Below are 56,137 nucleotides of genomic sequence, written 5' to 3'. Positions count from 1 at the left end.
TACGCACGGCGAATGCACCCACGCGCGCGCAACTCACGCACGCCTCGCGCACGGAACGTCACCCTCCTCCCCCTCTTTCCCCCGTTCGACACGTGATCTGCCTCACCCTGATCGCTTGCGCCCGCGCCCTTCTTCTAGGGTGTCCCGAAGTGACTTCTTTCGACGCCTCCCCCACTCCGACCGTGTGGCGCGCCCTGCTGGCCCTCGCGGTGGTGTTCGTCATGCTGGCGACCAGCGGCTGGACCGCCGTACGACACCAGAGCGGTCCCCGCGACGCCCTCGCGGCCGAAGTCAGTGAATGGGACAAAGCGCGGGTCGGAGCCCGGGAGCTGCCTGGCCTGAATACGCCGCCGCATCAGCTCGCCGCGTTCTTCGCCTGGCTCGGCAGCGCCCGCGGTGCCCGGCTCGCCGAGAAGTATCCGCACATCGTCGGCAACCTCAACGGCGCTCCCGTCACACTGCGCTACCGGGCGAACCGTGAGGCGCTGGCGGCCTCTCTGGAGCGCGAGCGCGAGCGGGTCGCCGGAACCGGTCTGACCGCCACGGGGCACCGGCAGGCGGTGCGCCGGATGCACCGGTTCCAGGCCCTGATGAGCCGCGACCGGCAGATCCTCGCCTTCGACCCGTCCGGCGCCGGACGGGTGGCCGAGGTCTTCGGCGACCTCGAGCGGGCCCAGCGCGTCTCGGTGATCGTGCCCGGCGTCGACACCAACCTGCTCACCTTCCAGCGCACCGCGCGCAAGTACTCGGCCCCGGTCGGGATGGCCCAGTCCCTGTACGCGGCGCAGCGGGCGGCCGCGCCCAGGCTCCGTACGGCGGTCATCGCCTGGGCGGACTACACCTCGCCCGCCGGCATCGGCATGGAGTCCGCGATCGGACGGCTCGCCGAGAACGGCGCCGTACGGCTGGTCGCGCTCACCCGGACGCTGCCCGGCCGCGCCCCCGTCTCCCTGTTCTGTCACAGCTACGGGTCCGTGGTGTGCGGGGTCGCCGCCGGCCGGCTTCCGCCGCGGGTCCGGGACGTGGCCGTCGCCGGCAGCCCCGGGATGCGCGCGGAGAACGTCGCCGGCCTGCGTACGACGGCGCGCGTCTGGGCCATGCGCGACGCCGACGACTGGATCGAGGACGTCCCGCACCTGGACGTCGGCGGACTCGGGCACGGCGAGGATCCGGTGCTGCCGGAGTTCGGCGCACGGCGGCTCTCCGCGGCGGGCGCCGTGGGGCATACCGGCTATTTCGAGCCGGGCACCGAAAGCGTCCACAACTTCGCCGACATAGGCGTCGGCGCGTACGCCGACGTGAGCTGCGTGGGCGGCACCGACGCCTGCCGCGGTGGTATTTCCGGTGCCTGAGCCCTCTGACGCGCGTAGAGCCCGGCCAAAAGGGGTGGCCGCCGAGGGGCGACGCGCAGGCGCGAGCCGCATACGATGAGGCACATGGGTGATGTGCTGGCCGGAATTCAAGCCACCTGGGAGTTCGACACCGACTCCGTGCTCATCCGCTTCGAACGGGGGATCCGCACGCCGAAGCTGCTTTCCTCGCTGCGTGAACGGCGTGTTCCGCACGAGGCGCTGGCATCGGTGACGCTCACCCCGGGCAAGCGCGGCACGGTGGTGCTGCACGCTGTTCCCAGACCCGGCGCGGACCCGCTGATGGAGGCGGCCGCCGGGCAGCTCAAGGAATTGTGCGATCCGTACCGGCTGGTGCTGCCGGCCGAGCGGGAGACGCTCGCCGAGTACTACGCCGACGAGCTGCGCACCGTGCTCGGCCCCGACGCCGACCGGCCCGCGGACCGCTATCTCGTCTCCGCGCCACAGGCGCCGCTCGGCTTCAAGGCGTACGACGGCAAGGCGTCCTTCGACGGCTCGACCGTGGCGTTCCGGTGGTTCTGGACGGGTGCGTCGTCCGCCAAGTGGAAGGCCGGCGACCAGACTTTCGCCGTGTCGGAGCTGAGCGGCGTCGAGTGGCGCTCGCCGGAGATATTCGACGGCTATCTGCGGCTGCTGCGGCGCGGCGACGCGGACCCCCTGGCGGGGGCGGGTGCCGCGGGAGCGGCCGGCGCGGCGCAGGCGGACCAGGATCCGGCGGCCGTCGTCTTCGGCCTCGGGTACGGACCGGTGCACGAATCCCTGCCCTTCGCGGCCTCGGTCCTCGAATCCATCCGCACCCAGACCCCGGCCCCGGCCCTGACGGCCCCCGCGACCCACCGCGACCCGGCGGCCATCGCGGACCGGATACGGCACTTGGGGGACCTGCATCTGGCGGGGCTGGTGACGGACGAGGAGTTCACGCGCAAGAAGGCGGAGCTGCTGGCGGAGCTGTGACGGCTCGCGGGGCGGGGCGGGTGCGTGTCCGCTGCGCGGGGCGTGTGCCGCTGCGCGGGGCCTGTTCCCCTGCCCGCCCCTTCCCGTAACCGGGCTCTGCCCGGACCCGCGCCTCAATCGCCGGCGAGGCTGGGTGGGCCGGTCACGTCGGGGCTCCGCCCCGAACCCCGCGCCTCAATCGCCGGCGAGGCTGATTTCGCGGAGCGAAACCAGCCCGCCCCGGGGGGACCTCCCACGGCCGCCAGGCCGTAGGGGGAGATCCAGGGCACGGCCGAAGGCCGTACGGGGTCCGGGGGCAGCGCCCCCGGTTCGGGAAGGGGCGGGCACGGGAACAGGCCCCGCCGCAGACGGGCGCGCAGCGCATACGCTGGCACCGTCATGCCTCACACCCCCCGCCCCCTCGCCACCGCCGCCACCGCGGCAAAGCGCGGTGCCCGGCTGATCGCCGCCGAGTTCGGTACGCCGTCGAAGTCCACCGAGCCCCTTCTCGGCAACGCCGGGAAGCGGTGGGTTCGCGTGCTGCCGTACGTGGTCGTGTTCGGGTTCGTCGCGACGCTGCTGCCGGTCACGGCCACCGTGCTGATCCAGGACTACCGGGCCGGCGGCGCGCTCGCCGGTGCGCTGGCGACCGCGCAGACCGCGCCGCTGCTGCTCGCCGTGACCCGTCCTCTCCAGGCGTGGTGGATCGTCCTCGCCGCCGACGTCGTGGGGGCTTTCGCCCTGATGGGCGCGGCGGGCACGCCCGGCCGGAGCTGGCCGTGGACTCCGATGATCGTCGTCGGCTATCTGATGCTGATGGTGTGCCTCGGCCTGCGCGAGCCGCGCCGCAGGCTCGTCGCCGTGTGGCTCGCGACCGGCGCGGCGGGAATGCTGTTCGAACTGGTCTCGCAGGCCCGCAGCGACGGCGTGCATCTGCTGCTCTTCGTGCTGAGCGGCGTCGTGCTCGTCGTCACCGGCGCGCTGCGCGAACGGGGCGACGCACAGCGCCGGCTGGTCGTACAGGAGACCATCAGCGAGGCGGAGCGCGCCCAGCGCACGCTGCTCGAGGAACGCGCCCGGATCGCCCGTGAGCTGCACGACGTCGTGGCGCACCACATGTCGGTGATCACCGTGCAGGCGGACTCGGCGCCGTACCGGATCGAGGATCTGCCGGACGCCGCCCGTGACGAGTTCGGCTCGATCGCGGCGAGCGCGCGCGAGTCGCTGACCGAGATGCGACGGCTGCTCGCGGTGCTGCGCAGCGAGGACGCGGAGGGCGAGCGGGCCCCGCAGCCGGGGCTGGACCGGGTGAAGCAGCTGGTGGAGGCGACGGTACGGGCGGGGGTGCCGGCCGAGTTGTCGCTCCCCGCCGGCCTGGGCGAAGTGCCGCAGGCCGTGGACCTGTCCGCGTACCGGATCGTGCAGGAGGCGCTGGCGAACGTCGTGCGGCACGCGCCCGGCGCGCCCACCCGGGTCTCCGTGACGTCCGGCGACGGGCATCTGACCGTGCTGGTCGTCAACGGCCCCGCGGGGGAACGCATATCGCCGCTGGAGACCACCGGTACGGGGCACGGCCTGGTCGGGATGCGGGAGCGCGTACGGTTGACCGGCGGCACGCTCGACACCGGGCCGCTGCCGGACGGCGGCTTCCGTGTCGCCGCGCGACTGCCGCTGACCGGCAGCACCGCCGAAGCCACCGCAGCCACCGAGACCGCCGGGGACCCGAGTTGACCATTCGTGTGATCATCGTCGACGACCAGGCCATGGTCCGCGCCGGGTTCGCCGCGCTGCTCGCGGCGCAGAGCGACATCGACGTGGTGGGCGAGGCGCCGGACGGCCGCAGGGGCGTCGAGGTCAGCCGCACTGCGCATCCCGACGTGGTGCTGATGGACGTACGGATGCCGGAGATGGACGGCCTCGCGGCGGCACGCGAGCTGCTGAACCCTCCGGTCGGCGTCGTGCACCGGCCCAAGGTGCTGATGCTGACCACGTTCGACGTGGACGACTACGTGTACGAGGCGCTGCGCGCCGGTGCGTCCGGGTTCCTGCTGAAGGACGCGCCGCCGGCGGACCTGATCGCCGCGGTACGGATCGTCGCCGCCGGGGAGGCGCTGCTCGCTCCCTCGGTGACCCGCCGGCTGATCGCGGACTTCGCGGCCCAGCGGCCCGCCCCGCGCAGGGACCCGTCGCTGCGCCTGAACGGGCTCACCCCGCGCGAGACCGAGGTCCTCCAGCTGATCGCCCGCGGCCTGTCCAACCAGGAGATCGCCGGCCATCTGGTGCTGGCGGAACAGACGGTCAAGACGCACATCGGCCGGGTGCTGGCCAAGCTCGACCTGCGCGACCGGGCGCAGGCGGTGATCTTCGCGTACGAGTCGGGCCTCGTGCGCCCCGGCGACAGCGCGAACTGACCCTCGGGGTCGTCCCCGTGATACTCCGGTACGACACGGCAGTTGGCTCCCCGGTGTGACGTGCCGTCACCCGTCCTCTTCCTACCTTCCTCTCCGCCACAACGGGCGAGAGAGAAGGAGGCGGGCGGATGCGCCGCTACAAGAGGACGCTGGTCGCCGTCGCGCTGGCGACGACGGTGGCCGCGGGGACGACCGGCTGGGCCTCTGGGAACGCCCAGCACCCGGTGACCGGTCCTCCGCCGGGCAGCGCCGCCTGGACGGCGGACACCTCGCTGGGACGGACGCTGCCCGACCCGGCCGCGGCGACGCCCGCCGAAGTCGCCGCGTTCTTCGGCTCGTTGACCGGCCGCGAGCAGCGGGACCTCGCCCGCCGCCACCCGCTCGTCGTGGGCAACCTCGACGGCGCGCCCGTGGCCCTGCGGTACCGGGCCAACGCCCTGGCCGTGCGGGGCACTCCGTACCGGCACCTCGCGGGCCGGCAGATCCTGGCCTTCGACCCGCGTGGCCGCGGGCAGGTCGCGGAGGTCCACGGGGACCTGGAGCGGGCCCGGGAGGTGTCCGTCGTCGTCCCCGGCTCCGACATCGACGCCACGACCTTCGACCGGGCGAACGACCCGTACGGCACCCCGGCCGGCATGGCGAAGTCCCTGCGGGCCGCGACCGGCGCCGGCACGGCCGTCGTCGCCTGGGCCGGCTACACCACCCCGGTCGGTGTCGGCCTCGACGCCGCGACCGGCCGCCTCGCCGAGGCGGGCGCGGCCCGGCTGACCCGCTTCACCGACGGACTCGCCGCCACCGGCGCGGCGAAGCCCGTGCTGTTCTGCCACAGCTACGGCTCCGTCGTGTGCGGCCTTGCCGCCGGTGACATGAACGCTCGCGACATCGTCGTCCTCGCCTCCCCCGGAATGCGCGCCGGAAGCGTGCGCGATCTGGGCACCGGGGCACGGGTGTGGGCCGCCAAGGACGCCTCCGACTGGATCTCCAAGGTCCCCCATGTGCGCTTCGCGGGACTCGGTCACGGCAACGACCCGGCCGACCCGTCCTTCGGCGCGCGCCGCGTCCCCGCCGAGCTGGCCGAGGGCCACACCGGCTATTTCGCTCCCGGCACGGACTCGCTGCGCGCTTTCGCCGCCATCGCGGAAGGACACGTCCGATGAGACTCGCGGAACGGATCGAGGCACGCACCCCGGCCCACCGCGACCGGGCGATCGACGGGCTGCGGGCGCTGGCGCTGCTCGCCGTGCCCACCGGGCACTGGCTGCTCGGCGGGTTCACCCTCGACGCGGACGGCGCGCTGCACAACGCCAGCCCGCTGTCGGCGTTCGGCTTCCTCGCGCCGGCCAGCTGGGTGCTCCAGATGCTGGGGATCTTCTTCCTGGTCGGCGGCTACGCCTCGGTGCTCTCGTACCACCGCCGTACGGGCACCACCGGCGCCTGGCTCCGCGGGCGCGTCGCCCGCCTCGGCCGGCCCGTCGTCGGCGTGACGGCCGTCTGGGCGGTGCTGATCCCGGTGCTGTGGTGGCTCGGCGTGCCCGGCGACACGCTGCGCACCGGCTCGACGCTCGTGGTGCAGCCGCTGTGGTTCGTCGGCGTCTACACGCTGGTCACCGCCCTGACCCCGTACTGCGTCCGGGCCGCGCGCCGCCTGGGCGCGTGGGCGGCCGCCCCGCTCCTGGCGTCGGTCGCGGTGATCGACCTGCTGCGGTACGGGCCGTACGCGGAGGCGATGCCGGCCTGGCTCGGCGTCGCCAACATCCTGCCGGGCTGGCTGTTCGCCTATCAGCTCGGCGTGAGCTGGGGCGAGGGCCGGGTGGGCCGCCGGTCGGCGTGGCTGCTGCTGGCGGGCGGGGGCGCGCTGTTCGCGGCGCTGCTGCTCTGCTTCGGCTATCCGGCGTCGATGGTCGGCGTCCCCGGCGAGGCCCGCACCAACTCCCACCCGCCGTCCCTGCTCGTCCTCGCCCTCGCGGCGGCGCAGAGCGGCGCGGCGATCCTGCTGCGGGACCGGCTCGGCCGGCTGCTGAAGCGGCGGCCCGCGGTGTGGGCGCCGGTGGTCGTCGTCAACCTCTCCGCGATGACGATCCTGTGCTGGCACCAGACGGCGATGCTGGCGGCGGCCGTCCCCACGGGCTTCCTGGGCGCCGTGCCCGGCCTGACGACGGCCCCGGACTCGTTGGCCTGGGTGGCGGGGAGGGTGATGTGGCTGCCGGTGTTCGCGGGCCTGCTGGTCCTGATCGCGCGGTACGCGAGGGTCTTCGAGGCGCCGTGGCCGCGGGGGCGGTGGGTGCGGGGGGTGGCGGCGGTGCTGGCGGTGGGGTTCGCGGCGTATGCGGTGGGGTGACGGGCGGTGGCCGCAGCGCGGAGCTGTTCCCCTACCCGCCCCTTCCCGCTGTACCGATGTGCGGCTCCGCCGCGTGGGGGGGCAGGCCCCGGACCCGTACGGCCTTCGGCCGTGCCTCAGTTCTCCTCCTACGGCCTGGCGGCCGTGGGAGGTACCCCAGGCGGGCTGGAATTCGGCCCGCGAAATCAGCCCCGCCGACGCTTGGGCGCGGGGGCGCGTGGCCGGGCAACTCCAGCCCCGTCCGCGTGCAACGAGCCGGACCCGGCACGGAACCGGGCACATCCAGCCCCGCCGGCGTTTGAGGCGCGCGGCTCGGGGCGGAGCCCCGACAAGACCGGCAAGTTCCAGTCTCCCCGGCGACTACGCCGCGAGGCTCGGGGCGGAGCCCCGACGGGACCGGTGAGCACCCGCCGGCGTCCAGCTACTCGCGGGCCGTCGACGTCGTCGACATGTCCGGGTAGCGGTCGCCCGCGACCCGGCCCGCGATCGGCTCCAGCGTCGCCAGTTCCGCGTCCGTCAGGACGATCCGCGTCGCCGCCAGATTCTCCCGCAGCCGCGCGGCCTTCCGCGTGCCCGGGATGGGGACGACCGCGAGGCCGTGGACGTCGGCCCGCTGCTGGACCCACGCCAGGGCGATCTGTGCCGCCGTCGCGCCGCGGGCTGCCGCGATCTTGTGGACGGGCTCCAGGAGAGCCGCGTTCGTCCGGGCGTTGTCGCCCGTGAAACGGGGCTGGCGCCGCCGGAAGTCGCCTTCGGACAGGTGCGCCGCGTCGGTGAACGCGCCGGTCAGGAAGCCCCGGCCGAGCGGCGAGTACGGCACGAACGCGACGCCGAGTTCCGCCGCCGCGCCGACCGCGCTGCGCTCCACGTCGCGGCTGAAGAGAGACCACTCCGACTGCAGGGCCGCGACGGGGTGCACGGTGTGCGCCTCGCGCAGCTCCGCGCCCGTGACCTCGCTGAGCCCGAGGTGCTTGACCAGGCCCCGCTGGACGAGTTCCGCCATCGCGCCGACGGACTCGGCGAGCGGCACGGCCGGGTCGCGGCGGTGCATGTAGTAGAGGTCGATGACGTCGACGCCGAGCCGGCGCAGGCTGTCCTCCACGGCCCGGCGGATGTACGCGGGGTCGTTGCGCACACCACGGTAGTGCGGGTCGTCGGTCCGTTCGATGGCGAACTTGGTGGCGAGGGTGATCTCGTCCCGGTGGGCCCGGACGAAGGGCGCGAGGAATTCCTCGTTGGCGCCCCGCCCGTACACGTCGGCCGTGTCGAAGAGGGTGACGCCCTCCGCGAGCGCCGCCTCCAGCGTCTCGCGGGCCGCGGCCTCGTCGGTGTCGCCGTAGAACTCGCTCATCCCCATGCAGCCGAGGCCCTGGACCCCGACGAGGGGTCCTTCGCGGCCGAGGCGTACCTGTGCGATCTTGGCGTTGCTCATCAGTTTCAGGACCTCTCCGGCGCCCGCTGGGCGTCCGCGTAGAACTCGATCTTGTGGTCCAGCACCGCGAGGGTGTCCCGCAGTTCGGCGATCCGGTCGAGCACGTCCCGCCGGGTGCGCTGCAGCAGTTCGGCGCGCGCCTCGAAGGTGTGCTCCCCCGCGCGGACCATCTCGGCGTACGTGACCATGTCGGCGACGGGCATCCCGGTCAGCCGCAGTTTCCCGACGAACGCGAGCCAGTCCAGGTCGCGGTTGCTGAACCGCCGCTGGCCCGTGTGCGAGCGGTCGACGTGCGGCATCAGCCCGATCCGCTCGTACCAGCGCAGGGTGTGCGCGCTGAGCCCGGTGAAGGCGACGACCTCGCTGATCGTGTAGCGGTCCTGTCCTTCGGGGCGCGGGTGGGCGCGGGGAGCGGCTTTGCAGAGATCGGTCCTGGCCGGGGTGCTCTCGATCACCGTCATGCGTTCCACGCTAAAACGTTGGAGTGCACTCCAAGCAAGCTCAATCCACTGGCATCTCTCACGAAGCCCGAATTAGCCTGCCGGATCATGAGTCTCTCCCGCCGCGCCACCCCCGCCGACGCCGAAGAACTGGTCCGCCTCCGCAAGGTCATGAGCGACTCCGTCCTCGGCCCGAACCCCGACGTCGGCTGGCAGCCCGCCGCCGTGGCGACCCTGCGGGACCGCCTCGCGGACCCGGACGGCACCATGGCGGCGTACGTGGCCGAACGGCCGGGCGGCGGCCTCGCCGCCTGCGCCGTCGGGACCATCGAGCACCGGCTCGGCAGCCCCGGCAATCCGGACGGCACCTGCGGCTATGTGTTCAGCGTCGCCACGGACGAGGACATGCGCCGCCGCGGCCTCTCGCGCTCCTGCGTGGAGGGCTTGCTCGGCTGGTTCCGTGAGCGCGGCATCCGCAGGATCGACCTGCGGACCTCCCCGGAGGCCGAGCCGCTCTACGCCTCCCTGGGCTTCGTCCGCACCCCCGACCCGGCGATGCGGCTGAGCCTGCGGGACCGTCTAGGCTCGTAGCCATGCAGAGCGTGGCGATGATCGAGAACTGGCCGGTACCGACCGCGGCGGCCGCCGTCGTACGAGCGGACGGCACGGTCGCCGGTTCGCACGGTCCGGTGGACCACCGCTTCCCCCTCGCCTCCGTCACCAAGCCGCTGGCGGCCTACGCCGCGCTGGTCGCGTACGAGGAGGGGGCGATCGAGCTGGACGAACCGGCCGGCCCCGAGGGCTCCACGGTGCGGCACCTGCTCGCCCACACCTCCGGTCTGGCCTTCGACGAGCACCGCGCCACGGCGGCGCCCGGCACCCGCCGGCTGTACTCGAACGCGGGCTTCGAGGTGCTCGGCGACCACATCGCCAAGGCGACCGACATCCCGTTCGCCGAGTATCTCCACCAGGCCGTGCTGGAGCCGCTCGGCATGACGTCGACCGCGCTCGACGGCTCCCCCGCCAAGGACGGCGTCTCGACCGTCGCCGACCTGGTGCGCTTCGCGGCCGAGGTGCAGGCGCCGCGGCTGCTGGACGCGCGTACGGTCCTCGAGGCGATGTCGGTCGTGCATCCGGGCCTGTCCGGGATACTGCCGGGCTACGGCAACCAGAAGCCGAACGACTGGGGTCTCGGTTTCGAGATCCGCGACGCCAAGTCCCCGCACTGGACGGGTGCTTCGTCCTCGCCGCGCACCTTCGGCCACTTCGGCCAGGCCGGCACCTTCCTGTGGATCGACCCGGACGCGGGCGCGGCGTGCGTGGCGCTCGCCGACCGTGACTTCGGCCCCTGGGCGATCGAGGCGTGGCCGCGGTTCACGGACGCGGTGCTGGCGGAACTGCGCGGCTGACCGTGCCGTCCGGTCGGCGGGTAAGCAGGGATCAGCCCGCCTCCGAAGGTATCGCGGTCGGGGCCGGGCGGTGGGCCCCGTTGTCGCACGTCTCGGCGGGCAGTGCGCCGTCCGTGCCCTCCAGGACCACCGGCGCACCGCCGTTGGCGCTCTCCGCGTAGGCCATGGTGCACACGAGCTGCTGCCGGGCGGTCCGGGTCAGCGGGGCCAGCGGGGTGTCCAGCGTGAGCCTCGCCGTGCCCCCGGACATCTCGGTCCCCACCACCGTGGACGGACCGGGCAGCGACGGCGCGTTGCTCAGCCCGGCCCGTGTCTCGGCCGCGTTCGGGCCGGCCAGCAGGGCCGCGACCGTCTTGACGGTCGACGGCGGCTCGGGGGCGGTGCCCGACTCCGGGCCGACGGCTCCGTTCCAGGCCCCCGTGTCGACGGCTCTCGGCGACGGCACCAGCAGGCCGTCCGGGGCGAGGAGGAACGCCATCATGCGGTGCTCGCGGGCCGGCAGGACGTCGAGCGTCGCCGGGCCGCCCGCCTCGATGACGTCCGTCTCCTGGATGCCGCAGCCGGTGAGCGCGAGCAGCGCCGCCAGGGCCGTCGCCGCGCGGATCCCTCGTCTCATGCCGTCGCCTCCTTGCTGCCGCGCGGTCCGTGCAGCGGGACCTCGACGGTGAGGACGGCACCGCCGTCCGGTCCGTTCGCTGCCCGGATCGTCCCGCCGTGCAGGCGGACGTTCTCCTGGGTGATGGCCAGTCCGAGTCCGCTGCCGGCCGAGCGGGTGCGCGCCGCGTCGGCCTTGTAGAACCGTTCGAAGATGTGCGGCAGCACCTCGGGCCGGATACCGGGTCCGCTGTCGGCCACGTCGATGACCAGCACTTCGCCCTCGACCGACAGTCGTACGGTGACGGGTTCCGAGCCGTGCCGCAGCGCGTTGCCGACCAGGTTGGCCACGACGACGTCGAAGCGCCGCGGATCGAGGCGGGCCCGGATGCCGTCGGGGAGCTCGGTGCGGACCCGTTCGCCCCAGCGGCGGTGGTCCAGGGTCTTGCGGACGGTCTCGGCGACGTCGACCTCGTCGGTGTTCAGTTCCGCGGCGCGGGCGTCGAACCGGGAGATCTCCATCAGGTCCTCGACCAGCACGGCAAGTTTGCCGGTCTCGGCGCTGATCAGCCGCACGGCACGCGCGGTGTCCGGGTCCAGGCCGTCGGCGTCCTCGTCGAGCACCTCGGTGACGGCGAGCATCCCGGCCAGCGGGGTGCGCAGCTCGTGCGACACGTCGGAGGCGAACCGCCGGGCCCTCGCCTCCGCCTGCTGCAGTTCGTCCACGGACCGTTCGAGCTGGCCGGCGGACTCGTTGAACGTGCGGGCCAGGTCGGAGAGTTCGTCACTGCCCCGGACCGGGATACGGGTGTCCAGCCGGCCGCTGCCCATCGAGCGGGCGGCGCGCCGCAGTTGGCGGACCGGGCGCAGCACACCGCGCGCGGCGATCAGCGCCGGTATCAGGGCGACGGCGAGTCCGGGCAGTGCCCCGTCTCGGGCGGCGGTGACGAGGGCGTCGACGTTGGCCTCCTCGTCGGTCATCCGCATCACGGCGAACAGCACGAGTCCGCTGGGCATGCTGCTGCCGGGGCCGGTGCGCGCCAGGACGGGCACCCCGACGGTCAGGTACGGAACGCCGTCGCTGACGACCCGTTGGAAGCTGCCCCGGGAGCGGGCGAGGGTCATCCGCCGCAGATCCGGCGTGATGACGGTCGAAGTGGGGTTGGTGCCGGAGGAGACGCGCAGCGAACCGTACTCGGCGAAGACGACCCAGGGGTGCGGCTTGGACTTGCTCGCGATGACGAAGAGGTACTCCCGGAGCAGCGCCGGGTCGATCGGCAGCTCCGAGGCCAGGGTTTCGACCTGCTCGCGGAACGAGGCGACCGCGGTGTCCTGGGCGCTGGCCAGCACGGCGTTGCGCGCCTCGCGGTAGGTGAGGGTGGCGGTGGTCCCCGCGCTGACCGCGGCGACCAGCAGGAACGCGAGGACGAGGCGGGTGCGCAGCCCGAAGGGGGAGGTCCGGCGGTCACCGGCCGCGGCATCCGTGCGGCGGCGGAGCCTCACAGCGGTCCGAAGCGGTAGCCGAAGCCCCGCAGGGTCTGTATGTAGCGCGGGCTGCCCGGAGTGTCCTCGATCTTGTTGCGCAGGCGGCGTACGCACGCGTCGACGAGGCGTGCGTCGCCGTGGTAGCTGTGCTCCCACACGTGCTCCAGCAGTTGCTGCCGGCTGAAGACCTGCTCCGGCGCGGCGGTCAGGTGCAGAAGCAGTTTCATCTCGGAGGGCGCGAGGGCGAGGCGTTCGCCGTTCTTGGCGACGGTCAGCCCGGCGCGGTCGACGGCGAGTCCGCCGTGGAACTCGACGGCGGGCCGGCTGCCGCCGGGGTCCTCGATCCTGCGCAGTACGGCGCGGATGCGGGCCTCGATGACCTCGGTGCGGGCGGGTTTGACGATGTAGTCGTCGGCGCCCGCCTCGAGGCCGATGACGACGTCGAAGTCGTCGCCGCGGGCGGTGAGCATGATGATCGGCAGCTGGCTGTCCTCCCGTACCCGGTGGCACACCTGCACGCCGTTCATGCCGGGCAGCATCAGGTCGAGCAGCAGCAGATCGGGCCGGAACTCGCTCAGCGCGGCGAGCCCGGCCTCACCGGTGGCGGCGGTCCGCACCTCGTGGCCGCGGCGGCGCAGTCCGAGCTCGACGCCCTCACGCACGGAGGGGTCGTCTTCGATGAGGAGCACGCGAGGCATGTGCGCAGTATCCCTGGGGGTCGGAGGCGGGTTGTCGGTCGGGTCCCGATCAACGTCAGGGCCGGCGGCGCAGTCGCGCGGCCACGCCCGCGACGAGGCCCTGCACCTCGGCGAGCCGCAGCGGACGGGCGAGCAGCACGAAGACGGCGGCGATCGCCGGCACCCCGGCCGCGGCCGCCGCGGCCGCCCCGGCGGGGGCCGCCCAGCGGGCCGCGCCGTACCCGAGGAGCGTCGCCGGGACGGCGGCGAGCAGCAGCCGGGCCTGCGCGGCGACGGCGGCGGAACGCCATGCTCGGGGCGTTCGCGCGTCCCGCGCCGCCAGGCGGCGGTGGAGGACCAGCGCGGTGACCGCCCAGCCGGTCCACAGCGCCAGGGAGTACGCGCCGGCGATGCCGGTCACCGCCCAGCGCGCGGGCAGCAGCAGGTACGCCGTCACGGACAGGCCCGCGTTGAGGCCCGCGATCACCAGGTTGAGAAGAAACGGGGTGCGGGTGTCGGACAGTGCGTAGAACGTGCGGGACAGGACGTACTGCCCCGAGAAGGCGACGAGCCCCGGCGCGAACGCCATCAGCGTGCCCGCCATGACGGCGACGTCGTCCGCGTCCGTGGCGCCGTACTGGAAGACGAGCGCCATCACCGGCTGCGCGAGGGCCAGCAGCACGCACGCCGCGGGGACGACGGCCGCCGCGCTGTTGCGCAGCGCGTACGACACGTCGCGCCGTATCCCGGCCGTGTCGGCGTCGGCGGCGGCCGCGCTCATCCGGGGCATCAGGGCGGTCATCAGCGACACGGTGATGATGCCGTGGGGGACGGCCCACAGAAGGTAGGCGTTGTTGTACGCGCTGAAGCCGGCGCCGCCGTCGACGCCGTCCGCGTGCGCGTGCAGGCCGGCCGACGTGGCCAGCCGGGTCGTCACCCAGTACGCCGCCTGGTTCGTGAGCACCAGCAGCACCAGCCAACCGGCGTTGCGCAGCGGCCGGGTGAGCCCGCTGCCGCGCCAGTCGAAGCGGGGCCGGTAGCGGAAGCGGGCGGCGCGCAGCGCGGGCGCCAGGGCGAGGGCCTGGACGGCGATGCCCGCGGTGGTGCCCCAGCCGAGCAGCGCGGTCTCCGCGGCGGTGAGCGAACCGCCGTCGCCGGTGGCGAGGTAGAGGCCGAAGACGGCGATGACGACGACGTTGTTGAGGACGGGCGTCCACATCATCGCGCCGAACCGGCCGCGGGCATTGAGAACCTGGCCGAGGAGGGTGAACAGCCCGAGGAAGAAGATCTGCGGCAGGCAGTAGCGGGCGAAGGCGACCGTCATGGCGGTCTGGCCGGGCGGATAGTCGGTGTACGCGTCGATGATCACGGGCGCGGCCCAGACGGCGCCTGCGGTGAGCACCAGCAGGGCGAGGACGCAGACGGTGAGCAGCCGGTCGGTGTACGCGGCGCCGCCGTCCCCGTGCCCCTTGGCGGCCTTGACCAGCTCGGGCACGAAGACGGCGTTGAGCGCGCCGCCGAGCAGCAGCATGTAGACGATGGTGGGTAGGGAGTTGCCGACGGCGTACCCGTCGGCGACCGCCCCGACCCCGATCGCGGCGGCGACGACGGCTGACCGCACGAACCCGGTGGCCCGCGACACGACGGACCCGGCCGCCATGACGACCCCGCTGCGCAGCACGGACGGGCCACGCGCGCCGGACGGCGCGGGGGCGGCTTGTGCGGGTGCCTGCGGCGGGACGGCCCCTCCGGGCGCCTTCGCAGGGGCGGCGGCCTCTGCGGTCGTCTGCCCGGCGGGAGCCTCCGCCGGCGCGCCGGCGTACGGCGGCACGCCCCCCGGCACGGCCGCCGGGCGGCTCCGGCTGCCCGGTGTCACCGGCGCGCCAGGTACGTCTGGAACGCGCGGTACAGCGCGTGGTTGGCCGTGCCGTCCAACGGTCTCTCCCATTCCCCCAGCGTCTCGACGACCTCCCCTCCCGTGCCGAGCTTCCAGCGCAGCAGCCCGTACGGGCGGTCGTCGGGGTCGAGGGTGGAGGGTACTCCCCGCATGTCGTAGACGTCGGCGCCGAGGGCCTGGGCGTCGAGCAGCATCCGCCACTGGAGCAGGTTCGAGGGGCGGACCTCGCGGCGGTGGTCGGCCGAGGCGCCCGTCTGGTACCAGACGCGGCGGCCCACGTGGATCATGGTGTGCGCGGCGAGGATCTCGCCGCCGTGGCGGGCGAGGTAGAGCTTCATCCGGCCCGGCTCCTCCGCGTTGAGCGCCGCGTACTGGCGCTCGTAGTACGCGAGCGACCGGCCGAGCCGGAAGCCGTCGCGCTCCTCCGTGATCCGCAGCAGCCGGTAGAACTCGGGCAGTTCGGCCGCGCTGCCGACCACCACCTCGACGCCGGACTTCTTCGCGCGCCGCACATTGCGCCGCCACTCCTGGTTGAGCCCGGACCACAGGTCGTCCGGGGTGCGGCCGGTGAGCGGGACCTGGAAGACGTGCCGGGGCTGCGCGTCCCCGTCCTCCTCGCCGCCGCACCGCCGCCAGCCGCGCGCCCGCAGCCGTTCGGCGACCGCTGTGCCCAGCGGGTCCACCTCGCTCGCGAGGACGTCCGCCAGCCGCCGCCCCGGCCCGGTCGCCGGCTTGAGCCGGGCGGCGCTCCAGCGGCGGTACGCGGGCGAGGGCCCCACCCGTACGGCGAACGCCCCCGCCGCCCGCAGATGCCGCAGCAGCGGACCGAGCCAGCCGTCGATGCCCGGGTCCGCCCAGTCGGCGACCGGCCCCTCCGGCAGATACGCGAAGTACTTGCGGGTTCCCGGCAGTTGCCGCAGCAGCACCAGCGCGACCCCCGCCAGCCTCCCGGCCTCCGGGTCCGGCCCCCAGCCGACGAGCTGGGCCCGCCAGCCCTCCTTGACCTGCGCCCACGACGGACACTGCAGGAACCCGGCGCCCAGCGCGACCCCCTCACCGGACGCCAGGAACTGGCGGTACGCGGCGGAGGTGATGGGCGCGAGCGGTGTTTCCTGGCCGCGGTCGGCAGTCACGAGCAGCGCAGACACGGTGTGAGCCTCTCTCTGGGGAACGCCCGGATCCCCTGCCGGACAGCCCGGATCTCCAGGGGACGCCGAGGATGCTCACAGCCGTCCATGACCGCTCCGCGCGGCGAATGTGACCGGACGACGACCGTTCCCCACCAGTCGCCGTCACATGGCCGCAGCGCCGCTCACCTGCGGTTTCAACGGTTCTACAGTCGTCGTCACATCCACTACTCGTGACGGGGGAATCCGTTGAGCCACATACGTGTGCGCATCGCGGCGGTCGCGGTGCTGCTGGCGCCGCTCGCCGCCTGTTCGTCCGGATCCGGCATGCCGGCCGCGGACGCCAAGGGCGATGGACCGGCGGCGGTCGAGGACCGCCCGGCGACCGTGACGGTGACGCCGAAGGGCAAGGGTGTGCGTGCCGGCGAGATCGTCAAGGTCCAGGCGGCGGGTGGCAGGCTCACCTCGGTCACCGTCACCGACGCCGACGGCCGCTCCCTCAGCGGCAGGCCGGCCGCGGACGGGACGAGTTGGGTCTCCGAGCGCAAGGCCGCACCCGGCGCCTCGTACACGGTCACGGCCGCGACGGTCACGAAGGGCGGCACGAAGGGCACAGTGACGTCCGTCTTCACCACCGCCGAGGCCGACAAGGTCAACAAGGTCGACTGGCGGCCCGGCGCGAACGCGACCGTCGGCATCGCCCAGCCGGTGTCCCTCGTCTTCGACCACCCGGTCACCGACAAGGCGGCGGTGGAGCGGCAGTTGAAGCTCACCACCTCGAACGGCACCGAGGGCGCCTGGGGCTGGCTGGAGGACTACTCGGGCCGCGACCGGATCGACTGGCGTCCCAAGGAGTACTGGAAGCCCGGCACGAAGGTCACCCTCCGGGCCGAGCTGAACGGCACCGACTCCGGCGACGGCGGCTGGTTCGTCCGCGACTACTCGACCGCGTTCACCGTCGGCGCGGGCCAGGTCGTCAAGGTCGACCTCGACCGCAAGCGGCTCACCCTGGAGCGGGACGGGCAGGCGGTCCGCAGCATCCCGGTCTCCGGCGGCACGCCCGGCGGCGACAAGCGCTCCTGGCGCGGCACGGCGGTGCTGATGGCCAAGGAGGGAACCATCAACATGAACTCCGAGACGGTCGGCCTCGGCGACGCCTACGACAAGATGGTCGACAAGTCGATGCGGCTGACCTGGTCCGGGATGTACGCGCACGCCGCGCCGTGGAACGACAAGTGGTTCGGCAGGGCCAACATGAGCTCCGGCTGCATCGGCATGAGCGACGCGAACGCCGCCTGGTTCTACGACCAGGTCCGCCCGGGCGACCCGTTCGAGATCAGCGGCAAGGACACCAAGGGCGTCGTCGCACCGGGCAACGGCTTCGGCGCGTGGAACGTCTCGTGGGCGGACTGGCAGGCGCGCGGCGCACTGCGCTGAGCCGATCACTGTCCCTCCGTGCCCGCGGGCTTGGCCGCACCCAAGTCGTCGTACAGCGGCCCGAGCGGCGGCGAGTGCGCCGAGGTCGCCGGCGGCTGCCCCGCCGCGCTCGCCCCCGTCCGGGACGGCAAGAACCCCGACGGCCCTGTCGTCACCTTCGCTGCCCGCGCCTGGCGGGCGTTCGTGGACGGCCTCCGGTGACTCCCCCGGCAGGCCGGCCTCGGCAAGCAGGAAGGCTCCGACGCAGATCGAGACGACGGCGCGGCCCTCGGCCGCGTGCGCGCGGACAGCGGCGACCGCGGGGGCGAGCGCGGCCAGTCTCGCGTCCAGGTCCGGGCGGCCCGGCACGAGCTCGAACGTCCCCGCGATGCGATACACACAAGCGCTGCTCCCGCCGGGAGGGCGCGTCGAGGCGCTGTGCACAGAGCCGCCCGCCCGTCCCGACATGGACGAGCAGCTCCGCCGGGCGACGGCCGCGCTGAGCGCGGCGGGGCTCGCTCCCAGGACACCGGTGTCCGCCGGCGACCACCACCGGCAGGGCGGCGGCACGTACTTCGAACGCCTGCGCGCGGCGGGGCACGAGGTCCAGGTGTCCGATCTCTACGCGATGAAGTGGAAGGCGACGGTGGACGCCGACGACTTCCCCGACCGTCCCGCCGACCGGCGGCTGGAGCTGCTGGCCGCCCATGAAGAGGCCACGCTGTCCGGCGGGTTGCACGCGGACATCGAGGCCGAGCAGCGGAAACTCCTCCAGGCGGACGCGGTGATCCTCCAGTTCCCGATGTGGTGGTTCTCGGTGCCCGCGATCCTGAAGGGCTGGTTCGACCGGGTGTTCACCTTCGGCTTCGCCCACGGCCCGGGCCTCCCGCCGCCGTACAGCGAGGGCGCTCTGGCCGGGCGGCGTGCGCTGCTGTCGGTGACGACCGGCGCGTCGGAGCCGTCCCTGTCCGAGCGCGGCATCCACGGCCGGCTGTCCGACCTGCTCCACCCGGTGCAGCACGGCGTGTTCTCGTTCACCGGCATCGCGCCGCTCGAACCGTTCGCGGTGTACGACGCGAACAGCCTGACGGCGGAGCGGTACGCCGAGGCGGAGCGGGCGTACGGGCAGCGCCTCGACGGGCTGTTCACCGACGAGCCCATCCCGTACCGGACTCTGACCGGCGGGGACTACGGCCACGACATGCGGCTGCTGCCCGAGGCGGCGGGGCCGGGCATCAGCGGGGCGGACCTCCACGTCCACCCGCGCACCTGAAAGACGGCCGGGGCCCCGGCCCTACCGCGCGGCCATCTCCCACATCAGCACCTCGGCCGCGTCCGGCGCCGCCAGCGCCAGCCCCTCCGCGTCCGTGATCCGCGCCGCGTCCCCCGGCCCCAACTCCGCGTGCCCGAGGCGCACCTGACCGCGCACCACGTGCACGTACACGAACGGCGCGTCCGGTACGGCGCTGCGCCCGCCCGCCGCGAGGCGCCGGGCGTGGAGCATGGCGCCCGCCTCGGGGAGCGCGTACGGCGTGGAGTCGGCGATGCCGCGCACGATCTCGTACGACGGCTCCCCGCCCGGCTCCAGCGGGGCGAGCCACATCTGGACGAAGACCAGCGGGACGCCGGCGTCGTTGCGCTCCACGTGCCGCACGCCGCCCGCCGAGCCGAGGCGCTGGACGTCGCCGGGGCGGACGACGGTCGCGTGGCCGGCCGAGTCGCGGTGGGTGAGTTCGCCCTCGACGACCCAGGTGACGATCTCGGTGTGGCTGTGCGGATGCTCGTCGAAACCGGCGCCGGGGGCGAGCCGCTCCTCGTTGCAGGCGAGGATCGCGCCGAAGCGCAGATTGTCCGGGTCGTAGTGCCGCCCGAAGGAGAACGCGTGCAGGGACTCGATGCCGGCCGCGAGATCGCCGCCGCTGTAGCGCTCACCGGTGCGCCGAACGGATATCACGCCACCACCGTAGCGGGGAGCGAGTATCTGTCGTCACGGTGAACAAGAACCCCGGCACGCGGGCCGCCCGTCCCGATAAGGCACTCTTGTCCCGTGCCCGAACCTGCAGCGAACTCCTCCCACCCGCACTCCGCGACCCTGCGCCGCCTCGAGCAGTCGTCCGGCCGGCTCGCGGCGAACGCGATCGCCCGCATGGACGAGTCACTGCCCTGGTACCGGGCGATGCCACCGGAGAACCGGTCGTGGATCGGGCTGGTCGCCCAGGCCGGCATCGCCGCGTTCACCGAGTGGTTCCGGCACCCGGAGACCCCGCAGGCCATCTCGACCGACGTCTTCGGCACCGCTCCGCGCGAGCTGACCCGGGCGATCACACTGCGCCAGACCGTGGAGATGGTGCGCACCACCATCGAGGTCATGGAGACGGCGATCGAGGAGGTCGCCGCCCCCGGCGACGAGTCCGTACTGCGTGAGGCGCTGCTCGTCTACGCGCGGGAGATCGCCTTCGCCACCGCCCAGGTGTACGCGCAGGCCGCGGAGGCCCGCGGCGCGTGGGACGCCCGCCTCGAATCGCTCGTCGTGAACGCGGTGCTGTCCGGCGAGGCCGACGAGGGCGCGGTGTCGCGCGCCGCGGCGCTCGGCTGGAACTCTCCGGAGCATGTGTGCGTGATCCTCGGCACAGCGCCGGACGGCGACAGCGAACTGACCGTCGAGGCGATCCGCCGCGCCGCCCGGCACGCCAAGCTCCAGGTGCTGACCGGGGTGCTCGGCAACCGGCTCGTCGTCATCGCCGGCGGCAGCGACAATCCGCTCCAGGTCGCCAAGGCCCTCATCGGCCCGTACGCGGCGGGGCCGGTCGTCGCCGGGCCGGTCGTGCCCGACCTGCTGGCCGCGACCCGGTCCGCGCAGGCCGCGGCGGCGGGGCTGAAGGCGTGTTCCGCCTGGCAGGACGCGCCGCGGCCGGTCCTCGCGGACGATCTGCTGCCGGAGCGCGCCATCGCCTCCGACCCTGCGGCGCGCGAGCAGTTGGTGGAGGAGATCTACAGACCACTGGAAGAGGCCGGCTCGGCTCTGCTGGAAACTCTGAGTGTCTATCTCGAACAGGCGAGCAGCCTGGAAGGCGCGGCGCGGATGCTCTTCGTTCACCCCAATACCGTGCGCTACCGGCTCCGACGTGTGACAGACGTCACCGGATGGTCGCCTTCGGATGTACGCTCCGCCTTCACCCTGCGAATCGCCCTCATCCTCGGGCGTCTGGCCGACGGAGATGCTCAGCCCTAGACTTTTGTGGGACACCAACAAATCCCCTGACGGTTCTTCGTCCCTGTCCTCACGGGCGTGCCGGACCGTCCACAAGAGAGAGTGTGAGGGTGCTCGTACTCGTCGCTCCCGGCCAAGGCGCTCAGACGCCCGGCTTCCTGACTCCCTGGCTCGACCTCCCCGGCGCCGCCGACCGCATCGCGGCCTGGTCCGACGCCATCGGGCTCGACCTTGCCCACTACGGCACCAAGGCCGACGCGGACGAGATCCGCGACACCGCCGTCGCCCAACCGCTGCTGGTCGCCGCCGGACTGCTGTCCGCGTCGGCGCTCGGTGAGACGGCGCCCGGCGCGGTCGCCGGTCACAGCGTCGGCGAGATCACCGCCGCCGCCTTCGCCGGTGTCCTCGACGACACCGCCGCGCTGAAGCTCGTACGGGCGCGGGGACTGGCGATGGCGGAGGCCGCCGCGGTCACCGAGACCGGTATGTCCGCCCTGCTCGGCGGTGAGGCGGACACGGTCGTCGCCCACCTCGAGAAGCTCGGTCTGACCCCGGCGAACGTGAACGGCGCCGGTCAGATCGTCGCCGCCGGCACCGCGGAGCAGCTCGCGGCGCTCGCCGAGGACAAGCCGGAGGGCGTCCGCCGGGTGCTGCCGCTGAAGGTGGCCGGCGCGTTCCACACGCACCACATGGCGCCCGCCGTCGCGAAGCTCGAAGAGGCCGTGAAGGCCCTCGAGGCCTCGGACCCGGCCGTCCCCTACGTTTCCAACAAGGACGGACGGATCGTCGCCGACGGCGCCGACGTCATCTCCCGTCTGGTCGGTCAGGTCGCCAATCCGGTCCGCTGGGACCTGTGCATGGAGACCTTCAAGGAGCAGGGCGTCACCGCCCTCATCGAGGTCTGCCCCGGTGGCACTCTCACCGGCCTGGCCAAGCGCGCGCTGCCGGGCGTCCGGACGCTGGCGCTGAAGACCCCCGACGACCTCGACGCGGCCCGCACGCTCGTCGCCACGCATACATCTGCCGCTGACGCGGCGGGTTCAGCAGCTGACTAGGAGCCGTAGAGCATGTCGAAGATCAAGCCCAGCAAGGGCGCCCCGTACGCGCGGATCCTGGGTGTCGGCGGTTACCGTCCCACCCGGGTCGTGCCCAACGAGGTGATCCTCGAGACGATCGACTCCTCCGACGAGTGGATCCGCTCCCGCTCCGGCATCTCGACCCGCCACTGGGCCTCCCCGGAGGAGACCGTGACCGCGATGTCGGTCGAGGCGTCCGGCAAGGCGATCGCAGAGGCCGGGATCACGGCGGACCGGATCGGCGCCGTCGTCGTCTCCACCGTCTCGCACTTCAAGCAGACCCCGGCGGTGGCCACCGAGATCGCCGACAAGATCGGCGCGGGCAAGCCGGCCGCGTTCGACATCTCCGCCGGCTGCGCGGGCTTCGGCTACGGGCTGACCCTCGCCAAGGGCATGATCGTCGAGGGTTCCGCGGAGTACGTCCTCGTCATCGGCGTGGAGCGGCTGAGCGACCTGACCGATCTGGAGGACCGCGCGACGGCCTTCCTGTTCGGCGACGGCGCCGGCGCGGTCGTCGTCGGCCCCTCCGACGAACCGCACATCGGTCCCACGGTCTGGGGCTCGGAGGGCGACAAGTCCGAGACCATCAAGCAGACCGTGCCGTGGAACGACTTCCACGGCGGCGACGTCACGAAGCTGCCGCTCAACCAGCGCGGCGAGATCAAGTTCCCCGCCATCACGCAGGAGGGCCAGGCGGTGTTCCGCTGGGCCGTCTTCGAGATGGCGAAGGTCGCCCAGCAGGCGCTCGACGCCGCCGGAATCACCGCGGCCGACCTGGACGTCTTCATCCCGCACCAGGCCAACCTGCGGATCATCGACTCGATGGTGAAGACGCTGAAACTGCCGGAGCACGTCACGGTCGCCCGCGACGTGGAAACCACCGGCAACACCTCGGCCGCCTCGATCCCGCTCGCGATGGAGCGGCTCCTGGCGACCGGACAGGCGAAGAGCGGCGACACCGCGCTCGTCATCGGCTTCGGGGCGGGTCTCGTCTACGCCGCGACGGTCGTTACCCTCCCCTAGGCACCGTACGGATCTTCCGGACGGCTACTGCCACACCCTCTGATAACCACCGAAGGAGCGCCATCATGGCCGCCACGCAGGAAGAGATCGTCGAAGGTCTCGCCGAGATCGTCAACGAGATCGCCGGTATCCCGACCGAGGACGTCCAGCTGGACAAGTCCTTCACGGACGACCTGGACGTCGACTCGCTGTCCATGGTCGAGGTCGTCGTCGCCGCCGAAGAGCGCTTCGACGTCAAGATCCCGGACGAGGACGTCAAGAACCTGAAGACCGTCGGCGACGCCGCGGAGTACATCCTCAAGCACCAGGCCTGAGTCTTCAGCGCGTCTGTCGCCACCCTCCGGTGGCGCCGTGAAAATTCAGCACCCTCTAATCGTGGAGAAAGAATTCCTGTGAACTCGACCAATCGCACCGTGGTCGTCACCGGTATCGGCGCAACCACACCGTTGGGTGGCGACAGCGCATCGACCTGGGAAGGTCTCATCGCCGGACGCTCCGGTGTGAAGCTGCTCGAGGGCGAGCGCTTCGCCGACCTGCCGGTGAAGATCGCGGCGCCCGCCGCGGTCGACCCGGGCGAGGTTCTGCCGCGCCCGCTCGCCCGGAAGCTCGACCGCTCCGCGCAGTTCGCCGTCATCGCGGCCCGTGAGGCGTGGGCCGACGCCGGCTACACCGCGCCCGCCGGGGAGGACGAGGCCGTCACCCCCGCCCGGCTCGGCACCGTCATCGCCTCCGGCATCGGCGGCGTGACGACTCTGCTCGACCAGTACGACGTGCTCAAGGAGAAGGGCGTACGCCGCGTCTCCCCGCACACCGTGCCCATGCTGATGCCGAACGGCCCGTCCGCCAACGTCGGCCTGGAGGTGAACGCCCAGGCGGGCGTGCACACTCCGGTCTCCGCGTGCGCGTCCGGCGCCGAAGCGATCGGCTACGCCGTCGAGATGATCCGCACCGGCCGCGCCGACGTCGTCGTCGCCGGCGGCACGGAGGCGGCGATCCACCCGCTGCCGATCGCGGCGTTCGCCAACATGATGGCGATGTCCAAGAACAACGACGAGCCCGAGAAGGCCTCGCGCCCCTACGACACCGCCCGCGACGGCTTCGTCCTCGGCGAGGGCGCGGGCGTCGTCATCCTCGAGTCGGCCGAACACGCGGCCGCGCGCGGCGCGAAGGTCTACTGCGAGGTGCTGGGCCAGGGCCTGTCCGCGGACAGCCACCACATCGCGCAGCCGGAGCCGACGGGCCGCGGTATCGCGGCGGCGCTGCGGAACCTGCTGGAGACCACGGACCTCAAGCCGTCCGAGGTCGTGCACCTCAACGCGCACGCGACGTCGACGCCGCAGGGTGACGTCGCCGAGATCAAGGCGCTGCGCGCCGTCCTCGGCGACGAACTGGACCATGTCGCGGTCTCCGCGACCAAGTCGATGACGGGTCACCTGCTGGGCGGCGCGGGCGGCATCGAGACCGTGGCGACGGTCCTGGCGCTGTACCACCGCACGGCCCCGCCGACGATCAACGTCGACGACCTGGACGAGACGGTCGACGCGGACATCGTCCGCGGCGAGCCGCGCGTGCTGCCGGAAGGCACGATCGCGGCGATCAACAACTCGTTCGGCTTCGGCGGCCACAACGTGGTGCTGGCGTTCCGCACGGTCTGATCCCACGTGCTCCGCGGCGAGGCCCGTGCCCCTTTCTGGGGGCGCGGGCCTCGTTCTTCTCCCCTACCCGCCCCTTCCCGAACCGGGCTCCGCCCGGACCCGTCCACCGCGCACCGCGCGGTGTGTTCCAGGCTCCGCCCCGGCCCCCGGACCGCCCTCCGGGCGGCGGGCCGAGCTTCGCCCGGGACCGATACCGTGCTCCGCGCGGTGGCCTCAGACTCCCCCTACGGCCCGACGGCCGTGGGCGGGGCCACCTCGGGCGGGGCCCCGACAAGACCGCCAAGCGCCCGGCCCCGCCGGACGGGGGGCACATCCAGCCCCGCCGGCGTTCGAGGCGCGGGGCTCGAGGCAGCGCCCCGACAAGACCGGCCGGCTCCCGGCACCGTGGGCGCTCAAGGCACGGGGGGCGTGCGGCCCGGCACATCCAGCCCCGCCGGCGCTTGAGGCGCGGCGGCTCGGGGCGGAGCCCCGACAAGACCGGCCGGCTTCCGGCCCGTCAGACGACCTGGTGGAGCCACCGCACCGGCGCTCCCTCACCCGCGTACCGGAACGGCTCCAGCTCGTCGTCCCACGGCTTGCCGAGCAGCTTCGCGACCTCCGCCTCGAGGTCCGTCTCGCCCTGCGCGGACCGCGCCAGCGCCGCCCGCAGCCGGTCCTCGGGGACGAGGATGTCGCCGTGGATGCCGGTCACGGCGTGGAAGATGCCGAGCTCCGGCGTGGCGCTGTAGCGCTCGCCCTCGGCCGCCGCGGACGGCTCCGCCGTCACCTCGAAGCGCAGGAGGTGCCAACCGCGCAGCGCGGACGCCAGCTTGGACGCCGTTCCTGACTCCCCCTGCCAGGAGAACTCGGCTCTCCACGTGCCGGGCGATGCGGGCTGTCGGATCCAGTCCAGCTGGACCCGGACGCCGAGCACACCCGCGACCGCCCATTCGACGTGCGGGCACAGCGCGCGCGGTGCGGAGTGAACGTACAGAACGCCACGTGTCGTCACCGGGACCTCCAGTGTGGGACGAGGTTCGCCTTCCCAGCGGCCTCAGTAAACAGCATCGGGAACAAGTCTCCACAAAAGGGACGGCATGTGACGTGATGTAATTTACCGGCGCCGATGGGCGAGGTCGGCCTCTGGGTCGACGTGGCAAAAGTTACCGTGCGGAACGCGCCGAGGGGTGACGTAATGTCGGTCCTGGGCCCGTACGCACCAAGCTTTCACTCGGCAGGAGGTCGGATGCCGGGTTTGTGGAGGGGAAAGTGACCTTGCGCCAGCGCAGCCGAACGCTCCGCGCACGCACTGGCGCCGGCCGGAAGGCCGCCGCCGCGCTCGCCGTCGCCGCGCTGGCGGCCGGCGGGACGGCGGCATGTGACGCGTCGTCAAAGCCCGGCCGGAGCCCTGCCGCCCGCCCCATTCCGAGCGCGAGCCCGAGCCCCAGCCCGACCCCCGACTGGGACCGCGCCCCGCGGTCCCTCGCCGCGGTCGGCGACTCCATCACCCGCGGGTTCGACGCGTGCATGGTGCTGTCGGACTGCCCGGAGGTGTCGTGGTCGACCGGCACGGACACCGCGGTGAACAGTCTCGCCCTGCGCCTGCTGGGGCCCTCGGGCGCGGCGCGGCGCAGCTGGAACCTGGCCCGTTCCGGCGCCGACGCCTCGGACCTGCCGGAGCAGATGGCCCGGGCGGCGGCCCATCGCCCGGAACTGGTCACGGTGATGATCGGCGCGAACGACGCCTGCGCGGACACCGTGGACCGGATGACCCCCGTCGAGGAGTTCCGCGCGTCGGTCGAGGCCGCCATGGCCAGGCTGCGGAAGGACGCCCCGAAGACGCAGGTCTACGTCGCCAGCGTGCCGGACCTGAAGCGGCTCTGGTCGGTGGGCCGGGGCGACGCGCTGGGCAGCCGGATATGGGAACTGGGCATCTGCGCGACGATGCTGGGCGAGGCGCAGGACGTCGGCGTCCGGGCCGAGCAGCGCCGGGACAGCGTCCAGCAGCGGGTCGTGGCGTACAACGGCGTGCTGGAGGACGTCTGCGCGCAGGACGACCGCTGCCGGTACGACGGCGGGGCCGTCTTCGACTACCGCTTCACCGGGGCCCAGTTGAGCCGCTGGGACTGGTTCCACCCCGGCAGGGACGGCCAGCGGCAGCTCGCGGAGATCGCGTACCGGAACGTCACCGCCGCACACGCCCCTTGATCCGGTCCTGAGCGCGACGCGGCCTTCCGTCCGCCGCCGCCGCGCCGCGATACTGCGGGCCGGCCGACGAAAGGAACCTCGTGCCCCGGATACGCGCCCGCCTGGACGTGCTCGCGCTCGCCCTGACCGCCTCCGCCGCCCTCACCGTCACCTCCTCCCCGCTCGCGTCGGCGGCGCCCGCCCTCGCCGCGCCGCCGCTCACCGTCGAGGAGCAGCGGCTCGAACGGGCCGTGCCCCAGGAGATCCTGCGCCGCAGCGGCTTCGACCCGATCGCCCCGGCCTTCGTACGGGCGCTGGAGCGCGCGACGACGTACGAGCAGGCCGAGCGCGCCGTGGCACGCCACGGGTCGTCGCTGTGGCAGCGGGCCGTGGACCGGGCGCAGGGCAGGGGCGCGGTACGGGGCGATCTGAGCCGGGACGACGACCGGCCGCTGTACTGGGCGCGTCTCGGCATGACGGCGGGGCTTCGGCAGTGGCAGCCCGCGTTCGGCGTCACGCAGGCGCAGCGGGCGCGGCTGATGGACCGTCTGGAGCGTTCCTCGCGCGGTCAGGACTCGATGGACCTGCCGTCCGGCAAGGGCGTCAAGCGGATCGTGATGACCGGTTTCGACCCGTTCACGCTGGACCGGGACATCCGGATCAGCAATCCGTCCGGCGCAGCCGCGCTCGCCCTCGACGGCACCTGGATCCGCACCGCGGACGGCCCGGCCCGGATCGAGACTGCGGTGTTCCCGGTGCGCTGGCAGGATTTCGCGGACGGCACGGTCGAGCGGACCCTCGAACGGCAGCTCCCGAAGGCGGACCTGTTCACCACGGTCAGCCAGGGCCGGGTGGGCCGGGTCGACATCGAGCGCTTCAACGGCGCCTGGCGGGGCGGCTTCCCCGACAACGACAACGTCTCCCGCACGGAGACCGTCCCGGTGGCCGACCCGGCCTCCCAGCCGCAGTGGACGCTGACCTCCCTGCCGTACGAGGCGATCACCGCAGCCGACACGGGCCGCTTCCCGGTGTACGACAACACGTCCGTGACCGAGATCCCGGCCGGCGAGAGCAGTCCCGTGGTCCGGCCCGACGGCCCGACGCCGGGTTCCACCGCACGCGCCGGGGGCGGCGGCGACTATCTGTCCAACGAGATCGCCTACCGCGCCACGCTGCTGCGCGACCGCCTCGGGCTGGACGTCCCCGGCGGCCATGTGCACACCCCGGTCCTGCAGTTCGCGGCGGGCAACACGACCGAGGTCACCGACCCCGAGTTCGTCCGCAACCGGCTGGACATCATCGGCCAGACAAGGGAGATCATCCGGGTGGCCGCGGGCAGCGGCGGGACGCGATGATGGCCGTATGAGGATCGCGGCAGGCCAGTTCACGTCCGCACCGGGCGACATCGGGGCGAACGTCCGCAGCATGGCGGCGCTCGTACGGGAGGCCGCCGGGCAGGGCGTGCGGCTGACGGCCTTCTGCGAACTGGCGGCCACCGGTTACGAGCTGGGTCCGATCGCCCGCGACCCGGGGCTGTGGCTGACCGAGGACGACCCGCGGCTGGAGCCGGTGCGGGAGGCGTGTCGTACGACGTCGACGGCGGCGCTGGTGGGCTGCGCCGCGCGGACGTCCGGCTCCCGCCCGGCGATCTCCGCGTTCGTGATCGGCCCGGACGGGGAGTTGCTCGCCCGCTACGACAAGAGGCATCTGTACGGAGAGGAGCAGGCCGTCTTCGCCGCGGGCGGCGAAGACGGCCGCTTCACCCTCGACGGCGTCAGGTTCGCGGTCGCGGTCTGCTACGACAACCGGTTTCCCGGGGTCGCGCGGCGGGCGGCGGCCGACGGCTGCGACGTGTACGTGGCGTCTTCGGTGCTCGACGAGGGCAACGACTCGTTCGAGACGGTCTGTCCGGTCCGGGCGCGGGACAACGGCCTGCCGGTGCTGCTCGCCAACGCGGTCGGCCCGTGCGACGTCGGCGAGTGCCGGGGCGGCAGCGCGGTCTGGGGCCCGGACGGCGCGCTGCTCGCGACCGCCGGCACGGCCGCGCCGGGTCTCGCGGTGGCGCGGGTCGCGACGGGCCGCGGGGCCGGCGTCGGGGCATGATCGGTGACGTCCCGGTGCCGACGTCCACGCGCCGGGACGGCCGTACCGCTTCGTCAGCTGACGCGCCGTGACAGGCGCTCCGGAGGTCTGGACCATGCCCGATTCCCGTTCCCGGCGCACCCTTCTCGGTGCGCTCGCCGCGCTCGTCCTCGTCCCGCTCGCGGCCTGCGGCCAGGGCGGCTCTCCCGGCGCGGCTTCACCTCCCGCCGCGTCGACGAGCCCGAGCGCGGACGCCGGCACGACGGCGGACGCCGCGGCGAAGCCGGTCACCCGGGACTTCAAGAAGCTGGAGCGGGAGTTCGACGCGCGGCTGGGCGTCTACGCGATCGACACCGGCACCGGGCGCGAGATCGCCTACCACGACGGCGAGCGGTTCCCCTTCGCCTCCACGTTCAAGGCGCTGGCCGCCGGTGCGGTGCTGCGCGATTATTCGCTGAGCGGGACGGACGAGGTGATCACGTACTCCCGTGACGATCTGGTCGCCCACTCGCCCGTGACCGAGAAGAACGTCGGGACGGGGATGACGCTGCGCGAGCTGTGCGACGCCGCCGTCCGCTACAGCGACAACACCGCGGCCAATCTGCTGTTCGACGCCCTCGGCGGCCCGAAGGGCCTGGACGCCGTGCTGGCGGAGCTGGGCGACGACGTCACGCGCGTGGAGCGTCGCGAGCCCGAACTGAGCCGGTGGGCGCCGGGCGAGACGCGGGACACGACCACGCCCCGGGCGCTGGCCACGGATCTGCGCGCGTTCGTCCTCGGCGACGCCCTCGGCAAGGACGAACGGGCTCAGCTCACCACCTGGCTGCGGACCAACACCACCGGCGACGCGCTCATCAGGGCCGGGGTGCCGAAGGGCTGGGTGGTCGGCGACAAGACGGGAACCGGCAGCGGCTACGGCGCCCGCAACGACATCGCCGTGGTGTGGCCGCCGGACGGGGCCCCCATCGTCATGGCGATCATGTCGAACCGCGCCGAGGAGGACGCGGCCCATGACGACAGGCTGATCGCCCGGGCCGCGTCCGTGGTCGCCGCATCGCTGTCGTAGCGGCCAGGGGGCGGCAGGTTACGGCTGGAAGTACTCCGACATCGTGCGGCTGACCCATTCCGGCTGCTTGATGTCCGCCGCGCGGAACTCCGCCATCGCCGGCTTCAGGTCGATGACCGGGGTGCCGGAGACCGCGTCGAGGCCCACCACCGTCAGTTCGCGGCCCCGGACGGATGCGACGGCGCAGCACGTCATCCCGATGCGGTTCGGTCTGCGGGGGCCGCGGCCGGCGAAGACTCCGACCGGCGGGAGGTCGGAGCGGCCGCGGTACGGGCGGGGTTCGCGGTAGTCGTCCTGTTCCGGGAACTGGTCGAACACGAAGAGGACCTCCACGTGGGAGAAGCCCTCCAGACCCTGGAGGCACGCGTCGCCGAAGCGTTCGTCGACGGTGATCGTGCTGCGGACGGCACCCCAGTTGTCCGTGTGCTGCACGTCCGTTCGGTTGTTCCTGACCGTACCTATCGGTGTGACCTCGAAGCTCGGCATGAACAAGGTTCTATCGCCTCGTCCGGCGCCGGAACATCACGCCCGGTCGCTCTTGCGGAAGCCGTACGGGGCCGGCTGCGCGTCGCTCTCCCCCTCCGGAGCCGCCGGAACCAGGTCGCGGGCCATCAGCGTCGCCCCGGCCACCGCGCCCGGCATCAGGAAGACCGCGAGGAACGGCACCAGGAACGCCAGCGTCAGCGGCACGCCGAACCCGAGCGTGCGCAGCCGGCGGCCCTTCAGCAGGGCGAGCCGTTCCTTGAGTTCGACGCCGCGCCGCTGGAGGGCCACGGCCGTCAGCTCCTCCGCGAGGAAGAAGCCGGAGACGCAGAAGGCGAGCACCGGGACCACGGTCTGGCCGAGGACGGGGATGAAGCCGCAGGCGAAGAGCAGGACGCCGTAGCAGACGACGCGCAGCACGACCCGCAGCGAGTCCCGTGCGGAGATCCACAGTTCACGCCAGAGCGGCAGTCCGGAGTGCGGCACCTCGCCGCCCTCCGAGCGGTCGACCTGCTCGGAGAGGTTCTCGTAGAAGGGCTGGCCGATCAGGAGTGTCACGGCGGTGAAGGTGATGACCGCGAGGAACAGTCCGAAGGCGAACAGCAGCGCCGTGAGCGTGCCGCGGAAGATGCCGAGCCACGGCGAGGACCAGTCGTCGGCGAACGGTGTCGCCCAGGCCGTCACGTCGTCGGCGCCGAACACCAGGCCGGTGATCGCCGCCGCGTAGAGCACCAGGGTCACCAGACCCGGCAGCAGACCGAAGCCGAACCACCGGCCGTGGCCGGCGACCCAGCGCTGGCCCTTCATCAAGTAGCCGAAGCCGACGCCGAGATCACGCATGACGCACACCCTATCGGGGTGCCTCTTGTCGTTCGGCGGCCGAACCGGTAGACCCGGCGTACTGATCGTCACGGCGGGCGTCCTCGGCGGCCGCCGTGCGATTTCTTCCGACAACGGAGGCTCGTAACCGCATGGGCTCATCCAGAACCGCACTGATCACCGCAACTCTTGCCGCCGCGCTCGCCGGCACGCTGCTCGCCCCGCTGCCCGGCGCCGCGGCGGCTCCGGCGGCGGACCGGCCGCACCCGGTCAGGGAGCGGGCCGCTCCCGGGGAGGCGTCCTCGGCGGCGGGAGCTCCGCTCTCCGCCGCCGCCGAGGCTCTCGGTTCCCGTACGCCGCGGCTCGACCGGCCGGGCGGCTATCCCCGCAGGACCGAACTCGAGCCACCACCGGTGAACCCGGCCGACAAGTCGACAAAGCTGGGTCTCGCCCCGTACCACTCGCTCGCTCCCCGCCTCAACGGCCTCCAGGAGCTGAGCGACCGGGTCAGCGTGGAGATCGCCGGGCACTCGGCGGGCGGGCGCGAGCTGTATCTCGTCACCGTCACCGCGCCCGAGAGCGCGGGCCAGGCGCGCGAGCAGGAGCGGATGCGCGAGCGGATCGAGAACGACCCGGCCGCGGCCGCCCGCGACCGGCGCATCAAGGCGGCGTACAAGACCCCCGTGTTCATCAACAACAACATCCACGGCAACGAGTGGGAGGGCACGGACGCCGCCCTCGAACTCATCGAGGAACTGGCGAAGGCCGACGACGCCGGGACGGCGGACCTGCTCGCGAAGACCCGCGTCCACCTCAATGTCACGGCCAACCCGGACGGCCGGGTCGCGGGCACCCGCGCCAACGCCGGCGGCTTCGACCTCAACCGCGACTTCATCACCGCAACCCAGCCGGAGACCCGCGCGATCCGGCAGATCGCCATCGACAAGCAGCCCGCCGTCATGCTCGACCTGCACGGCTACGTCAACGGCACGCTGATCGAGCCGACGACCCCGCCGCACGGCGAGAACTACGAGTACGACCTGTTCCTCAAGAACGCGTACGCGAACGCGCTCGGCATGGAGAAGGCCGTCAACGGCCTCGGCTACACGGCGGAGAAGGACGGGGTGCGGCCCGCCGTGATCCCGTTCCGGGACCAGCAGGAGGGCTGGGACGACTGGCCGCCCATCTTCACCCCGCAGTACCTGCCCTTCCAGGGCGCCGTCGCCGCCCACACCATCGAGTTCCCGCTGGCCGTCAACAACAACGCGTACAACACGCTGCCGGTCGAGGAGCTGCGCCGCCGGGCGGCGATCAACACCGACATCGCGGGCGCCGCGATGCGCGCGACGCTCGACCACACGCACAGGCACCGCGCGTCGCTGATCGCCGATCAGATCGAGGCGTTCCGGCGGGGCGCCGCCGGCGAGGCGCAGCGGCCGGTCTCCGAGGAGACCGTCCCGGGGGTGCCGGGCATCGGCCCCGAGGACGTCTACACCGCCGAGTTCCCCAGGGCGTATGTGATCCCCACCGGGCGGTCCCAGCGGTCGGCCCCCGCGGCGGCCCGGCTGGTCGACCACCTGGTCGCCAACGACGTCCGGGTGGAGCGGGCGGTGACCTCGTTCCGGCTCGCCGGCCGCTCGTACCGCGCCGGGTCGTACATCGTCGACATGCACCAGCCCAAGCGCGGTATGGCCAACGTGATCCTGGCGGACGGCCGCGACATCAGCGCCGACGTCGGAGCCATGTACGACATCTCGGGCTGGAGCCTCGGCCTGCTGTGGGGCGCGGACGTGGACGCCGTCACCGCCGGCGCCCCGCGGGTCCGCACCCGGCCCGTCCGGGCGGCCGCGCCCACCGGGTACGTCGCCCCGCACGGCGACCTGCGGCTGCGGCTGGACGACCCGAAGGAGATCGCCGCCCTCAACTCGCTGCTGGAGCAGGGGGTGCGGGTCAGGCGCGCGGACGACGGCTCGGCGATCGTCCCGGGCTCCGCGCGCGACCGTGCGGGCGTGCTCGCGGACCGGCTCGGCGTGGCCTTCCACGCCACCGGGGAGCAGGGCGGGGCGGCGCTGCGGCGCACCCGGGTGGCGGCGGCCGTCACCGCGGGCGAGCTGTTCGCGCTGCGCGAGATGGGCTTCGACGTGGTGCCGGTCTCGACGGCCGTGCTGAACGCCGGCTTCGACTGGACGCGGGCCGACGTGTTGTACGTGTCCTCCGGGCTGGACCACGCGAAGCTGACGCCCGCCGCCCGCGCGGCGTTCGAGAGCAGCGGCGCCGGGGTGGTCGGACTCGGCGAGCGGGGCGCCGCGTTCAACAGGGCGGCGGCACTGCTCGACGTCACGGCGGTGGCGGGCAACGAGGACGCCAACGGTGTCGTCCGGGTGACCAACGCGGGCGGCGCCATCACGGGCGGCGCCCCGGCGCACACCTTCGTCTACTCACCGCTGTGGTTCACGGCCCTCGGCGACGGGGTGCGGGTGGACCAGTCGTACAGCACGGGCGACCCGCTGGTGTCGGGCCACTGGCGGGCCGCGGCGGACGGCACCGGCGGTCCGGGCGACGCCGCGGGCCGCGCCTCGGTCGTCTCCGGCACGTCGGCGGCCGGCGCGCCGGTGGCGCTGTTCGGCACGGAGCCGCTTTTCCGTGCGCACCCGAAGGGCGTCTTCGCACAGATCGGCCGGGCGCTGCTGGCCGGTTGAGCCCCGCCGGGACACGCTGAGAGCCGCTGAGACACGCTGAGGGCCGCACCCCGGCCGGGGTGCGGCCCTCAGCCGCGGCGGATATCAGACCGCGAGGTCGACCGTGATGTTGCCGCGGGTCGCCTTGGAGTACGGGCAGACCTGGTGGGCCTTCTCGATCAGGTCCCTGGCGGTCGCGGCGTCCACGTTCGGGATGCTCGCGGAGATCTTGACGATGAGGCCGAAGCCGTCGTCGTTCTTCCCGAGACCGACCTCCGCGGTGACCACCGAGCCGGCGATGTCGGCCTTCTCCTGGCGGGAGACGACGACGAGGGCCTGCTGGAAGCAGGCGCTGTAACCGGCCGCGAACAGCTGCTCCGGGTTGGTTCCGGCGCCACTGCCGCCCAGGGACTTGGGCGGCGTCACCACGAAGTCGAGGGTGCCGTCGTCCGTGGCGACGCGGCCGTCACGGCCGTTCTCCGCGGTGGCGACAGCGGTGTAGAGCACCTCGGACTGCTGGATCGACATGAAGTCTTCCTCCTGCTGGTTCGCCGCGACTCGCGCCCACGATCGCGGCGGCTGGGCAAGAGCCTAACGGGTGAACCCTCAGCCGAGAGAAACGATCATCTTGCCGGTGTTCTCACCCCGGAGCAGTCCGGCGAACGCGTCGTACCCGCGCTCGATGCCCTCGACGACGGTCTCGTCGTACTCGAGCTCACCGGAGGCGATCCAGCCGGCGACGTCCTGGACGAACTGCGGCTGGAGCGCGGAGTGGTCGTTCACCAGCATGCCCTGCAGCCGCAGGCGCTTGCCGATGACGAGCGCCAGGTTGCGCGGCGCGGGGGTCGGCTCCGTGGTGTTGTACTGGGCGATCATCCCGCAGATGGTCGCGCGGCCGCCGACGTTGAACGAGGAGATCGCGGCCTCGAGGTGCTCGCCGCCGACGTTGTCGAAGTAGACGTCGATGCCGTCGGGCGCGGCCTCCTTGAGCTGTTCCGCGACCGGCCCGTTCTTGTAGTTGAACGCGGCGTCGAAGCCGTACTTCTCCACGAGGAGCTTGACCTTCTCGTCCGAGCCGGCCGAGCCGATCACCCGCGAGGCGCCCTTGATCCGCGCCATCTGGCCGACCTGGCTGCCGACGGCGCCCGCGGCGCCGGAGACGAACACGGCGTCGCCCTCCTTGAAGGAGGCGACCTCGAAGAGGCCCGCGTAGGCGGTGAGGCCGGTCATGCCGAGCACGCCGAGGTAGGCGGAGAGCGGGGCGAGCGAGGCGTCGACCTTGGTCGCGTGCTTCGCGGGCACGTCCGCGTACTCCCGCCAGCCGAGGCCGTGCAGCACGTGGTCACCGACGGCGAAGCCCTCCGCGTTCGACGCGATCACCTCGCCGACCGCACCGCCGTCCATGGGCCTGTCGAGCTGGAACGGCGGCACGTACGACTTCACGTCGTTCATCCGGCCCCTCATGTAGGGGTCCACGGAGAAGTGCAGGTTGCGCACGAGGACGCGGCCTTCCGCCGGTTCGGCGACGGGCGCCTCCCGCAGTGCGAAGTCCTCGGCCTTGGGCCAGCCGTGCGGACGGGCGACAAGGTGCCATTCACGGCCGGACGCGGGGAGTGCGGACATGCTGCGTGCCTCCTAGAAAAGCTTCATTACCTGAAACAACCATGCGCCTGAATATTTAAGGATGTCAAGTATCGGGGTACCCTGGTACGCATGGCCGCCCAGCGAACAGACCCCCTGACCCTCGAGGTCGTCGAGCTCATCGGCGCCGTCGTGGCCCGCTACCACTCCGAGTACGAGCAGGTGGCCGCCGACCACGCCCTCACCGGGGCCCAGGCGCGGGTGCTGGCACTGCTGTCCATGGAGCCCACCCCGATGCGGCGCATAGCCAAGAAGCTCAGATGCGAGCCGTCGAACATCACGGGGATAGTGGACCGTCTCGAAGCGCGCGGCCTCGTCGAGCGCCGCCCCGACCCGGGCGACCGCAGGGTGAAGCTGGCCGCGGCCACACCGGAGGGCCGCAGCACGGCTCGCCGGCTGCGCGAGTCGCTGGACTTCGCGCGCGAGCCGCTGGCGCAGCTGACGGAGGTCGAGCGCGGGCTGCTGCGGGACCTGCTCAGACGGATGCTCGGCGAGACGCCGGCCGGGCCGGCGCCCGACGCCTGACCGGGACGACCGCCCGACGTCCGGCCCGGACCGCTACGGCGCCCGGATGCACGAGCGCCGCGCTAAATGCACCAGAAGAGCCAGCGCTCACACGTTTCCGACGGTTCCGGCTCCGGTTCGGGCTTCGGAGGCGGTGGCGGGTCCTCGCCGCCCGGGTCCGCCGGGGCTTCCGAGTCCCCGGGCTCGGCGGGTGCGCCGGGGCCGCCCGAGGAGGACGGCGACGGGGACCTGTCACCGTCGGACGGGGAATCCGACGGCTCCGGGCCGTCGCCCTCACCCTCTCCGCCCTCGCCGCCCTCGCCGCCCGTACCCTTGCCGCCCTCGCCGTCCCCGGCCGCCGTGCGGGACTTGCCCGGTCGCGGCGAGCCGGACTTCGTGGTGGCCGATTCGCTCACCCGGTCGGGGCCCTCCGGCGACTCGTCGGAGGCGCTCGGCTCCGGCTCCGTCGTCTCCGCGACCGGGTCCTCCCGGACCGCCGTCGCCGCGCCGTCGTCACCGGACCCTTCGACGGCGAGCTCCGCCAGGCTCAGCGCACCCGCCGCCAGCACCAGGCCGACCGTCCCGAGCAGCACCTTGCGCCCGCGCCGCTTGCGGCCACGACGGCCCGCGGATCTGCGGCGCGGCGCGGTCTGCCGGCGCGAACGGCGCGGCCCGGGGCTGTTCGCCGGCTCGAGCGTCACGACCAGGTCCTGGACAGGGTCGGGCTCGGGGGCACTGGGGCTGAGGCGACGGAGCTCCTCGACGGGTGTGCCGCACCCGGCACAGGCCAGGGCGCCGTTGAGATGCCTTCCGCACGGGTGGCAGTAATCCATGGCGCCCGCAGGCTATTCGCAGCCCGGGGGCCTGAGGTGGGTCTCTCTGTGCAGATCCTGTGTGGAATGCTCTCCTCCACGGCGAGGCGACTCGCCGTCGTCCACGCCGCCGACCGGGCAGGATGTCGGCCATGACCGCTGACGCCCCGTTCGGACCGCTCGACTTCCAACTGGTGCTGCTGCGCCGTATGGCCGACTTCCAGCCCGGCCTCGTCGAGGACGCCCGGCAGCGGCTCGGCGTCTCGATCGCCCAGATGCGCGAGGCCAATCGGCGCTGGCAGGCGAAGGTCCGCGCGCCGCGGTCGCGCGGGGCGCTGGCGCGCTACCGCTCGGCACTCGGCACGCCCGCGTCCGTCCACCGGCGGCGCATCGGCGACCTGGAGTGCGACGCCCTGCTGTGGCCCGTACCGCTCTGGCCGGACCTGCGCTTCGAGGTGCTCACCACCGGCGGCGGGGCCGTGTGGAACGAGTGGCTGGTACGTGCCCCGGGTGCGGCCGGCCCCGAACTGCGCACGGCGGACGACCTGACGCCCTGGTCGTGCACCGTGGAGGAGGTCGCGAGGGCCTTCCCGCCGGCCCGCCCCATGGAGGGCTCGGCACCGACCAGATGGCGGCTCGCGTTCACCCTGCCCGGCGGTGAGGTGCGCGTCGCGGAGTTCACCTGGGGCCTGCTGCAACGGCTCACGGACTGATCTGTCGCCCCGTCAGCTCCGTACCCCCGACCAGCTCAGCCCAGCGCGCGTACCGCCCGCGGTGATCGCACGATGCGAACAAGTACCGCACTCGGGAGGATCTGCCGTGACCGTCAGCCTTGAACAGTTGCGACGTTGCCACCTGGCCGTCGATCTGGGCGCCGCCAGAACCCGCGTCTTCGTGAAGGGCGTCGGCCTCGTCGTCGACGAACCGAGCGTGGCCGCCGTCAACACCCGGACGGGAGCGCTGATCGCGGTCGGTACGCTCGCCGAGAAGATGACCGGCCGCACCCCCGGCTACATCCGCGTCGTCCGGCCCGTCTCCGGCGGCACCGTCGTCGACATCGAGATGGCCCAGCGGATGCTGCGTCATCTGCTGGGCGAGAAGCTCCGCCGCCAGCTGCGTCGCAAGCCCCGGCTCCGCGCGGCGGCGAGCACCCCGCACGACAGCGACCCGCTCGCGCAGCGCGCCACCGTGGAGACGCTGGTCGGGCTCGGCGCCCGCCGGGTCGAGCTGGTGGACACCCTCATCGCGGCGGCCGTCGGCTGCGGCCTGCCGGTGGAACAGCCCAGCGCGACCATGATCATGGTGTGCGGGGCCGCGACCACGCAGATCGCGGTGCTGTCCCTCGGCGCGATCGTCACCGCGACCCGTATCCCCATCGGCGGCAACGCCATCGACCACGCGGTGATCCAGCATCTGCGCCACCGTCACGAGCTGATGCTGCCCAGCCAGTCCGTACGCCCGCTCCAGCTGGCCCTGCACGGCAACGGCCTCACCCCCCAGGGACCGTCGTCGACCGAGATCCACGGCCGTGACGTCGCCACCGGCCTCGCCCGCTCCGTCCGCGTCGACACCGCGGCCGTACGGGAGGCGATCCACACCCCGCTCACCTCGGTGCTCGACGGGATCGGCAAGGTCCTCCGCGACTGCCCGCCGGACCTGGTCGCCGACCTCGTCGACCGCGGCATCATGATGGTCGGCGGCAGCGCGCTGCTGCCGGGCCTCGACCAGATGCTGCACAACGCGACCGGGATGACGGTCACCATCGCGGAACGGCCGGACACCTGCACGGTGCAGGGCCTCGGCGCGATGCTCGAGGGCCGGATCCAGCCCCTGGTCCTCGACCCGCTGGCAGAGGCCGACTGACCGTGGCGAACGGCGCCCCGCCCGGCCCACCCGATCCGCAGAGCCCGCCCGGTACGGACGCCTCGGACGACCCGGACGCCGTCGAGGTCTCGGGCGGCGCCGCCGGGCGGGCGACCGGTTCGCCCCGGCTCGCCGCGCTCCTCGAGGCCGTGCTCGACGTCGGCACCGACCTCGGTCTGCGGACCACCCTCCAGCGGCTCGTGGACACCGCCGCCGAACTGACCGGCGCCCGGTACGCCGCGCTCGGCGTCGTCGACCCCGAGCTCGGCCGCGTCACCGAAGAGTTCACGGCGGGGCGGCAACCGGCCGGCACCCTCCCCACCGGCAGCGAGACGCCGTCCGCAAGTCCCGCCGAGCCGCTGCGTCTCCCGGTCCGGGTGGACTCCGAGGTCTTCGGCGACCTGCGGCTGACCTCCGGGCCGGGCAGGCGCTTCACCGAGGAGGACCTGGCGCTGCTGCGGGTGCTCGCCGCGCAGGCCGGCATCGCGATCGGCAACGCCCGGCTGTACGAGACCGCCCGGCAGCGCGAACGCTGGATCGAGGGCGCCGCGGCGGTCACCACGGCGCTGCTCTCCGGCGGGAGCGCCGACGACGCGCTGATGACCGTGGCGGAGCAGGCTCGTGTCCTCGCCGACGCCTCGGCGGGTGTGGTGCTCCAGCCGACCCCCGAGGGGGGCATGGAGATCGTCGCGGCCTCCACGCCGGATGACCCCGGGGACATCGTCGGCACGACGATCCGGCCCGGCTCCCCGGTGCTCGTCCAGCTCCTCGGCGGCGAACCGGTGTTCATCGAGGACTCGGCGACCGATCCCCGGATGACCACGCATGTCCGCGGCCGCTTCGGGCCGAGCATGATGCTGCCGCTGCAGAGCGGCGGCCGGCTGATCGGTACCCTCGCTCTGCCGCGGCGGCGCGGCGGCCGCCCCTACACGGCGCTGGAACGGCTGCTGGCCACGCAGTTCGCCTCGCAGGCCGCCCCGGCGCTGGTCCTCGCGGATGCCCGGCACAACCGCGAGCGGCTCGCCGTCTACGAGGACCGCGACCGGATCGCCCGGGACCTGCACGACCTGGTCGTCCAGCGGCTGTTCGCCACCGAGATGATGCTGGAGTCGACCCGCAGGAAGGCGGGGGCCGGGGAGACGGACGAGCTGCTGGGCCGGGCCGTCGACGAGCTCGACTCGACCATCCAGGAGGTGCGGACGACGATCTTCGCCCTCCAGCAGCCGCCCGCCGACGCGCCGACCACCTTCCGGGGCCGGGTGCTGTACGAGACCCGGGGCGCCGCCGTGCCGCTCGGCTTCTCGCCGTCCGTGCACTTCAAGGGGGCCGTCGACACGCTGGTGCGCGAACCCGTGGACCGCGAACTGATCGCCGCCCTGCGCGGCGCCCTGGCCGCCGCCCACCGCCACAGCGGCGTCTCGTCGATCGACGTGGACGTCGACGCGACGGTGCGGCTGCCGGGCGGGCAGCAGGGCGTACGGCTCACGGTCACGGACGACGGCGTGGCCGACGACGGCGAGCAGGGCACCACGGTGACCTGGTACCACGCGCTGGACGGGTCCGGCGCGTAAGCCTCGCGCGGGTGTTCGCGCGGTTCGCCGCGCTCGCCCTCGTCGATCCGACGACGGCCCTGCACGTCGCCGCGCTCGCCACCGCCCAGCGGCCGCCCTCAGCGGCGGCGCGGCCGGGACGGTCTTCGTCGCCGGCGTGTTCGTCGCCTCGTTCGTGTGGCAGCACTCGCGGGTGGCGGCCGGCCCGCCGGGGCCCGCATCTCGGACGGGGCACGCGCGTGGACGTTCCGCGCGTGCTACCGACGGGTCGCCGTGTACGCGGTGAAGGCCGCGCTGCCGCTGCCGTAGGACCCGGTGCCGGGGCCGCGGCCCGGCCGTCCTCCCCCGTGGACGGCCGGCCGGGCCGTGGCTCTCCCCCGTGCTCCCCCGTGGCCCTGATCCTTCCGCGTCCGCCCGATCCGGCACATCGTTCACCGGAAGGAGACGTCCGCCACGGCGGCTCCACCGCAAGGGGGAGACAATGACGGCCGCGGGAGACCCGGCCGAGCACGGCACGCCAGACCACCAGGAGGTCGACGAGTGAGTTCCCTCTTCCCAGCGCTGACGCCCACGGCCCCCGGCGCCGACCGGGTCGCCCTCCGCTTCGGGGAACGGTCCCTGACCTACGGGCAGCTGCGCGGCGCGGCCGGCGCCCTGGCACTGCGGATCGCCGGGGCGGGCCGGGTGGCACTGTGGGCCACTCCGACGCTGGAGACCGCGGTCGGCGCGGTGGCCGCCCTGCTGGCCGGCGTACCGGTGGTGCCGCTGAACCCGAGGACCGGCGAGCGGGAGCTGGCGCACATCGTCGCCGACAGCGCGCCGACCGTGGTGCTCGCCGGGCCGGGCGACGAACTGCCCGCGGCACTGGGTGCGTTGGAGCGCGTCGACGTCCCCGTGACCGGCTCCGCCGGTGAACTGCCGCCGGAGGCGGCGGCGGGCGACCCCGCGCTGATCGTCTACACCTCGGGCACCACCGGCCCGCCCAAGGGCGCGGTGCTGCCGCGCCGAGCGGTCGCCACCACACTCGACGCGCTGCAGGACGCCTGGCAGTGGAGCGGTGACGACGTACTGGTGCACGGCCTGCCGCTGTTCCATGTGCACGGACTGATCCTCGGGGTCCTCGGCCCGCTGCGCCGCGGCGGCGAGATGCGCCACCTGGGCCGCTTCTCCCCGGAGGGCGTGGCGCGGGAGCTGGGAGCCGGCGGCACGATGCTCTTCGGGGTGCCCACGATGTACCACCGGCTGGCCGAAGCGCTGGACGGCGACGCCGAATTGACGAAGGCGCTGACCGGGGCGCGGCTGCTGGTGTCCGGCTCGGCCGCCCTGCCGCTGCCCGACCACGAGCGCATCGCCGCGGCGACCGGGCGCCGGGTCGTCGAGCGGTACGGCATGACCGAGACCCTGATGAACACCAGCGTCCGCGTCGACGGCGAGGCCCGCCCGGGGACCGTCGGCGTGCCGCTGCCAGGGGTCTCGCTGCGGCTCGTCGAGGAGGACGGCACCGAGATCACCGTCCGCGACGGCGAGACGATCGGCGAGATCCAGGTGCGCGGCGACCACCTGTTCACGGAGTATCTGAACCGCCCCGACGCGACGGCCGCGGCTTTCGACGGGGACTGGTTCCGGACCGGCGACATGGCCGTGCGCGAGCCGGACGGCCATGTCCGCATCGTCGGCAGGAAGGCCACCGACCTGATCAAGAGCGGCGGCTACAAGATCGGGGCGGGTGAGATCGAGAACGTGCTCCTCGACCACCCCGCCGTCCGCGAGGCCGCCGTGACGGGTGAGCCGGACGCGGACCTGGGCGAGCGCGTGGTCGCCTGGATCGTGGCCGCCGATCCGCAGACGCCACCGTCCGCGGAGGAACTGGCGGAGCATGTCGCGGCCCAGCTCGCGCCGCACAAGCGGCCGCGGACGGTCCGGTTCCTGGACGTTCTGCCGCGCAACGACATGGGCAAGGTCATGAAGCGGGCCCTCCATGGCTGAGCGCCTGTCCGCCCGCGAGGCGGTCGCCGCGGTCTGCGACACCTTCGCCGAGCAGGAGCCGGCCGAGGTGCCCGGCACCGGCGACGGCCCCATCGGCTGGGAGGGCTACGGCGCCCAGCGGGCCCGCGCGTCGCGCCGGACGGGCTCCGCGGAATCCGTCGTGTACGGCACGGCCACGGTCGGCGGCACCGCGTGTGTGCTGATCTCCTTCGAGTTCGGCTTCCTCGGCGGCTCGCTGAGCGAACGCGCCGGGGACCGGCTGGAGGCCGCGTACACGCTGGCCCGTGAGCACCGGCTGCCGCTCGTCTCGCTGATCGCGACGGGCGGCAGCCGGATGCAGGAGGGCATGGTCGCGCTGTCCCAGCTGCAACGGGTGGCGCGCGCGTCCGCGCTGCTGCGCGAGGCACGGGTCGCGCACATCGCGGTGCTGCGCGACCCGACCACGGGCGGCGGCTGGGCCACCCTCGGCGCGGGCGCGGACGTCGTCCTGGCCCTGCCCGGCGCCCAGGTCGGCTTCGCCGGGTCCCGCGTACGCCCGGCGGACGCGGACCCGGCCGCGTACACGGCCGAGGGCCAGCTGGCCGCGGGCCAGATCGACGCGGTCGTCCCGCCGGAGGCGCTGCGCGACACTCTGGCGTTCTGGGTGACGGCGTTCGGCGCGGCCGCCGAGGGGAGTCGTCCGGAGGCTGTGGCGCCGCCGCGGGCGCTGGGGACGCGCGGGGCGCTGCCGCGGGACGGGTGGGACGCCGTGCGGCAGGCCCGCGCGGCGGATCGGCCGCGGGCCCGCGCGTATCTCGACGACCACTTCGCACGGCGCGAGCCGCTGCGCGGCGACCGGTGCGGCGGCGACGACCCCGGGATGCTGTGCGGGGTCGGCCTCAGGGACGGACGGCCGGTGGCGTACGCCGCGCAGTGCGGGACGGCGACGACGCCCGCCGGATACCGTACGGCGGCCCGCGTGGTCCGGCTCGCCGACCGGTTGGGACTGCCCGTGCTGACGCTCATCGACACGCCCGGCGCCGCCAACGGCGCGGACGCCGAGCGCTCGGGCGCGGGCGCCGCGATCGCCGAGCTGTTCGGGGCCGTCGCCGCCGCGCGGACGCCGCTGACCAGCCTGCTCATCGGTGAGGGTGGCTCGGGAGGGGCGCTGGCGCTCGCCGCGCCGGGCAACACCTGGGCCACACCGGACAGTTACTTCTCCGTCATCGCGCCCGAGCTCGCCGCCGCGATACTGAAGCGCTCCCCCGACCAGGTGCCGCACACCGCCGACCAGTTGCGGCTGCGACCGCAGGACCTGGTGGAACTGGGCGTTGTACGGGGCATCGTAGGGGCCGACTAGCGGCGGGAGGCCCGGTATGTCAGCCGTACCGGGCCTCCCCTTTGCCGGCGGGCGGGTTCACACCCCCCGTACCGGTGATTTGCTGCCGCACCAGGGCCTCGCTGCCATGGCCGCCTCCCGCACGCGCCCCTTGCGCGGCCCCTGCCGCCGCGTCTGACGGGCGGCGGGGTGCCCGTGCGCCTAGCGTGCCAAGGAGAGACCGACTCGCAGGAAGGCTGGGAGACGATGGCAGCGCACCCCGAAGGAACGCCCTGCTGGGCCGATGCGATGTTCCCCGACGTGGAGGCCGCGAAGCGGTTCTACGGCGAGCTGCTCGGCTGGACCTTCGACGAGGGCTCGCCGGAGTTCGGCGGCTACACACAGGCGTTCTCCGACGACCGGGCCGCGGCCGCCCTTGTGCCGCGGATGCCCGGGACCGGCGGGCCGCCTGCCTGGAACCTCTACCTCGCCTCCGACGACGTGGCGGCCACCGCCGGGCGGATCCAGGACAACGGCGGCGCGCTCCTGATGGATCCGATGCCGGTCGGCTCCTTCGGCACCATGGTCACGGCGGAGGACCCCAGCGGGGTGTTCTTCAGCGTGTGGCAGCCGGGCAGCCACGCCGGCTTCGGCACGACCGGCGGGCCCGGTGCGTACTGCTGGGCGGAGGTCACCACCAGGGACGTGGAGAGGGCGGACCACTTCTTCCCCGCCGTCTTCGGCTACGAGGCGAAGCGGATGCGGCACGAGTCCGTCGACTTCAGCCTCTGGCACCTCGGCGGCGAGCCGGTCGCGGGACGGCTGCGCATGACGGACGAGTTCCCGTCCGACGTCCATCCCTACATGAACGTCTACTTCGGTGTGGCGGACTGCGACGCGGCGGTCACCAAGGTCACCGAGCTGGGCGGCACGGTGCGGCGGGGGCCCCTGGACAGCCCGTACGGACGGTACGCGTCGGTCGTGGACCCGCAGGGGGCCGCGTTCTCCGTCATCGACCCCGCCACGACCGCCGGTGAGCAGCCCGAGTTCGTCTGACCGGCCGCCCGGGGCCGGCCGGCGTCACCGCGGCGGCCGGGGCTCGTCGCTCTGCCGGGTCCCCCGGTCACCCCGGGACGGCTGAGGCCGCTGAGACTTCTGGACGGTGGGCTCATGGGGCGCGCCGATCAGCGTCCGGCCCACGACGGCGGTCACCACCGGCGGACGGCTGTGCTGGGCGTCGGGCCCGGGGCCGGGCGGCGTGTCGTCGGCCAGGCGCGGACTGCCGTCGGCCACGTCCTCCGGCCTCCCCTCGCGCGTGGCGCCGGGCACGACATCGCCGGGAGGCCCGCCGGGGATGCCGGGCGCGCCGGCGCGGGGAGCGTCCGGCCTCTCGGGGCAGGTCTCCGGGACACATCCGTCCACGTCCGCGCGCGGGACGCTGACCTCCTCCGCGTACGGCGCGGTCCCGTGGGCGCCCGACTGCTGCCGCTGCACGCCGGGCGCGGGGCCCGTCTGCCAGACCTGGGCGGGCGACTCGTCGCGGACCTTGACCACCACGGAGGTGCCCGGCTCGGTCGACACGGGCATCAGGGCCAGCCCTTCGTTCCACCGCGGGATCACCTGCCCCTGGATGGTCAGGTCGTAACGGACGTCCACGGCGTCGGGAGCGGTGCGGCTCGTGCAGCCGTCCAGGACGACGATGCCGTCGAGCCCGTGGGAGTTCAGGCAGAGCGCGGGCGCTGCCGAGCTGCGCAGCCGGCCGTCGGTCTCGTACACCCACTGCTGGGTGGGCGCCGAGGAGCAGGTCGCCATGGTCGCCTCGGAGCCGGCCGTCGGCTCGCGGTCGGCGATGTCGAGGCACAGGCCGGCCTCGATGTTGCGGAGCCGGGTGTTCAGCGGCTGGGCCGGGAGGTTGGCCGAGGTGGCGGACGGCCGTGGCTCGGCGGCCGGCGGGGCGGACGTCCCGGCGTCGGAGGCGGGGGGCGCGGTGCCCGTGACCGCGCCGCTGGGGACGACGGAGCCGACGTGGTTCTCGTCCTGCGGCCAGAGCGCCGACGCGAGCGTGATGACGAGAAGTCCGGCCGCCGCGGCCGCGGCCCCGACGGCGAGCGCTCCGGGCGCGATGCCGACGGCTGCCATGCGCCGGCCCCGCAGGGCCAGGCCGCGCAGAGACCGGGGGCCGGTGCCGCGCGAGTGCCGGCCACCGCCGCGCGGGGTCCCGGTCCCGAGGGCGGCCCCGCCCTGGGCGCGGGCCTTGCGCCGCCGCCCGGGGCGCGAGTCGAGGTACCGCTGGGCCGCGCCGCCGAGGAGCGCCTCCGCGAGCAGCACGCCGAGCCGCCCGTCGGCCTGCCGGAGCTGGTCGGCGGCGTACCGGCAGTACGCGCACTCGGAGAGATGCACCTGGATGTCGGGGATCAGCGCTCCGCCGCGGCGCAGCGAGATGTCGAGCAGACGGTTGTAGTGCCGGCACTCGGCGGTCGGCGCGTACTCCCGGTGGACCCGTACACAGGTCTGCCGGAACTGTTCGCGCGCCTGTCCGAGTTGACCGGAGGCGGCGCGGGGATCAATTCCCAGCAAACCAGACGGTATGGAAATGCCCTCCGCCTCGACCTCCGCGTGCCAGAGCAGAACCTGGGCGGCCGGCTGCATTGCGTGGAAAGCGCGCGAGACCAACTGCCTATTCTCCTGCGGGCCTTCCGGATTGAGCAGACCGGTCACCACCGCCGCGACCCGCTGGTCGCCCGCCCAGGCCCTGGCGATATGACGGGTGGTCACCAGGAGATGGGGCCGCAGGGCGCCCGCGGCGCCGTTGCGTGCCAGATTCTCCAGCAACTGCGCGAAAGCGGCGGCGGTCAGCATGGAGGCGGTTCTGTTCGACGCCGAGCATATGGAGGCGTACTCGAACACGGGCTGCCAGTGCCGGGCGAGCAGTGTGGCCACGGGCTGGACTTCCTGGGCCCCGTCACCTGCCTGTACGGCGCCGGCGAGTTCCACGTCGGAGACGCCGGCGGCGCGGCCGGGCTGCGGCGAGGGCGAGTTTCCTGGCGTGCGGGCATGTTGCATCGACGTCTTTCCATCCATGACAAAGCGGTGGGGGGTTGCTGTGTACGGCCGAAAGGAGTGCGCCGGGTTGGTACATACCTTCGAGCGGGCGGTTCGGCACTCTTTTGGAGTTGACCACCGCAAGGAAATTCGAACAGCTGATCCGAGCAGCGCTTGTTCGGTTGTGAGACGGCTCACCCTTGCACAACTCGCCTGCGACTAACAAGAGTTCCTGAACTCCGACCATTCATGAGGTGCCGGTCAAGACATCTTCCGGGCGAGGACAACGCTTTCTGGAACTCGAGTAAGTACAACAATGCAGAAGCATTGCGACGACCCCGGTTGACGAAGTCGCCGGACCCGTCCGCCCGTGGCCGCGTGTGCGGCGCGGATGAGCGAGGCCCGGGCATTTACCCTGCGGGAACCGGTCCACAGAACAAAAGGATCAGATCATGGCATCTCGCCTGAATCCCTACATCAGCTTCGACGGCAACGCCCGCGAGGCCCTGGAGTTCTACAAGAACGTCCTCGGCGGCAACCTGCGACTGAACACCTTCGGTGATTTCGGCGGACAGGCGCCCGGCGAGGCGGACAAGATCATGCACGGCATGCTCGAGACCGACCGAGGCTTCACCCTGATGGGAGCCGACACCCCGCCCGGCATGGAGTACAAGCCCGGCAACAACCACTCCGTGAGCATCAGCGGCGACGACGCCGACGAGCTCCGCGGCTACTGGGAGAAGCTCTCCGCCGACGGCACGGTGAGCGTCCCGCTGGAGAAGCAGATGTGGGGCGACACGTTCGGCATGTGCACCGACCGGTTCGGCGTCTCCTGGATGGTCGACATCATCGAGCCCCAGGCCTGACCCACCCGCCGGCCGGCCGGATGCGCCGCGCGCACCCGGTCGGCGGTGGTACCCATGGAGGTACGCCCCCGACCGTCGCCGACCGAACGCAGCGGAGCCGTCCGTGGCCACCGTCCACCGCCTCACCCACGCACCGCCCGGGCGGCCGCGTCCCCCGGGCCGGATCTGGTACGCGTCGTACGGCTCGAACATGGACGCCGCCCGGCTGCGGTACTACCTCCGCGGCGGCAGACCGCCCGACGCCGCGCGGACCTACCCCGGCTGCCGCGACCCGCGCCCGCCGCTGCGCTCGGAGGCGATCGAGTTTCCGGGCCTGATGTACTTCGCCACCGAGTCGCCCGTCTGGCGCGGCGGCCGGGCCTTCTACGACGCGGCTGCCGACGGCGCCGTCTGGGGCCGCGCGCACCTCATCACCGCGGGGCAGTTCTCCGACATCGCCACCCAGGAGATGTACGAACCCCCGGGAGCGGACCTCGACTTCGCGGAGGTGCTCGCCGACGGCAGGTCGGTGCTGGGTCCGGGCCGCTACGAGACCCTGGTGCTCCTCGGACATCTCGACGCCGTCCCGGTGCTCACGTTCACCGCGCCGTGGCGTCTGTCGGAGGTGCCCCTGACCAAGCCCTCGGGCCCGTATCTGCTGCATCTGGCCCGCGGGCTGCTCACGGACGGGGTCCGGGACGCGCCGGCCGTGGCGCGCTATCTCGCCCGCCGTCCCGGCGCGGCGGACGCCTGGTCGCCCGGCGAGCTCGCCGCTCTGATCGCGAAGCTGGGCCCCGGCCCCGGGCGGACCGGCCGTCCGTCGCACGGGGTCGGTCGAGTGGCTCGCAACTCGGATACGACCTGAGCTGCGCCACGAGCCGTGGTGGGGCGGGTGGGACTCGAACCACCTGACCGCCGCCGTCGGCTTATGGGCGCCGCGGCGGCCTGCGCCTTCGGCGGGGACCGCTGCCTAATCGCCGCCTCCATCGTCGCCGCCCCCGCCGTCACCTCCGCCATCGCCCCCACCGGCGTCCCCGCCGTCCGCCCCCCAGCCGTCGCCGCCGCCGTGCTCGTTGTCGTCGCTGCCGTGCCCGAGGTTGCTGAACCACGGACGGTCCCACCCTTCGTCGGCGGCGATCGGCTCACCCCCGTTCACCGTGCGACGCTGCGACGGGAACCGTGCCAAGCCCGTCGTGTCCCCTAGCCCGAAGGCGACAGCGAAGACCTGCGCCATGACGGCATCCAGCGGGTCGGGGCTCTCGTACCGCACAGGAACCAGCGGCAGCAGTACCGTGCCCGGCTGGGGTACCGGCCGGCGCGGGGGACGCGTCAGCAGGGCGACACGCCGTTCGTCGCACAGCAGCCACGAACTCACCGCGTTCTCCCGCCGCAGCACCCAGTGCCGCCCGGCCAGGCGCACCTCCACGGAACTCTTGGACTTACGCAGCTTCTTCTTGAGTGCGAGCTCCGCCGCCACGTCGCCGACGGTCAGACACAGGCCCTTGGACGGGTCGGTGGCGTCGCGGTAGAAGCCGTGTGGCGCCCGGATCCCTACAACGGGAGCGTGTGGCCCCCACACGTCCACGCGCACCAGACGCCGGTCCACGACGACGGCGATGGGCCCGGCGGGCCCCGGCGCGAACCGCCGCGCGATCCACAGCGGTACGCCCTCGGCCCGGGCTTGGGCCGCCAGGGCGGCCACCTGCTCGGGCCCGCCACACTGCCGTACCGCCAACTCCCCCAGCTTGCGTGCGAACTCGGCAGCCTGCCGCACCCTCACCGGCGTCGCGGTGCCGGTGACTCGGGTCACCGGGACGACCCCGGGCCCGTCCGCCAGCCGCTCCAGCGGGCGCTCCGCCCCGCCGCCCCCGAGCCAGCACCCGCGCTGGAACGCCTCAGCCATGGCACCGAGGTTCAGCTCACTCGACGGCATGGTCCTGCCGCCACTCCGCAGCCGGTCCTCGGTCAACTCCACGATCCGCGCCAGCGGATTCCACGACCGCTCGCTATAGAGCACCCGGCTCACAACAACCCCCCGTACCTACGCGGTTCAACACAGCCCACCCACACGCCCGCCTCGCCTCGTCACTGGGGTGGCCCGACCAGGACCGCATCCCGCACAAAGGCTCCTCACGCCTGGCGGGGCCGGGCACGCGGGCTGATATCGAACGGCCCCAACTGTCCGAGAGCAGTGCAGAGAAACTGCCCGGCTCTGGACACGGCCTGAATCCGCCCGCGGGGATCGCTCTACGAGGCCCGCCTGCCGTCGTACCGCAACAGCGGCAACGCGCGGACGCCCATGGCTGCCGCCGGTGTCGCGCGACGCGGGCAACCAGCGGCGCGGGACATGTCCCTGGGGCCCTGCCGTTCGGATGCCGTGCTCCAGGAACGTACTACTTGCTGACAGCGAAGCGCATCAGGGCATGCTCGTCACCCTGCTTGATCTTCCCCGTCACGTTGATCACTTCGAGTTTCCACGTGTCGCCCACCCGCGCGGCCTTGGCCACGGCACAGCCGTTGTCCTGGGTGAGCATGCTGGGCCAGATGTCGGCAACCTGCTGAGAACTTCCTCCGGTCGCGTCGTAGACCTTGAAGCTGATGTTGCGCGCCTTCTGGAAGGAGCTGCCCTTCTTGAAAGCTGCGGCGACGAACACGATCGACGTGATGTTGCCCGGGATACGCGCGAACTCGACCGTGACGGTCTCGTCGTCGCCGTCCCCGTGTCCGGTCTGGTTGTCGCCGCTGTGCACCAGGGAGCCGTTGCCCAGGGGGTCCAGCGAGTCGAGGCCGGCCAGGCGCACCGGGTCCCCGTCGTGCATGGCGATGGCGATCAGGTCCAGGTCCGTACCGGTTTTTCGGCGGAGCCGGCCCATGACACCGCCGCTGCTGCCGGCAGTGGGATCCCATGACGCACCTATGGACAGATGCGTCACTCCGCCCAGATCTGCCGGACCGTCTTCCTTCGTGAGCGTGATCATGCGTTAGTCATCCTTCTGTCAATCGGACTGCAACACCCAGAGTGTGCCTGGCGTCTTCGTGGTTCCGTGTGACGGGGTCCTCATGAGTGCTCCATGGGTGGGAAGCGGACCGCAGGCGGGCAGATAGCCATAGCCGTAGTACAGAACACGTTCCGCGGCCCAGTTCGGGAGGAGAGTCCGGTGAGCAGCGTCAGCAACAGACTCAGGAAGGTCGAGGTGAAGCTCCGATGGGACCCGAGCCCCTGGGGCCGGCCGCCTCATCATCTCGACATCATCGCCACGACCTATACAGAGGAGGATCCATACGGACAGCCCTCCTATGTCGTCCACTTCGACAGCCGGTCGCCGGACGGCACCATCAATCTGAGCCGACACAGCCAGACCGGTCAGGGCTTCGGCTTCGTCGAGGTCATGACCCTGGAGCTCGATCGGCTGGCTCTCTCTTACGCGCGCGTGGTGGTGGGCGTGGCCATTCACCAACGCGGCGGCCGCAGGACCTTCGCCGACATAACGAACACCGAAGTACTCGTCGTCGAGGGCTACACGAAGCTGGTGACAGACGACTTCGCACAGGTGGGAGGATCCACCGCGGCGACCGTCGTGGAGTTCACCCGTGACGACTCCGGTGGATGGGAGCTCCGCGAAGCGCTCCGCGGGTTCGACACCGATCCGGTCTCCTTCGCCGCGGAAATGGGCCGAAGACAGCAGACCTGACCAGGCAACGCCAGAGGGGTGGCACGGCCACCGGCCCCACCACCCCTCCGTCGGCGGGTGACCGTCAAGTGCCCTCCCGGACGTGGTGATCGCCGCCCCCGGCGGTCGCCGTATCGGACCAGCGGTCCGTCAGCTCCTCCGCGTACACCTGTGACAGCGGCTGCGGCCCCACATACTGCTGGCAGTTGCACTGTCCCGCTTCGAAGCGCAGCGGCTTCTTGTTCTCGTCCCAGGCGGTCGGCACCTCGACGCGCTCGTGGCACCTGCCCTGCTTGTCGTGCTTGGCAAGATGGTGTGCACAACCGCACACCGGCTCCGGCGACTTGTGCGCCTCCTCGAGAGCCAGCCGTTCCTGTTTCGCCGCCGCCAGCAGCTCGAGCCTGCGCTCATGCCGGTTGCGCAACGCGGTACGGACAGTATCGGCGGCCCATGCGAAGCCGCCTGTCCAGAAGAGGATGAGCACCCACCAGAACCAGTCCATCAGTCGTCCTTCCCCCTGCGCTGCCGTGCGCTGCTCGGTGCCGGATACGTGCCCCGAAGCGCCCCTGGTTCAGGATAGGCATCGGCTCGGCTGGATACGCCGACGGTGTCGCGTCATCCCGGGGGTGCGGATTCCGAGATCGGTCAGACGTTGACGCCGTAGTCGGAGGCGATCCCGGCCAGGCCGGAGGCGTAACCCTGGCCGACACCTCGGAACTTCCATTCCGCACCGTGGCGGTAGAGCTCGCCGAAGATCATCACGGCTTCCAGGGCCTTGAGGCGGAGTTTGCCGGCCAGCAGATCACCGGCAAGCTCGTGGATGAGCCGGGCGGTGCGGTGTTCCCCAGGCAGAACGGCACGCTGGGCGAGCGCGGCGCGTGCGCATCGTCGGCCAGAGGCTGCGCCAGGGCGGTTGGCCCAGCGCCTGCAGGTAGTCGGCGATGCGCGCGGCGCCCGCGTGGCGGATTTCGGTCGGGGTGACGTAGTGGCCGCCGCGATCCGGTTCGCCCGGGAGCGGGGGCTGACCATCGCCGTACGGCGCGGCGGGCACGGCCGTGCATGACGCACGGCATGGTGGTGGATCTGGTGAGGGGCATCGGCATCGACCCGACACGGCGGACCGAGACCGTCGAAGCTGGCGCGCGCTGGGGCGAGCTCGACGCCGCCACCCAGGCTTTCCGGCTCGCGGTCACCGGTGGGGCATGTCCCACACGGGGATCTCCGAGCTCACGCTGGGCGGCGGTCTGGGCTGGCTGATGCGCCGCCACGGACTGGGGTCGCAGGGCGGTTATCTCGCCCCGTCTGAGGCCGGTGCTCACCAGGGCATCGACGATGTCGACGGCGTCGGCGCGCACGTGTGTCTTGAGGAGTGCGTACTCCTCGGGTTCGAGGAAGACCTCGTCGTCCTCGCTGTCGTTCCCCTTGGGCAGGCGGGTGTGCGCGCAGGGGTTCGAGTCGCGCAGGGCGGGATCGGCGCTCACGGCGGACTGGAAGATGCTGTAGAGCAGGCCGTGGAGGTTGGCGATCGTCTTCGGCGCGTACGGCCGGCGCTTGGTGCCGGCCGGGTGCAGGGGGCCGGGTCGCCCGTTCTGGAGATCCAGAATCCACTGGCTGACGTGGTCCCGGGTGAGTCTGTGCCCCCGGTCCGAGACGGACAGCTCGCCGAACCACGGGACCATGTGGTTGTCGATGAATCTGGTGCAGTTGGTTCTCGTGTGCTCGGATATGTCCGTCAGCAGCCCCACGTAGGCGTGCGCGTAGACGGGGAACTTCTCCGAGTCCGGCATCTCAGGCTCGCCCGGCTTGACGAAACCCTCGCCCTTGCCCCACTCCGGCGGCCATTGCTGTCCGTGACCGTCCACCAGGTCGCGGAAACGTTTCGCCGCGCCTTCGTCGTCGAAGGTCTCGTGCTGGGTCTGCCCGTTCGGGAGCCACCAGTCCGCCACATCGCGGTGTAGGAGGGGTCGCCGCTCAGGCGTTCGTCGGTCCTGACGTAAGCCATAGGAAGGAGCCTACGGCGAGTCGGTGCAGCGTTCGTGCGGCGAACGGCGGGGCCCGACTAGCCTTGAAACGACGTTTTCGCAGGTTACGACGTTTCTGCTGTGGTGGGGCGGGTGGGACTCGAACCCACGGCCGACGGATTATGAGTCCGCTGCTCTAACCGGCTGAGCTACCGCCCCTAACGGCGCGTCGCGCACACTTGTGCGCGCCGTCTGCCGCAGCATAGCCGGTCATACGATCTCCTGCTCCGCATGGGCGACCACGTCTGACCATGAGGACTGCGCTGCCGCCTGCGCGGTTCCGGATGCAGCGCAGAACACATGAAAGTCACACGAACCGGATACGAGAAGAGGGCCCCGAGGGGCCCTCTTCTCGCCTGCTCCCCCGGCTGGACTCGAACCAGCAACCCTCCGGTTAACAGCCGAATGCTCTGCCAATTGAGCTACAGGGGACTGCGCTCCCCCGACTGGACTCGAACCAGTAACCTGCCGGTTAACAGCCGGCTGCTCTGCCAATTGAGCTACAGGGGATTGCTGCGTGTGCACCGAACGTACCTACCCGGGGCATCCCAGGGGGCGTGCGCTCGCTGCGACACATACATTAGCGCAAGCAGGGGGGTGCTCCGCCAATCGGTACGGCGCCGGGTGATCACAGCTCCCGACGGGTAGGCGGGCAGCACCGACGCAACGGAAGGGTGTCACCCATGCGGTACAAGCTCACGTTCGTCGCCGGACTGGCCATCGGCTTCGTGCTCGGGACACGGGCCGGGCGCGAGCGCTACGAACAGCTCAAGAAGTCCGCGCGTCAGATCTCGCAGAACCCCGCCGTCCGCAACGCGGCCGAATCCGCCGCGCTGGGCGGCCGTGAAGCGGCCGGCAAGGCCTACCACGCCGTCAGCGACAAGGTCGGCGACCGGGTGCCCGAGTCCGTGGCGGGCCGGGTACGGGCGCTCCGGGAGCGGGGCGCCGGGGCCGAGGACGACTGGGGAACCACCAACACCTGAGGCGGCCGGTGCCGGGCCTCGGCACGCGTGACGTCACCCAGGGCCCGCGTACGGCAGAATTCCGGACATGGGGATAGTCGCTGGGTTGGACAGTTCATCCGGGTTCACGCGCATCGTCGTCTGCGACGCGGACACGGGTGCGGTGCTGCGCCAGGGGTATGCGCCGCACCCCGTCGAGCCCAAGGCCACCGAGATCGATCCGCAGGCGTGGCTGCTCTCGCTCGGCGAGGCGGCCACCGGCGGTCTGCTGGAGGGCGTGCAGGCCATCGGCGTGTCCGCGCAGCAGCACGGCCTGATCACGCTGGACGCTCAGGACGCTCCGGTACGGCCGGCGCTGCTCGGCAACGACAAACGCGCGCAGGTCGCCGCCGCCGATCTCATCGACGCGCTCGGCGGCCGGCAGGCCTGGGCGGAGGCCGTCGGTTCCGTACCGCAGGCCGGGCAGCCGGTGGCGAAGCTCCGCTGGCTCGCCCGCGCCGAGCCCGAAGCGGCCCGCCAGGTCGCCGCCGTCATGCAGCCGCACGACTGGCTGGTGTGGCAGCTGCTGGGCCGGCCCTCCCGCAAGACCACGGACCGCGGCGGCGCGTCGGGCACCGGCTACTGGTCCGCGGGCACGGGGGCGTACCGAGTCGATCTCGTGGAGCTGGCGCTCGGACGGCCGTGCGCGCTGCCGGACGTGCTCGGACCGGCGGAGGCCGCGGGCACCACGCCGGAAGGGCTGCTGATCTCCGCGGGCACCGGCGAGACCATGGCGGCGGCCTTCGGCCTCGGCGTGGCCGTCGGGGACGCGGTGGTCTCGCTGGGGGCCTCCGGCTCCGTGATGGCGGTGCACCACGAGGCGCTGCCCGACCCGAGCGGGATGATCACGTCGTTCGCCGACGCGACCGGGATGCATCTGCCGGTCGTGCACACGCTCAACGCCGTACGGGCCCTGCGTGGCAGTGCCGAGATGCTGGGCGTCGCCGATCTCCAGGAGCTCTCGGCACTGGCGCTGAAGTCGACGCCCGGCTCGTCCGGGCTGGTGCTGCTGCCGTACCTCGAGGGTGAGCGGACCCCGCAACTGCCGCACACCGCAGGCACGCTGACCGGTCTGCGCCGCGAGTCGATGAAGCCGGAGCACCTGGCGCGCGCCTCGTTCGAGGGCATGCTCTGCTCGCTGGCGGACGCGATGGACGTGCTGCGCGGGCGCGGCGTGGAGGTACGCCGGGTGTTCCTGCTCGGCGCGGCCGCCGAGCTGCCGGCGGTACAGGCCCTGGCGCCGGCGATCTTCGGAGCACAGGTGGTCGTGCCGCAGCCGGCGGACTACGCGGCGCTGGGCGCGGCCCGGCAGGCCGCCTGGGCGCTGGGGGCCGCGCAGGGCACGCTGTCGCCGCAGGCGCCGCCGGCCTGGCAGGGAGCGGCGGCGCAGGTGTTCGAGCCGGGTGAGGAGCTGGCGATCGGTCAGGCGGTGCGTCAGCAGTACGGCGCGACGCGGGACGAGATCCATCCGGGGGCGTTCACGACCGGGCCGTAAGGTCCCGCGCGGTCGTACAAGCTGCTCTTCGCCGCTGCTTGTGGAAAACCCTTCGGGTTTGCCGACCGGGTGTCGGAAGATGGGGTGACCCCGATCTTGCCGAGCCCGAGAGACAGCGCGTGCTGATAAGACTGATGCGGAGCTACCTCAGTCCGTACAAGAAACCCATTGGCCTCCTGGTGGCGCTGCAACTGCTGCAGACCAGCGCCACCCTCTATCTGCCCACCCTCAACGCGGACATCATCGACAACGGTGTCGTGAAGGGCGACACGGGCTACATCCTGGGCCTCGGCGGCGTGATGATCGGCGTCAGCTTCGTCCAGGTGTTCTGCAACATCGGAGCGGTGTTCTACGGCGCGCGGACGGCGGCCGCCCTCGGCCGCGACGTCCGGGCGGACGTCTTCGGCCGGGTGCAGAGCTTCTCCGCCCGCGAGGTCGGCCACTTCGGTGCGCCGTCGCTCATCACCCGCACCACCAACGACGTCCAGCAGGTCCAGATGCTGGTGCTGATGGCGTTCACGCTGATGGTGTCGGCGCCGATCATGTGCGTCGGCGGCATCGTCATGGCGCTCGGCCAGGACGTGCCGCTGTCTGCGGTGCTGCTGGCGGTCGTGCCGGTGC

General features: G+C 72.8%; 54 protein-coding genes, 3 tRNA genes and 1 pseudogene (1 of these 58 running past the window's edge). 35 read left to right on the top strand and 23 right to left on the bottom strand.

From position 1 onward, the window contains the following. Positions 1-149 precede the first annotated feature (149 nt). The 6 genes from ACFYOP_RS02790 to ACFYOP_RS02765 all read left to right on the top strand — a co-directional run bounded on the left by ACFYOP_RS02790 (position 150) and on the right by ACFYOP_RS02765 (position 7,052). Entirely contained in the window at positions 150-1,352 is a 1,203-nt protein-coding gene (locus ACFYOP_RS02790) for an alpha/beta hydrolase (protein ID WP_356890167.1), read from the top strand. A gap of 84 nt (positions 1,353-1,436) precedes the next feature. Beyond that, positions 1,437-2,324 carry a DUF4429 domain-containing protein gene (locus ACFYOP_RS02785; RefSeq protein ID WP_356890165.1) on the top strand — a complete coding sequence of 296 codons (888 nt, stop codon included), beginning with the start codon at positions 1,437-1,439 and terminating at the stop codon, positions 2,322-2,324. Between the two features lie 378 nt (positions 2,325-2,702). Continuing rightward, entirely contained in the window at positions 2,703-4,034 is a 1,332-nt protein-coding gene (locus ACFYOP_RS02780; protein ID WP_356890163.1) for a sensor histidine kinase, read from the top strand. Beyond that, positions 4,031-4,714, top strand: a complete 684-nt coding sequence (locus tag ACFYOP_RS02775) for a response regulator transcription factor (protein WP_356890161.1) — start codon at positions 4,031-4,033, stop codon at positions 4,712-4,714. Before ACFYOP_RS02780 ends, ACFYOP_RS02775 begins: the two co-directional genes overlap by 4 nt. A 128-nt stretch (positions 4,715-4,842) precedes the next feature. After that, positions 4,843-5,871 (top strand): alpha/beta hydrolase, encoded by a 1,029-nt coding sequence (locus ACFYOP_RS02770; protein WP_356890159.1) that lies wholly within the window; start codon positions 4,843-4,845, stop codon positions 5,869-5,871. Continuing rightward, complete coding sequence (locus tag ACFYOP_RS02765; RefSeq protein WP_356890157.1) at positions 5,868-7,052, top strand: acyltransferase; 1,185 nt, start codon at positions 5,868-5,870, stop codon at positions 7,050-7,052. Before ACFYOP_RS02770 ends, ACFYOP_RS02765 begins: the two co-directional genes overlap by 4 nt. Positions 7,053-7,473: 421 nt before the next feature. On the opposite strand, the gene ACFYOP_RS02760 is transcribed toward ACFYOP_RS02765, so the two are convergent. Together ACFYOP_RS02760 and ACFYOP_RS02755 are read right to left on the bottom strand one after the other, a co-directional pair. Then, a complete protein-coding gene (locus ACFYOP_RS02760; RefSeq protein WP_356890155.1) occupies positions 7,474-8,484 on the bottom strand; it encodes an aldo/keto reductase in 1,011 nt (336 codons plus the stop codon). Between the two features lie 5 nt (positions 8,485-8,489). After that, on the bottom strand, positions 8,490-8,945 hold the full coding sequence (locus ACFYOP_RS02755; protein ID WP_356890153.1) for a MerR family transcriptional regulator: 456 nt from the start codon (positions 8,943-8,945) through the stop codon (positions 8,490-8,492). 87 nt (positions 8,946-9,032) lie between these two features. Here ACFYOP_RS02755 and ACFYOP_RS02750 point away from each other — a divergent pair, with 87 nt between their 5' ends. Continuing rightward, positions 9,033-9,515 carry a GNAT family N-acetyltransferase gene (locus ACFYOP_RS02750; protein WP_356890151.1) on the top strand — a complete coding sequence of 161 codons (483 nt, stop codon included), beginning with the start codon at positions 9,033-9,035 and terminating at the stop codon, positions 9,513-9,515. A gap of 2 nt (positions 9,516-9,517) precedes the next feature. Further along, positions 9,518-10,333 (top strand): serine hydrolase domain-containing protein, encoded by an 816-nt coding sequence (locus tag ACFYOP_RS02745; RefSeq protein WP_356890149.1) that lies wholly within the window; start codon positions 9,518-9,520, stop codon positions 10,331-10,333. Between the two features lie 31 nt (positions 10,334-10,364). Here the strand turns inward: ACFYOP_RS02745 and ACFYOP_RS02740 are convergent, their stop codons facing one another. From ACFYOP_RS02740 to ACFYOP_RS02720, 5 genes are all read right to left on the bottom strand, one after another. Next, a complete protein-coding gene (locus ACFYOP_RS02740) occupies positions 10,365-10,949 on the bottom strand; it encodes a hypothetical protein (RefSeq protein WP_356890147.1) in 585 nt (194 codons plus the stop codon). Continuing rightward, positions 10,946-12,430 carry a HAMP domain-containing sensor histidine kinase gene (locus tag ACFYOP_RS02735; protein WP_356890145.1) on the bottom strand — a complete coding sequence of 495 codons (1,485 nt, stop codon included), beginning with the start codon at positions 12,428-12,430 and terminating at the stop codon, positions 10,946-10,948. The genes ACFYOP_RS02740 and ACFYOP_RS02735 overlap by 4 nt, the downstream gene beginning before the upstream one ends. Then, a complete protein-coding gene (locus ACFYOP_RS02730) occupies positions 12,427-13,110 on the bottom strand; it encodes a response regulator transcription factor (protein ID WP_356890143.1) in 684 nt (227 codons plus the stop codon). The genes ACFYOP_RS02735 and ACFYOP_RS02730 overlap by 4 nt, the downstream gene beginning before the upstream one ends. A gap of 55 nt (positions 13,111-13,165) precedes the next feature. After that, positions 13,166-14,749: a murein biosynthesis integral membrane protein MurJ gene (gene murJ / locus ACFYOP_RS02725; protein WP_388450705.1), complete on the bottom strand. Its 1,584-nt coding sequence runs from the start codon at positions 14,747-14,749 to the stop codon at positions 13,166-13,168. A 212-nt stretch (positions 14,750-14,961) separates the two neighbouring features. Next, positions 14,962-16,134, bottom strand: coding sequence for a lipid II:glycine glycyltransferase FemX (locus tag ACFYOP_RS02720; protein ID WP_388450672.1), 1,173 nt, complete (start codon positions 16,132-16,134; stop codon positions 14,962-14,964). 228 nt (positions 16,135-16,362) lie between these two features. Between ACFYOP_RS02720 and ACFYOP_RS02715 the strand changes: the two genes are divergently transcribed. The 3 genes from ACFYOP_RS02715 (at position 16,363) to ACFYOP_RS02705 (ending at position 18,802) form a co-directional block, all read left to right on the top strand. Then, positions 16,363-17,550 (top strand): Ig-like domain-containing protein, encoded by a 1,188-nt coding sequence (locus ACFYOP_RS02715; RefSeq protein WP_356890141.1) that lies wholly within the window; start codon positions 16,363-16,365, stop codon positions 17,548-17,550. Positions 17,551-17,568: 18 nt separating this feature from the next. Continuing rightward, entirely contained in the window at positions 17,569-17,751 is a 183-nt protein-coding gene (locus ACFYOP_RS02710; protein ID WP_356890139.1) for a DUF397 domain-containing protein, read from the top strand. 166 nt (positions 17,752-17,917) lie between these two features. Next, positions 17,918-18,802, top strand: a complete 885-nt coding sequence (locus tag ACFYOP_RS02705) for an NAD(P)H-dependent oxidoreductase (RefSeq protein ID WP_356890137.1) — start codon at positions 17,918-17,920, stop codon at positions 18,800-18,802. Positions 18,803-18,823: 21 nt separating this feature from the next. On the opposite strand, the gene ACFYOP_RS02700 is transcribed toward ACFYOP_RS02705, so the two are convergent. Further along, on the bottom strand, positions 18,824-19,483 hold the full coding sequence (locus ACFYOP_RS02700; RefSeq protein WP_356890135.1) for a pirin family protein: 660 nt from the start codon (positions 19,481-19,483) through the stop codon (positions 18,824-18,826). Between the two features lie 93 nt (positions 19,484-19,576). On the opposite strand from ACFYOP_RS02700, the gene ACFYOP_RS02695 reads away from it, so the two are divergent. The 5 genes from ACFYOP_RS02695 (at position 19,577) to ACFYOP_RS02675 (ending at position 24,494) form a co-directional block, all read left to right on the top strand. Next, positions 19,577-20,761, top strand: coding sequence for a helix-turn-helix domain-containing protein (locus ACFYOP_RS02695; RefSeq protein WP_356890133.1), 1,185 nt, complete (start codon positions 19,577-19,579; stop codon positions 20,759-20,761). 89 nt (positions 20,762-20,850) lie between these two features. Further along, positions 20,851-21,795, top strand: a complete 945-nt coding sequence (locus tag ACFYOP_RS02690; RefSeq protein WP_356890131.1) for an ACP S-malonyltransferase — start codon at positions 20,851-20,853, stop codon at positions 21,793-21,795. Between the two features lie 12 nt (positions 21,796-21,807). Further along, positions 21,808-22,839, top strand: coding sequence for a ketoacyl-ACP synthase III (locus tag ACFYOP_RS02685; RefSeq protein WP_356890129.1), 1,032 nt, complete (start codon positions 21,808-21,810; stop codon positions 22,837-22,839). Between the two features lie 65 nt (positions 22,840-22,904). Then, complete coding sequence (locus ACFYOP_RS02680; protein ID WP_138055468.1) at positions 22,905-23,153, top strand: acyl carrier protein; 249 nt, start codon at positions 22,905-22,907, stop codon at positions 23,151-23,153. 78 nt (positions 23,154-23,231) lie between these two features. Beyond that, positions 23,232-24,494, top strand: coding sequence for a beta-ketoacyl-[acyl-carrier-protein] synthase family protein (locus ACFYOP_RS02675; RefSeq protein ID WP_356890127.1), 1,263 nt, complete (start codon positions 23,232-23,234; stop codon positions 24,492-24,494). Positions 24,495-24,990: 496 nt separating this feature from the next. Here the strand turns inward: ACFYOP_RS02675 and ACFYOP_RS02670 are convergent, their stop codons facing one another. Continuing rightward, positions 24,991-25,485 carry a DUF3145 domain-containing protein gene (locus tag ACFYOP_RS02670; protein WP_356890125.1) on the bottom strand — a complete coding sequence of 165 codons (495 nt, stop codon included), beginning with the start codon at positions 25,483-25,485 and terminating at the stop codon, positions 24,991-24,993. A gap of 263 nt (positions 25,486-25,748) precedes the next feature. Here ACFYOP_RS02670 and ACFYOP_RS02665 point away from each other — a divergent pair, with 263 nt between their 5' ends. The 4 genes from ACFYOP_RS02665 (at position 25,749) to bla (ending at position 29,808) form a co-directional block, all read left to right on the top strand. Further along, entirely contained in the window at positions 25,749-26,681 is a 933-nt protein-coding gene (locus ACFYOP_RS02665; protein ID WP_356890269.1) for an SGNH/GDSL hydrolase family protein, read from the top strand. Between the two features lie 80 nt (positions 26,682-26,761). Continuing rightward, positions 26,762-28,015 (top strand): pyroglutamyl peptidase, encoded by a 1,254-nt coding sequence (locus tag ACFYOP_RS02660; RefSeq protein WP_356890123.1) that lies wholly within the window; start codon positions 26,762-26,764, stop codon positions 28,013-28,015. A 7-nt stretch (positions 28,016-28,022) separates the two neighbouring features. Further along, positions 28,023-28,763 (top strand): carbon-nitrogen hydrolase family protein, encoded by a 741-nt coding sequence (locus ACFYOP_RS02655; RefSeq protein ID WP_356890121.1) that lies wholly within the window; start codon positions 28,023-28,025, stop codon positions 28,761-28,763. 94 nt (positions 28,764-28,857) lie between these two features. Beyond that, entirely contained in the window at positions 28,858-29,808 is a 951-nt protein-coding gene (gene bla / locus ACFYOP_RS02650; RefSeq protein WP_356890119.1) for a class A beta-lactamase, read from the top strand. 18 nt (positions 29,809-29,826) lie between these two features. On the opposite strand, the gene ACFYOP_RS02645 is transcribed toward bla, so the two are convergent. After that, positions 29,827-30,294 carry an SAM-dependent methyltransferase gene (locus ACFYOP_RS02645; RefSeq protein ID WP_356890117.1) on the bottom strand — a complete coding sequence of 156 codons (468 nt, stop codon included), beginning with the start codon at positions 30,292-30,294 and terminating at the stop codon, positions 29,827-29,829. A gap of 36 nt (positions 30,295-30,330) precedes the next feature. After that, positions 30,331-31,131 carry an EI24 domain-containing protein gene (locus ACFYOP_RS02640; RefSeq protein WP_356890115.1) on the bottom strand — a complete coding sequence of 267 codons (801 nt, stop codon included), beginning with the start codon at positions 31,129-31,131 and terminating at the stop codon, positions 30,331-30,333. 131 nt (positions 31,132-31,262) lie between these two features. Here ACFYOP_RS02640 and ACFYOP_RS02635 point away from each other — a divergent pair, with 131 nt between their 5' ends. Next, positions 31,263-33,809, top strand: a complete 2,547-nt coding sequence (locus ACFYOP_RS02635; protein WP_356890113.1) for a M14 family zinc carboxypeptidase — start codon at positions 31,263-31,265, stop codon at positions 33,807-33,809. An 84-nt stretch (positions 33,810-33,893) separates the two neighbouring features. Here the strand turns inward: ACFYOP_RS02635 and ACFYOP_RS02630 are convergent, their stop codons facing one another. Continuing rightward, entirely contained in the window at positions 33,894-34,316 is a 423-nt protein-coding gene (locus ACFYOP_RS02630) for an organic hydroperoxide resistance protein (protein WP_356890111.1), read from the bottom strand. A 78-nt stretch (positions 34,317-34,394) separates the two neighbouring features. After that, positions 34,395-35,411, bottom strand: coding sequence for an NADP-dependent oxidoreductase (locus ACFYOP_RS02625; protein ID WP_356890109.1), 1,017 nt, complete (start codon positions 35,409-35,411; stop codon positions 34,395-34,397). A gap of 90 nt (positions 35,412-35,501) precedes the next feature. Between ACFYOP_RS02625 and ACFYOP_RS02620 the strand changes: the two genes are divergently transcribed. Beyond that, positions 35,502-35,954: a MarR family transcriptional regulator gene (locus tag ACFYOP_RS02620; protein ID WP_356890107.1), complete on the top strand. Its 453-nt coding sequence runs from the start codon at positions 35,502-35,504 to the stop codon at positions 35,952-35,954. 62 nt (positions 35,955-36,016) lie between these two features. Here ACFYOP_RS02620 and ACFYOP_RS02615 read toward each other — a convergent pair whose 3' ends face one another. Continuing rightward, positions 36,017-36,634, bottom strand: a complete 618-nt coding sequence (locus ACFYOP_RS02615) for a hypothetical protein (protein WP_356890105.1) — start codon at positions 36,632-36,634, stop codon at positions 36,017-36,019. A 263-nt stretch (positions 36,635-36,897) separates the two neighbouring features. On the opposite strand from ACFYOP_RS02615, the gene ACFYOP_RS02610 reads away from it, so the two are divergent. The 7 genes from ACFYOP_RS02610 (at position 36,898) to ACFYOP_RS02580 (ending at position 44,497) form a co-directional block, all read left to right on the top strand. Beyond that, positions 36,898-37,458, top strand: coding sequence for a hypothetical protein (locus ACFYOP_RS02610; protein ID WP_356890103.1), 561 nt, complete (start codon positions 36,898-36,900; stop codon positions 37,456-37,458). A gap of 106 nt (positions 37,459-37,564) precedes the next feature. Beyond that, entirely contained in the window at positions 37,565-38,608 is a 1,044-nt protein-coding gene (locus ACFYOP_RS02605; RefSeq protein ID WP_356890101.1) for a rod shape-determining protein, read from the top strand. A 149-nt stretch (positions 38,609-38,757) separates the two neighbouring features. Next, positions 38,758-40,179 carry a GAF domain-containing protein gene (locus tag ACFYOP_RS02600; RefSeq protein ID WP_356890267.1) on the top strand — a complete coding sequence of 474 codons (1,422 nt, stop codon included), beginning with the start codon at positions 38,758-38,760 and terminating at the stop codon, positions 40,177-40,179. A gap of 156 nt (positions 40,180-40,335) precedes the next feature. Continuing rightward, entirely contained in the window at positions 40,336-40,467 is a 132-nt protein-coding gene (locus tag ACFYOP_RS02595; protein ID WP_356890099.1) for a hypothetical protein, read from the top strand. A 231-nt stretch (positions 40,468-40,698) separates the two neighbouring features. Continuing rightward, the gene (locus ACFYOP_RS02590; RefSeq protein WP_356890097.1) at positions 40,699-42,144 is read left to right on the top strand and encodes an acyl-CoA synthetase; all 1,446 of its coding nucleotides are present in this window, start codon (positions 40,699-40,701) and stop codon (positions 42,142-42,144) included. Then, complete coding sequence (locus ACFYOP_RS02585; RefSeq protein ID WP_356890095.1) at positions 42,137-43,483, top strand: carboxyl transferase domain-containing protein; 1,347 nt, start codon at positions 42,137-42,139, stop codon at positions 43,481-43,483. Before ACFYOP_RS02590 ends, ACFYOP_RS02585 begins: the two co-directional genes overlap by 8 nt. Before the next feature lie 225 nt (positions 43,484-43,708). Then, complete coding sequence (locus tag ACFYOP_RS02580) at positions 43,709-44,497, top strand: VOC family protein (RefSeq protein ID WP_356890093.1); 789 nt, start codon at positions 43,709-43,711, stop codon at positions 44,495-44,497. Between the two features lie 24 nt (positions 44,498-44,521). On the opposite strand, the gene ACFYOP_RS02575 is transcribed toward ACFYOP_RS02580, so the two are convergent. Continuing rightward, on the bottom strand, positions 44,522-46,504 hold the full coding sequence (locus tag ACFYOP_RS02575; RefSeq protein WP_356890091.1) for an RICIN domain-containing protein: 1,983 nt from the start codon (positions 46,502-46,504) through the stop codon (positions 44,522-44,524). 431 nt (positions 46,505-46,935) lie between these two features. On the opposite strand from ACFYOP_RS02575, the gene ACFYOP_RS02570 reads away from it, so the two are divergent. Together ACFYOP_RS02570 and ACFYOP_RS02565 are read left to right on the top strand one after the other, a co-directional pair. Next, complete coding sequence (locus tag ACFYOP_RS02570; protein WP_356890089.1) at positions 46,936-47,349, top strand: VOC family protein; 414 nt, start codon at positions 46,936-46,938, stop codon at positions 47,347-47,349. Between the two features lie 103 nt (positions 47,350-47,452). After that, the gene (locus ACFYOP_RS02565; protein ID WP_356890087.1) at positions 47,453-48,193 is read left to right on the top strand and encodes a histone deacetylase; all 741 of its coding nucleotides are present in this window, start codon (positions 47,453-47,455) and stop codon (positions 48,191-48,193) included. A 105-nt stretch (positions 48,194-48,298) separates the two neighbouring features. On the opposite strand, the gene ACFYOP_RS02560 is transcribed toward ACFYOP_RS02565, so the two are convergent. Beyond that, positions 48,299-49,345 (bottom strand): hypothetical protein, encoded by a 1,047-nt coding sequence (locus tag ACFYOP_RS02560; protein WP_356890085.1) that lies wholly within the window; start codon positions 49,343-49,345, stop codon positions 48,299-48,301. Positions 49,346-49,721: 376 nt separating this feature from the next. After that, positions 49,722-50,306, bottom strand: coding sequence for a TerD family protein (locus tag ACFYOP_RS02555; RefSeq protein ID WP_356890083.1), 585 nt, complete (start codon positions 50,304-50,306; stop codon positions 49,722-49,724). Between the two features lie 180 nt (positions 50,307-50,486). Here ACFYOP_RS02555 and ACFYOP_RS02550 point away from each other — a divergent pair, with 180 nt between their 5' ends. Then, on the top strand, positions 50,487-51,020 hold the full coding sequence (locus tag ACFYOP_RS02550) for a TerD family protein (RefSeq protein ID WP_356890081.1): 534 nt from the start codon (positions 50,487-50,489) through the stop codon (positions 51,018-51,020). A gap of 64 nt (positions 51,021-51,084) precedes the next feature. Here the strand turns inward: ACFYOP_RS02550 and ACFYOP_RS02545 are convergent, their stop codons facing one another. The 6 genes and pseudogenes from ACFYOP_RS02545 to ACFYOP_RS02520 form a co-directional block, all read right to left on the bottom strand. After that, positions 51,085-51,501, bottom strand: coding sequence for a hypothetical protein (locus ACFYOP_RS02545; RefSeq protein ID WP_356890079.1), 417 nt, complete (start codon positions 51,499-51,501; stop codon positions 51,085-51,087). 143 nt (positions 51,502-51,644) lie between these two features. Then, positions 51,645-51,767 (bottom strand): annotated as a pseudogene (locus ACFYOP_RS02540) (TerD family protein); the annotation flags it as partial. Further along, a complete protein-coding gene (locus ACFYOP_RS02535; RefSeq protein WP_356890077.1) occupies positions 51,758-52,945 on the bottom strand; it encodes a hypothetical protein in 1,188 nt (395 codons plus the stop codon). The gene ACFYOP_RS02535 and the pseudogene ACFYOP_RS02540, both read right to left, overlap by 10 nt. 157 nt (positions 52,946-53,102) lie before the next feature. Further along, positions 53,103-53,179: transfer RNA gene (locus ACFYOP_RS02530), tRNA-Ile, on the bottom strand. 200 nt (positions 53,180-53,379) lie between these two features. After that, positions 53,380-53,452: transfer RNA gene (locus ACFYOP_RS02525), tRNA-Asn, on the bottom strand. Between the two features lie 5 nt (positions 53,453-53,457). Next, a tRNA-Asn gene (locus ACFYOP_RS02520) sits at positions 53,458-53,530 on the bottom strand. Between the two features lie 173 nt (positions 53,531-53,703). On the opposite strand from ACFYOP_RS02520, the gene ACFYOP_RS02515 reads away from it, so the two are divergent. The 3 genes from ACFYOP_RS02515 to ACFYOP_RS02505 all read left to right on the top strand — a co-directional run. Beyond that, positions 53,704-54,003: a YtxH domain-containing protein gene (locus ACFYOP_RS02515; RefSeq protein WP_356890075.1), complete on the top strand. Its 300-nt coding sequence runs from the start codon at positions 53,704-53,706 to the stop codon at positions 54,001-54,003. A 67-nt stretch (positions 54,004-54,070) separates the two neighbouring features. Next, on the top strand, positions 54,071-55,516 hold the full coding sequence (locus tag ACFYOP_RS02510) for an FGGY family carbohydrate kinase (RefSeq protein ID WP_356890073.1): 1,446 nt from the start codon (positions 54,071-54,073) through the stop codon (positions 55,514-55,516). 119 nt (positions 55,517-55,635) lie between these two features. Next, on the top strand, positions 55,636-56,137 hold the start of the coding sequence (locus tag ACFYOP_RS02505) for an ABC transporter ATP-binding protein (RefSeq protein ID WP_356890071.1). It continues 1,232 nt past the right edge of the window; 502 of the gene's 1,734 nt are visible here — the first part of the coding sequence; its start codon is at positions 55,636-55,638; its stop codon lies off the right edge, out of view.

Source organism: Streptomyces sp. NPDC006294 (assembly GCF_042870895.1).
In the GTDB taxonomy this organism is placed as follows: Bacteria; Actinomycetota; Actinomycetes; order Streptomycetales; family Streptomycetaceae; genus Streptomyces.
This window is presented reverse-complemented; position numbering and strand designations above follow the sequence as displayed.

Excerpts from the sequence above, each read along its gene's own strand:
- ACFYOP_RS02575 (WP_356890091.1), bottom strand. The coding sequence starts at position 46,504 with ATGCAACATGCCCGCACGCCAGGAAACTCGCCCTCGCCGCAGCCCGGC.
- ACFYOP_RS02780 (WP_356890163.1), top strand. The coding sequence starts at position 2,703 with ATGCCTCACACCCCCCGCCCCCTCGCCACCGCCGCCACCGCGGCAAAG.
- ACFYOP_RS02510 (WP_356890073.1), top strand. The coding sequence starts at position 54,071 with ATGGGGATAGTCGCTGGGTTGGACAGTTCATCCGGGTTCACGCGCATC.
- ACFYOP_RS02585 (WP_356890095.1), top strand. The coding sequence starts at position 42,137 with ATGGCTGAGCGCCTGTCCGCCCGCGAGGCGGTCGCCGCGGTCTGCGAC.
- ACFYOP_RS02765 (WP_356890157.1), top strand. The coding sequence starts at position 5,868 with ATGAGACTCGCGGAACGGATCGAGGCACGCACCCCGGCCCACCGCGAC.
- ACFYOP_RS02515 (WP_356890075.1), top strand. The coding sequence starts at position 53,704 with ATGCGGTACAAGCTCACGTTCGTCGCCGGACTGGCCATCGGCTTCGTG.
- ACFYOP_RS02685 (WP_356890129.1), top strand. The coding sequence starts at position 21,808 with ATGTCGAAGATCAAGCCCAGCAAGGGCGCCCCGTACGCGCGGATCCTG.
- ACFYOP_RS02740 (WP_356890147.1), bottom strand. The coding sequence starts at position 10,949 with ATGAGACGAGGGATCCGCGCGGCGACGGCCCTGGCGGCGCTGCTCGCG.
- ACFYOP_RS02645 (WP_356890117.1), bottom strand. The coding sequence starts at position 30,294 with ATGCCGAGCTTCGAGGTCACACCGATAGGTACGGTCAGGAACAACCGA.
- ACFYOP_RS02655 (WP_356890121.1), top strand. The coding sequence starts at position 28,023 with ATGAGGATCGCGGCAGGCCAGTTCACGTCCGCACCGGGCGACATCGGG.
- ACFYOP_RS02755 (WP_356890153.1), bottom strand. The coding sequence starts at position 8,945 with ATGACGGTGATCGAGAGCACCCCGGCCAGGACCGATCTCTGCAAAGCC.
- ACFYOP_RS02680 (WP_138055468.1), top strand. The coding sequence starts at position 22,905 with ATGGCCGCCACGCAGGAAGAGATCGTCGAAGGTCTCGCCGAGATCGTC.
- ACFYOP_RS02745 (WP_356890149.1), top strand. The coding sequence starts at position 9,518 with ATGCAGAGCGTGGCGATGATCGAGAACTGGCCGGTACCGACCGCGGCG.
- ACFYOP_RS02610 (WP_356890103.1), top strand. The coding sequence starts at position 36,898 with ATGACCGCTGACGCCCCGTTCGGACCGCTCGACTTCCAACTGGTGCTG.
- ACFYOP_RS02620 (WP_356890107.1), top strand. The coding sequence starts at position 35,502 with ATGGCCGCCCAGCGAACAGACCCCCTGACCCTCGAGGTCGTCGAGCTC.
- ACFYOP_RS02785 (WP_356890165.1), top strand. The coding sequence starts at position 1,437 with ATGGGTGATGTGCTGGCCGGAATTCAAGCCACCTGGGAGTTCGACACC.
- ACFYOP_RS02625 (WP_356890109.1), bottom strand. The coding sequence starts at position 35,411 with ATGTCCGCACTCCCCGCGTCCGGCCGTGAATGGCACCTTGTCGCCCGT.
- ACFYOP_RS02705 (WP_356890137.1), top strand. The coding sequence starts at position 17,918 with ATGCGATACACACAAGCGCTGCTCCCGCCGGGAGGGCGCGTCGAGGCG.
- ACFYOP_RS02545 (WP_356890079.1), bottom strand. The coding sequence starts at position 51,501 with ATGGACTGGTTCTGGTGGGTGCTCATCCTCTTCTGGACAGGCGGCTTC.
- bla (WP_356890119.1), top strand. The coding sequence starts at position 28,858 with ATGCCCGATTCCCGTTCCCGGCGCACCCTTCTCGGTGCGCTCGCCGCG.
- ACFYOP_RS02750 (WP_356890151.1), top strand. The coding sequence starts at position 9,033 with ATGAGTCTCTCCCGCCGCGCCACCCCCGCCGACGCCGAAGAACTGGTC.
- ACFYOP_RS02730 (WP_356890143.1), bottom strand. The coding sequence starts at position 13,110 with ATGCCTCGCGTGCTCCTCATCGAAGACGACCCCTCCGTGCGTGAGGGC.
- ACFYOP_RS02770 (WP_356890159.1), top strand. The coding sequence starts at position 4,843 with ATGCGCCGCTACAAGAGGACGCTGGTCGCCGTCGCGCTGGCGACGACG.
- murJ (WP_388450705.1), bottom strand. The coding sequence starts at position 14,749 with ATGGCGGCCGGGTCCGTCGTGTCGCGGGCCACCGGGTTCGTGCGGTCA.
- ACFYOP_RS02630 (WP_356890111.1), bottom strand. The coding sequence starts at position 34,316 with ATGTCGATCCAGCAGTCCGAGGTGCTCTACACCGCTGTCGCCACCGCG.
- ACFYOP_RS02760 (WP_356890155.1), bottom strand. The coding sequence starts at position 8,484 with ATGAGCAACGCCAAGATCGCACAGGTACGCCTCGGCCGCGAAGGACCC.
- ACFYOP_RS02580 (WP_356890093.1), top strand. The coding sequence starts at position 43,709 with ATGGCAGCGCACCCCGAAGGAACGCCCTGCTGGGCCGATGCGATGTTC.
- ACFYOP_RS02555 (WP_356890083.1), bottom strand. The coding sequence starts at position 50,306 with ATGATCACGCTCACGAAGGAAGACGGTCCGGCAGATCTGGGCGGAGTG.
- ACFYOP_RS02635 (WP_356890113.1), top strand. The coding sequence starts at position 31,263 with ATGGGCTCATCCAGAACCGCACTGATCACCGCAACTCTTGCCGCCGCG.
- ACFYOP_RS02640 (WP_356890115.1), bottom strand. The coding sequence starts at position 31,131 with ATGCGTGATCTCGGCGTCGGCTTCGGCTACTTGATGAAGGGCCAGCGC.
- ACFYOP_RS02570 (WP_356890089.1), top strand. The coding sequence starts at position 46,936 with ATGGCATCTCGCCTGAATCCCTACATCAGCTTCGACGGCAACGCCCGC.